This window comes from Brucella pseudogrignonensis (assembly GCF_031454375.1).
GTDB lineage: Bacteria > Pseudomonadota > Alphaproteobacteria > Rhizobiales > Rhizobiaceae > Brucella > Brucella pseudogrignonensis_A.
In genome coordinates, this window is sequence record NZ_JAVDQT010000004.1 from 288,357 (window position 1) to 346,027 (window position 57,671).

Consider the following 57,671-nt stretch of genomic DNA (forward strand, 5'->3'; position numbering starts at 1 on the left):
AGGCTGCTCTGGGTTTCGGCAAGCCAGAGATCGACGGACGGTGCAAGTCCCTCCACCAATACATCAAGCAATTCACCTGCACGGGCTGGATTGAAAAGCTCCGGCTGATACGATCCAAAAACAGGTGGCAGTGATCCGGCAACTTTGACTTTACGGATCGCTGCATCTGCTGCTTCGCGTGCAATTGTTCCAGAGAGAGCTGCGAGTTTGTGGCCTTCCGCTGCGAAACGCTCTTCACCAATGTGAAAAGGAACCACTGCGTAACTGTTGGTGGTAATAACATCGGCGCCGGCAGCGATATAACCGTCATGCACGTCGCGGACATAGTGTGGAGCTTCGATAAGCGCGAGAGCCGACCATTCCGGCTGACGGAACGGTGCGCCAACACGCTCTAATTCCCGACCCATGCCACCATCGAGAATGACTGTTTTGCTGCTCATGCTTTTATGTCCTTATTGTATCTGCAGTAGTAGGGTCTGTGCGCTGCGTAATGATGTCATCCAGCCAGCCTGGCTGCATCTGCGGAACCGATGCAAGAAGCTTTGCGGTATAATCGTCAAAGGGTGGGTTGAGTACATCTGCCTTTAGGCCATAACGCACAACTGATCCCCGGTGCATGACGGCGATTTTATCGGCTATAGCGCGAACAATTGCGAGATCATGCGTGATGAAGAGGTATGAGGTTTCTGTCTCGCTTTGCACGTGACGCAACAGTTCCAGAATTCCCTCAGCCACAAGCGGGTCTAAAGCCGAGGTTGGTTCATCGCACAGAAGCAGCTTGGGACGCGCAGCAAGCGCACGCGCGATGCAGACGCGCTGTTTCTGACCACCTGAGAGTTCGGCTGGATAGCGCTCGAGAACGCTTTTTGGCAGTTCTATGAGGTCCACCAACTCAGCGACCGATTTGCGCCGTGCATCGCGTGGCATTCCGAAATAGAACTGCAATGGCCTGCTGATTATGTCCGCAATGGTCCGACGAGGGTTCAGAGCCAGATCGGGCAACTGGCTGATCATCTGTATATTGCGCAGCGTTTCTTTTGAGCGACGTTCCAGACTTGCTGGAAGCACTGCGCCATCAAAACGAATTTCTCCGGCAGTGGGCTCAAGAAGTCCGCTGACAACACGAGCAAGTGTTGATTTGCCGGAACCAGATTCTCCCACGATAGCCAGTGTCTGGCCTTTTGCGAGGTCGAGGGTAATGTCGGTGAGTACCGGTGTCGCCGGGTTATAAGCAGCTGAGATGTTTGCAATGGAGAGCAGAGAAGCCGAGCTTTCTGCACGGCCTTCGATTTCCTTTTGACGAACAGCCACAAGCTGGCGTGTATAGTCTTGGCGCGGCGCATCAAAAATTTCGCGCACCGACCCTTGTTCCACCATTTGTCCGTGGCGCAAAACCATGATGTCATCGGCAATCTGCGCCACCACCGCCAGATCATGCGAAATGTAAAGCGCTGCTGTTCCGGTGGTTGTGATGGCTTTCTTGATAGCGATCAGCACCTCAATCTGGGTTGTCACATCAAGAGCGGTCGTCGGCTCATCAAACACCACAAGATCAGGACTGGCACAAAGCGCCATGGCGGTCATGGCACGCTGAAGCTGACCACCCGAGACCTGATGTGGATAGCGCTCGCCAAAACGGTGCGGATCAGGCAGGCCGAGCAGCGTGAACAGTTCAATAGCGCGGGCTTTAGCCTCACCGCGTTTCATCAGCCCGTGCCAGACGGTGGCTTCTATGACCTGATCAATCAGTCTATGCGCCGGATTAAACGCAGCCGCAGCCGATTGGGCGACATAGGCGATCCTGCTGCCGCGCAGTTTCTGCGTGCTCTTGCGGGAAAGTGACAGTACATCTTGCCCGTCGAGCGTAATTGTGCCGCCGGTGATCTCAAGTCCGCCGCGTGCGAAACCGAGGGCAGCAAGGCCAATGGTTGATTTGCCCGCGCCGGATTCTCCGATCAGGCCAAGGACGCTGCCCTTTTGCAAGGTCAGATCAACGCAATCGACGACAAGACCATCATCGGAGCTAATCTGAAGGCCGGTGATTTCCAGCAACGGCTGTGTGTTGGGATTATCCATTGTTTTGTGTGCCTCGCTTGAGGCTTGTCGTGCGCTGTAAAGTCCAGTCCACGACAAAGTTCACGCTGATCGCAAGCAAAGCAATAGCACCACCTGGAATAAGCGCAGCAAATACGCCGAACATCAGTCCGTCTTTGTTTTCCTTTACCAGACTTCCCCAATCGGCAATCGGCGGCTGAACACCGAGCCCCAGAAAAGAAAGGGTTGAAAGGAACAGAATGGAAAAGACAAAGCGCAATCCGAACTCTGCCAACAGCGGCGACAAAGCATTGGGCAGGACTTCATGGAAGATAATCCAGCTTTTGCTTTCGCCGCGCAATCGCGCGATTTCGATATAATCGAGCACCACAATATCGGATGCAATGGCTCGGCTGACCCGGAAAACACGGGTTGCTTCCAGAACTGCAATAACTGCAATGAGAATGAAAATACTTTTTGGCAGAACAGCGAGCACGACGAGCGCAAAAATTAGCGTTGGTATTGCCATCAGCAAATCGTTACCGCGCGAAAGAACCTGATCCGGCCAGCCGCGCGTGAGCGCTGCAAGAAAACCAAGTGGCACACCGATTACAAATGCGAGAATTGTGGCTGCTGCGGCAATAGAAAGCGTAAGCCGCGTGCCCCATATGACTCGGGACAGAAGATCACGGCCAATATTATCGGTACCGAGCAGCGCTTCGCGAGAAGGTCCCTGCCACACGCTGCCGACGACTTCCGAAATGGGATGTGGCGCGAGCCATTCCGCAAAAACTGCAACGAACAAAAAGAAGGCGATTCCGCCAAATCCAATCACCGCCAAGAGCTGGGAGCTTTTGTTGCGCTTTTTCATCCTGAATGCCTCAGCCGCGGATTGGTCAGAATGACGATGACATCAGCAATAATGTTAAGACCAATGTAAACGGCTGCAAAAATGAGCCCGCAAGCCTGCACTACTGGCACATCACGTTTGGAAACGTGATCCACCATATATTGCCCCATGCCCGGATAAACGAAGATCACTTCAACAACCACCACACCCACAACCAGATAGGCGAGGTTGAGCGCGATGACATTAATAACAGGTGAGAGTGCATTAGGTAGCGCATGTTTGAGCAGAATGCGCCAGCGTGGCAGGCCTTTGAGCTGAGCAGTCTCAATATAGGGTGATGACATAACAGCAAGAAGTGATGCGCGTGTCATGCGCACCATATGTCCGGTAACAGCGATCACTAGCGTCATGCAGGGCAGGGCGATCGCTGTCAGGCGTTGCCAGCCGCTCATGGAAGGATTTACTATGGCGCTGGATGGCAAAAGACCAAGCGAAATGGCAAAATAGGCGATCAGAATATAGGCCACGAAAAACTCTGGCAGCGATATGGTGCTAAGCGTTGCGACCGCGATGCTACGATCAATCGCAGTTCCTGCATATAGAACGGAGATGATACCCAGCAACAGGGCAATCGGTATTGCAAACAGCGCGGCCATTGCCGCGAGATAGAGCGTATTAGACAGGCGGGGCGCTATGCTTTTCGCAATGTCCTGCCGATTGGAATAGCTGCGCCCGAGATCACCCTGAACTGCATCGCCGAGCCACTCCGTATAGCGCTGCACAGCCGGTCGCTCTAAGCCGAGCTCTTTGCGGATATTCTCAACGGCTTGAGGCGTTGCCTGTTGCCCCAGCATTGCAGTGGCCACATCGCCGGGCAATATTTGTGTTCCGGCAAAAATGACAACTGAAATAGCCCAGAGCAATATGACGCCCAGCAACAAGCGCTTGAAGATTAGTCCCGAAAGCGAGCTGCCACGCAAAAAGCCAGCAGAATACCCACGGCCCGAAATTGTGGCTGTCTTGGTATCACGCGAAGACTGGTCTGTTGGCACGTCTGTCATTGGCGGTCCGGAAGTAGGCGGTCAGAACGGGAAAGTGCTGCCGGTGTTACCCGTTCGACACCTCAATGCCAAGACCCTTGTGATAGGCATTCCCCAAAAGCGAAATCGCGTTTGGGGAATGCAATGGTAAGCTGATAACTATCCGTTATGGTCTCTGCTATTCGTCAAGCCAGACTTTTTCAGCCAGACGATAACCGCTCATATCGCCACCACCCGGTACGGAGACATAACCCTTTACCTTGCCACTGGCGGCAGCAAGATTATCGGTAAAGACCGGGATCAGCTCTCCGCCATCTTCCACGATTAGAACCTGCATATCGTGATAAATCTGTTTGCGCTTTGCTTCATCCAGTTCAACGCGGGATGCGGCAAGCAATTTGTCAAATGTCTCGTTGCTCCAACCGGTTTCATTCCATGGAGCGCCAGTCTGGAGCAGCATCGAAAGCATCGCGTCAGCAGTTGGGCGAACTGACCAGTTAGAAGCGACGAACGGTTTTTTCAGCCAGACTTCATCCCAGTAACCATCGGATGGCACGCGTTCAACATCAATCGTGATGCCTGCCTTTGCAGCCGACGCCTGATAAAGCTGTGCGGCATCTGCCGAGCCGGTAAAGCCGTTATCCGAAACGCTGAGTGGAATTGAACCAGAGAAGCCTGACTTCTTCAGATGAAATGCTGCCTTTTCAGGATCATAAGCACGCTGTGGAACATCTTTGGAATAAAGCGGGTTCCATGATGGGATCGGGTGATCGTTGCCAACAGCGCCGGTACCAACCAGCAAACTTTTCTGCAATTCTTCGCGGTCGATTGCATATTTGAGCGCCAGACGCAGATCATTGTTTTTCAACAATTCAGAATCTGTGCGCATCGGGAAGCAATACATCGAGTTTTCTGGAGTACGTAGTATCTGGATGTCAGGGCGCGCACTCAGATGGCTGACCAAGCGTGGTTCTACAGCATTGACGATATGTGCCTGACCGCTCATCAGTGCCGCCATGCGCGCAGTCGTGTCATCCATGGCGATGGTTTCAACGGAATCCACATTGGCACGATCTGGATGCCAGTAGTTTGGATTGCGGCGGGTTAATGCGCGCACGCCGGGCTGGAAATCTTCGAGAATGAATGCGCCGGTGCCAATACCTTTGTCGAAGTCTTCGCCGTCAGGTCCGATGCCCAGATGATAATCTACAAACGCTGCCGGGAAATCGACATTCCCCGCATTGAGTGTAACAGTCACTTCATGCGTGTCAGATGCTACAACATCGGTGACGGCGAGAAGCACGCCTTTGCCGCCGGATTTTGTATCATCACCACGATGATGATTGAGTGAGTAGACCACATCCTTCGCAGTCAGCTCTTTACCATTGTGGAAGGTCACGCCCTTGCGCAGGTGGAATATCCATTTGCTCGCATCAGCATTGGCTGGTTCCCAGCTTTCCACCAGAGCGCTTATGAGCTTACCATCAGGACCAAGTTCCAGCAGCGTGTTAAACAGCTGGAAGCCGACGGTGTACATATATGCCATCGTGTAGGATGCGGGATCGAGATGATCCGAGCTGGAAGCGGAATGCATGGCAATAACCAGATGCCCGCCCTTTTGTGGCTTCGCATCCTGAGCACGTGCCTGTGTTGGCAGCAGCAATCCTGATGCTGTCATCCCTAAACCAGCGGCGACGGCAGCTCCGGCTGACATGCTAAGAAATTGCCGCCGTGAAGGCTGCAGCGAAATGATCGGGCTTTTCTGGTGGGGCATTTTTGCACTTCAAGGCTTAGGAGTGAATATGGATTATAATCTTTGTTAATCTCATTCAAGGTAATCCTCAACAAGCAATAAATGCTATAATAATTTGTTAAAATTAGAATATTATTCTGCATTTGGCCGAATAATTTATTTAAGCTCAATTTTTGATAGATATTTTTAGTGCATCAGAGTGGGTGAACCACCCGCTTTTCTTGTATCAGTAAAACTCATGCGTTGGATAAGAAATTGCTATTGGACGGGTGGCAGCCATTCGCAATAGAAGTGGATGACTCCAATATGCGATAAGTCTTATCGTCGGCTTTTAAAAGTGTTTGAATACATAGAGGGTTATGAAAATTGGGTAAGCCAGTCGTACTTTTGGGCTGTGACTTTTCGGATCGATTTAAAGCGCTTTTGACCGAGAGCTATGAGGTTCTGGAGCCTGTTACGAAGCAACAGGTAGACAGTGCTGCACCTTTATTAGAGGATGTTCGCGCACTGATTACCAAGGGTGGGGTGAGCCACAATCAGCAGATCGTTGATGCTGCACCAAATCTCGGAATGGTTTCCTTTTTTGGTACCGGATTTGAGGGCATTGATTTAGCTGCTGCCTCACAGCGCAATCTGGTTGTCACACATAGTCCTGGTGCCAATGCGTCCAGCGTTGCTGATTTTGCAATTGGGTTAATCCTTGCCTCAACGCGTCAGATCGTAGCCGCAGATCGGTTCGTACGGGAGGGCAAATGGACAAGTAACGCTGTCGTCAATATGCCCGCCGTTGCTGGTGTAAAAGGAGCAAAGCTCGGAATATTCGGGTTGGGTTCGGTGGGCAGCAAAGTTGCACAGCGCGCAGTCGCTTTTGAAATGGACATTGGTTATTTTAGTCGCGCACCTAAGGAGGAATACTCCTATCAATATCTATCAAGTCTAGAGCAGTTGGCAGATTGGGCCGATATTCTGCTTATTGCTGCGCGTGCAGATTCCAATAATCGACATATTATTGATCGCAATATAATTTCCCGTCTTGGCGCCAATGGACATCTTATCAACATCGCTCGCGGGTCGCTGGTTGACTCTCTTGCTCTTGCCGAAGCGCTTGAACGTCAGATAATCGCAGGAGCGGCACTTGATGTTGTCGAGAACGAGCCTCATCTTCCTGCACAACTCTTAAATGCCCCCAATCTCATACTGTCTCCCCACATTGCTTACGCGACTGTTGAGGCACGGAAAGCACAGGAGGATATGGTGCTCTCTAACCTGAATGCATTCTTCTCAGGAGCTTCGGTTCCGAATCCGGTGAGTGACGCTGCATAGAAATAGGTAGCTTCCGCCTCCAATCCGTTGGAGGCGGTTTTGGAGAAACCATTGGATCCGCGCGGTTTGTTGGTTCTGTAGTCTGGATTTAAGCTCTATTCCGCAGCAACTTATCCCACTTGTGACCTATCCAGCTGGGTGCAATATATGCGCAATGGGCTTTTGAAAATAAAAGACGCTGTTGCAGCTCTTGGCTGATTGATCGCATTACAAAGGCTATGAATTGCTTATGATAATGTGATCGTCTGGTCGAAAGCGACTGGCCAGTATCATTAGAACCAGACACAGAGCCGCCATGAGCCACCAGGCGGGTGTGAGATCAGAGAGACTCTGCCTGATGATGCCAGCAGCAAAGGGCAGTGAAGCCGCAAGAATATAGCCGCCGCCTTGCACAAAGTTAACGATTGCGCCAGCGGCTTCGTTGTTTTCTCCATGATCAAGCGCAACGATAAGAGAAAGCGGAAACAGTGCACCGATGCCAAGACCTGCGAGTATGGCAGCGGGCCATGCCAGATATAATGGGGCAATGCAGAGGCTTATCAGTCCCGCCAGAAGTGAAGTCAACGCAGCCAAAACCATGATGCGGCGATCTCTAAATTTGCCGACTAATAATGATATCGCGATACCGGCTACGACCTCGGCAGCGGTAAGGAATCCCAGAAGCGCGCCTGCGGCTTTTGCCGACCAACCCAACTGCATAAAGAATGGTGGGAGCCAGGCAAGTACCAATGTGTAGGCTCCGGTAGCCAGTCCGAAGAAGACCAACAGCGCCCAAGCGCGGGAGAATTTATAAAGATTGAAGCGCGGTCTTGATGTGCCTGATCTTTGTTGGTCGGGTGTTTTCATCCAGAAAATGAGAGCCATTAAAGCAGGTAGTGCCCATAGGCTCAGTGCTGGTTGCAAGCCCCACAAATCGGAAATCCAAGGTGCTAAGCTGCTGGCGAGCAATGCCCCGCCCATAATGGCGGTCGAATATATACCCATCAGGCTTGCTGAGCTTTGGAAATTTTGCGCCCGGATGATGAATGGTATCAGCGCCTGAATGATAGCAATCCCAATGCCTCCGATTATTGCGGTCAGGAGCAGTTGTGCCGAACTCGGAATAAAGGCCCGTGCAGCACAGGCGATAGATATGAGGATGAGACCTGCAAATATGCCGTTTCGGTCACTCATCACCCGCCGCAGTTTTGAAGCACCCAGAAGGCATATCCCCATAAGGGCAACGGGCAGAGTGGTTAGCAGACTGGCCAAACTATCATTCAGGCCTGTATCTCGTTGGATGACGTCCAGCAAGGGACCAATGGAGGCGAGTATCGGGCGCAGATTGATGCCCACAAGAACGATACTCATTGAGATTAGCAGAGGGCGAACGGGCTGCGACATACCCTTCTCCATTTCATTTGCAATTCGGTAAGCGGCCATATATCTCTACGTAGAGATATATGGATTAACGTACAGGTGAAGTATCTCTACGTCAAGATAGGTGTGTCATGGATCGTGCAGAATTTGCGGCTCGACAATGGGCGAAGGAAATGCCTGATTTGGAAACAAGACCGATGGTCTTGCTGGGACGATTGGGTGAAGCGGCATTGGTTATTGCGCGCGATCGTCTCAATCCGGTTTTTGAAAAATTTGGTCTGCAGCCAGGGGAGTTCGATGTTCTTGCGACGCTGAGACGAAGCGGTGAACCTTATGCTCTCACCCCAACCGACCTATATGAAGTAGCGATGATCTCGTCAGGAAGCATGACAAACAGATTGGATCGGCTCGAAAAAGGTGGCTTTGTTGAACGTCGCCCCAATCCGAATGACAAGCGTGGTACAATCGTGGCGCTAACTGATCGGGGTAGGGCAGTGATTGAGAGCGCAATCATCAGCCACGTTGAAAATCAAGTCACCATCGTTCAGGCACTAAGCCGAGAGGAGCAAGATCGTCTCTCTGAACTGCTCGGGAAATTGCTCTCGTTGCAGAAAGATTAGCGATCTCATCAACTTGCTTGTGGTGCGATCAGGCTGAAAGTGTATCGCAAAAATGCTTCGTCATCGGGAAGTACGTCGCCAGTAATACTTACAGCGTTTTGCATTTCCAGTTCGCTATGCAAGCGGTATTGAATAACGCTCCCGGCTGTCACCATTGCCTGACCAGCGGAAACATCATTGCGAATGTAGCCAGCCTCCTGAGCGCGTGCGAATATGGGAACGATTTTCTGGTTGAGACGCTCAACACGTGTGCGTCTTTCAGTTTCCGGAGCGCCCAACACACGCCAGATTTGCAATCGAAGTGCAGAAGGGTGGCTGCGCCAATACATCATGTAGGCGGAAAGAATATTCGGAATTGTTTCTGCATCAATATCATCTTTTTCCAGAGCTGGGCCCAGAAACTCAAGAAAATCATCGGATACCAGCTTTCCAACGAGATTCCACAGCCGCTCCTTATCGCCAAAATGATGGGTGAGAAGCCCCTGTGAAACTCCTGCACGCTGGGTAATGTCGCGCACTGTTGCACCGTGAAACCCAAGTTCTGCAAAGGCAGTGAGTGCGGCTTCAAGCAATTTATCACGGGCATCCACCGTCGAAAAAACTGGTTTTAGTTCCGACATGGGTTGCTCCTGCGCTGCCTTCGTTCGGGTTTTGATGCTTATTACTTATCAATAAAAATACGTCCAGTCAATTGACTGAACGTTTGTATAGTGTAATGAAAGCTCCCCAACGTTGCCCGAGATTCTCATGAGATGGGAACCGGAAACCCGGCGTTCAGGAACAGTGCTATGCGAGGAAAGTGGACCAAAGCCGAGACCGTTTGTTCGAAAATTGAGACCAACCATTATCGGCGGCTTGGTTACGTTGCCGTCATGTTTGGCGCGCTCCTCGGATCAACGGCTTTGATACCCATGACAGCGCAAGCGCAGGAGCAGGAGAAACGAGAAAGTCAGGGATTGGTTTTGCAAACCATTACCGTGACCGCGCAGAAGCGGCCCGAAGATATGCAGCAGGTGCCGGTGGCGATTTCTGTGCTGATGCCGCAGGAAATTGCCGATGTGTCTCCGTTCTCATCCAATGCAGATATTGCCAGACGGACACCGAATTTCGCCTATATGGAATCGGGTGGCCAATATACCAACAGCGGCAATATTCGCGGCGTCGGCTCCTTCTCGCCGCTGTCGCCCAATGACACATCTATTTCGTACAATATTGATGAAATCCCGCAGTCTGCATATGGGATCCAGCCATCAACATTGGACATGGAGCGCGTCGAAGTTCTGCGCGGACCACAAGGAACTTTATACGGTCTGAATGCGCAGGGTGGTGCCATCAACTATGTGCCGAACCGTCCTGTTTTCGGCCATGAGTTCTCGGTTGGAACGGAGTTTGGGAGTGATGGTTGGCGGATGGCGCAAATCATTGCGAATGAAACGCTGATTGATGGCACACTCGCTGGTCGTTTGGCGCTCAGATATAATGGCCGTAACGGTGATATCAGCAATGCTGTGATTGGCGGAGAAGACGGGAAATCCAGGATAGGTGCGGCCCGCGGTTCATTGCTGTTTACGCCGGACGCGAATACGAACGTTATTTTGTCGTTCAATTACAATCGTTCTGACGATGAGATACCGCGCTTCGTTTTGAAAAGTGCACCCTGTTTTCCTTGTGATGGGCTGAATACGCGACCTGATTTCAGCCGGGAGGAATATGGAGGCAACTTACGCATTGAGCATGATTTCGAGCAATTTCGGTTCACGTCTTTATCCAGCATTCAGCGAAACAATTTTCATCAGAAGCTGGATATGACCGATAGTCTGATATTCGGAAAGTTGCTGGGTATAGCGCCTGCAACGCTGAACAATCCGGATCTCGATGTTTATAATGGCCGTATTGATGAAACACGTTATTTTCAGGAATTTCGTCTGACTTCACTTGAAGACTCGGAGACGACCTGGGTAATCGGTGCCAACGCATTTCGTTCAGAGGCTGATATTGCGACAGACGGAAGTAATTTTTCACTTCCGAACTTTTCGGTCTTTAGTGGTCAACAAGACAATCGCCTGACGGTTAACAGCTATGCGGCCTTTGCCGATGTTGCAGTCCCTGTCGTTGGAGAGCTTAAGGCACTTGGTGGCTTGCGCCTTACGCATCTCGATGCTGGCGCAAATTATCATTATACCGGAGGTGGGGTCCCCGGCACAGTAGCTGCATTTGATCAGGATTCATCCTTTTCCGACACATTTCTGACGGGTCGATTTGGCGTCAGTTACGACTGGACGCCGGACTTCATGACCTATGCAACCGTTGGCCGTGGCGCAGTTGGTGGTGGCTATGCATGGAATGGCAGCAACCTGCCATCAGGCCGCATGGAACCGTCGTTCCCAACGTCCATGAGTTGGAGTTATGAGGCGGGTTTCAAATCGACAATCCTTGACGGTCAGGCGACACTGAATGGTGCTGTCTTTTATAACAACATTAAAGACGGCCATCTTTATGTCATGAACCGATCATTGCTTGCCTATGAGACAGCCGCTCTTGATTTTGACACCTATGGCGCGGAACTGGAAGCGCGCTATCAGTTAACGCCTGAATTCTCAGTGCAAGGCAACATTGGATATACACATGCGGAACTAAAGAATGTTCCGGTGGGTTCATGGACTGGCGCGAAATCTGGCAATAGTGTTCCAAATGTTCCAGCGGTCACGGCTTCCATCGGTGCTGAATATCGTACCGATGCATCCATTGTGCATATCAATCAGGGTACGGTCTATCTGTCAGGCTCTTATCAGTTTGTTGGCAAGCGAGCCTCAGACGTTGGCAATAATTTTGATCTTGAAAGCTATGGTCTCGCCAACGCACGGCTCGGCTGGGATGGCGACGCAGCGCGGTTCTATATCTTCGCCAATAATATTTTCGACAAGCGCTATGATGCCGTTGGCGCTTATTATGGCCCCGGCGTTGAAACAGTGACTGTCGGCAAAGGCCGGACAATTGGCGTCGGCACATCATTTCAGTTCTAGATGGAGCGTCCAATGTCTCTTGTGAAGGAGGACGGTGAGGGGGCAGCTTGTGCTGCCACCCCTTCCAGACCTGTGTGGCCGCTTTTAGCATCCATTGCGGTTCTTTATGCGTCGTTCGGTTCAATTTACGGGTTGATGCAAGGGGGGCTGCCCCCATTGATGCGCGCACGCGGAATAGATCTGGCCTCAATTGGCTGGAGCTTTCTAATGCTTGTTCCGTTTGGGCTAACTTTCTTGTGGGCGCCCGTCATTGATGCTGTTCGTCCGATGCGCAAAAGGCCGCGGATTGGATGGATTGTCCCCATGCAGGCGGTTATCGTTTGTGGTTTGCTTGTTGTGGCACAAGGCGAACACTTCCCCCCTTTGGTATTGCTCACTTTCGGTATTGTTATCGCATTTGCGGCAGCGACAATGGATGTTGCGCTTGATGCGTTGGCAACGGCCAGCATACCAGCCGATCAGCGAACGGTGGTCGGCGGATTGAAAGTTGCAGCGTTAGGATTTGGTGCGATCCTTGGTGGAGGGGTATTTGTCGCCCTATCAAATCAATTAGGATGGACAGCGACATTCAATTTGTGTGCTGCCGTCTCGGCATTGAGCACGGTGCCAATCATTTTCAGTCGAAAATGGGACTTTGTGACCGAAGGGACAAAGCCAGGTCGTCCTTCTATTCTTGCAGTTCTTCGCCAAGGTGCTATGCGCCGCAGAATGATCTTTTTGACGCTGACAACCATGTCGATTGTTGCGCTATCATTTCTCAATCGGGTTATGCTGGTTGATTTAGACGTGACAGTTGAGACGATTGGCTGGATTGTGGGTATTGGAGCGCCCGTTTTCGGCTTGCTGGCCGCACTTGGCGCAATACCGGTTGTGAGGATTCTTGGGTCACGCTTCGGAGTTTTGATATTCACGCTCATTTGCTTGTTCGCATCTGGCGGAATGATCATCGGTGCACTGCGTCATGACACAGTTCTTGCCATATCCGGTGCGATTGTGATGAGCGGCGGAACAAGTGGTCTGTTTGTTATTCTGAGTGCGGCAACCCTTGGCTGGGCAGATGGGCCTCAACCAGCAACGGACTATGCTGTGCTTTATGGGGTCAGTCGTCTTATCGCGACATTTGCAATTATTGGGCTGTCAAATCTTGTCGCGGTTATTGGCTGGTCAGTATATTACGTGGGTGCGAGCTTTGCTCTGCTGGTCGCAGCTTTGCTTTTATGCACGATTTTGCCTGATCTCAAAAGACATGGAATTGACGCTTCGAAATGACAGACCCCAAAGTTGAAGCCTTCTTGCGCGAAATCGAGACAGGGCGCAGTGATCAATTTGCATTGATAAGCCAATTGCGGGATATCGTGCTTGCATCGGGTCCAGCGATCTCAGAAGAAATCAAATATGGCGGTATCCTGTTTTCTTCAGCGGTCAATTTTTGCGGCATATTCTCTTATGATCAGCATGTGACATTGGAGTTTAGCCAAGGCGCTTTATTGGCCGATCCTTATCTTGTCCTGAAAGGAACGGGCAAATATCGTCGCCATGTAAAATTGATCGAAGCCTCTGAAATCGAGTCAAAACACCTAGCGGAATATATAAAAGCCGCGCTATCCAACGCCGCGAGATAGCGTGGATCTTATCAAAACTTGAAATGTCCTATTCAACGCCTTTTTTATGAATAATCCTGCGCAGGATTGTTTGAAATAACTGCGACTTGGTGTTCAAGCCCAATTTGATGAAAGCCCGTTTTCGATGGGTCTTCACGGTCTCTTCTGAGATATTGAGCTTACCAGCAATTTGCCGCGCGTCACTTCCATTCAAATCAAGTAGGAGCACTTCCTGTTCGCGGTTTGAAAGCGCGCCGCGAGACAATCCCTGAAGTGCACTTTGCAACAAATTGTCGTCGCTGACATGGCTCAACTGATGGTGCTGCCAGAACCGGCTGTAAAGTGCGCTGAACGTTTGGTTGAGCCCTTTAAGCGTTGAGAGTTCATGTGTCTGAAACGCATTATAGCCAGAGCGATACAGCGCGATCTGTACTGTTTGCAACGGCGATAATTTGACAGCAATGGCAAGTTCGGAACAACGCTTGGGAAAACCATGCGTGCGATAGCCAATTTCCTCAGCGTCATCGATTTCAATGCCGGTGAATTCAGCGAGGGGCTTTCTGAAAGATTGGCTGCGTGCCAATTGCCCCATCGTGTAAGCACCACTCTCGATGCCAATCCGATGGTGCTGATAGAACGGGTTGAGACGATAGGTTGTCTTGCGGTAGCTGTCGAGGAACCGGCTATCCACGAGATGCCCAATATCGTCGTCGAGAATGTAGACTAATTCATCACCTGAATAGACGTACATCGCTGATGCATCGGCCTGAACCAGACGGTTGAGAGCTCGCATCGCAATGCGCGGATATTCTGGATTGTCGATCGCGGAGATCATTTCAGCGACTACAGAATCCTGGGTTTTGTTTGCGCCACTGTGCTGTATTTTCATCATTGTATTATGCTCACTGCCCGCCGATGTTCTGTCCCCCCTAGGGGTGATACCGGCGCGAATTTCGTCAGTGTACCCGTTTGCCAGCAGTACTCAAGACTGTTGTCGGAAACGGGAGGTTCCAAAAATGATGAAGCGTGCAATTCTATTCGCCAGTGTTATTTCGATGTTCGCGGGTGCAGCATATGCGAGCGACCTGAACGTCGCTTCGGTCACGGCCAATGTGCCATTCGAGTTTGAAGATGGCTCTGGCAATCTCGTTGGTTTTGAGGTTGATCTGGTTAATCTCATCGGTGAACGCACCGGCAAGAAGATCAATTACACCCAGATGCCATTCAACAGCATTTTCGCGACGGTACAATCCGGACGTGCTGATATTGCGATTGGTACGGTCACGATTACTGACAAGCGTCTGGAATCGGTTGCTTTCACCCAGCCATATTATGATGCCGATGCCTGCCTCACAACGAGTTCAAATGGCGATGTAAAAAGCCTGAAGGACTTGAATGGCAAAGTGCTGGCCGTTGTCACCGGAACAACCGGCGAGATGTGGGCGACGGAAAACAAAGACAAATACGGCATTACCGAAATCAATCGTTATGATGGTGTGAGCGAGCCTATGCTCGATATCGCGACCGGACGTGTTGCCGCTTTTGTCCATGATTGCCCGATCGACGCATATTATATCAAGGACAAGCCGCAATATGCGATTGTCGACACGATCCCAACGAACGAACAGTTCGCGATTATGTTGGCAAAAGACAGCCCTCTGCTTCCAGAACTGAACGCTGTGATCAGTAAGCTCAAGGAAGATGGCGAAATTGCCCGCATCCATGAAAAATGGTTCGGCACCGCCCCGGCCAAAGATTCGAGCACCATTGAAGTGCGTCCAATCCCCGGTAAATGATCGCCCATTGATCAGTCAGTTGCCGGAAACATTTCCGGCAACTTTTCCTACGGATAACTCGTCTTCCACTACTGGGATAGTTGGTCTCGCCTATGGATTTTTACTCAACGTTTCTGAACTTTGAGGTTCTGAAGAACGCAGCCCCACTGATGTTGCAGGGCTTCGGATTAACGGCACTGCTGGGTGTGACAAGTTTGATTGCTTCGGTCATTCTTGGGCTCGTTCTGGTCCTGATCCGCATGTATGCGCCGAAACCCATTCGTATTTTTGCAATCGCTTATATCGACGTTTTTCGTGCAATTCCGCTGCTGGTTTTGCTTGTCCTTGTTTATTATGCACTGCCTTTTGTCGGGCTACGGTTGTCTGCATTCTGGGCGGCGACAACAGCCATTTCACTGGTCGCATCGGCCTATATGGCCGAAACGTTTCGCGCTGGCATTGAAGCAGTTCCCCGTGGTCAGTTTGAAGCCGCGCATGCTCTTGGGTTCTCATGGCCACGGTTGATGGTGGATATTATTTTGCCTCAGGCGATGCGTCTCGTCATTCCGCCGGCGACCGGGGTTGCTGTTGGTTTGATAAAGGACACCGCACTTGCATCTGTTGTGGCTTTGCCTGATCTGTTGAAACAGGCAACGCAGGCACAGGCCTATTATGCCAATCCCTCGCCTCTTGTTGGTGCTGCCATTCTCTACCTTTTGATGCTGATCCCGATGGTTCGCGTCGTGAGCATGCTCGAAAAGCGTCAGAAGAAGAGCCGATAACGGTTGCGTGGGAGGAAGACATCATGACGAATGAAAACCCTGACAAGCAGAGTTCCGAGACGCTGATCGAAATCTCGGCTTTGGAAAAATACTACGGAAAATTCCATGCATTGAAGAATGTGAACCTCTCGGTACGCCGCGGGGAGGTTGTTGGAATTATTGGTTCATCCGGCTCGGGTAAATCAACGCTCATCCGCTGCATCAATCTTCTTGAGACGTTTACATCTGGCTCAATCGTTGTTGATGGTGTTCCAGTGCGTGAAGGCAAAGAGCTCGAAAAAGTTCGCGCTGAAGTTGGAATGGTTTTTCAGCAGTTCAATCTGTTTCCGCATATGACCGCCTTGCGCAATGTCGCTATTGCGCCAGTTCGGGTGCGTGGTCGCAGTTGGGCAGAGGCTGAGGAAAAGGCGCACCAGCTCCTGCAACGTGTTGGCTTGAGCGAGCATGTTAACAAATATCCGGATCAGCTTTCTGGCGGGCAGCAGCAACGCGTCGCAATCGCGCGCGCCTTGGCTATGGAGCCAGAAGTGTTGCTGTTTGATGAACCAACATCGGCGCTCGACCCTGAAATGGTTGGGGAAGTTCTTGACGTGATTCAGAGCCTTGCGCGCACTGGCGTGACAATGCTGGTTGTGACCCATGAAATGTCATTTGCGCGCCGTATCTCAGACCGCATCATCTTCATGGAAAAAGGCGAGATCATCGAACAAAACGCACCCGATGCTTTCTTTGATAATCCGCAGACCGAGCGTGCCCGGTTCTTCCTGAACTCAATCGTCCATGCCTGAGTGTTTTCTGTCCTGATACGAGAAAGGACAATTAGGCTCAGTACTCATAAATTTAATGGAAATGGCACCTGATATGACCAGATATGCAAGGAAAGACGTGAAAACGGGGTGTTTCCCCCGGTTGATCGTCTTGACGCAGCAGATCGCCTGTTCATTTCGGTGTCCGGAGGATGTGGCCCATCCGCCCGGCTACTGTGTCGAAAAGCCTCGAAAATGATTACATTTCCTTCGTCTTCTCTCCTCGTATCCAAACGGATGGTCTCACACCATTTCCGTCAAATTAATGGGTCCTGAGCCTCATGTTGCAGAAACAAATGTTCCCAACGCAAGCGCGTGACGCAGTCCGCTCGCTTTCCAGTTCGCAAATCAGAGAAGTAGCCAATAGTGCTATGGGTCGGGGAGATGTTCTTCCATTCTGGTTTGGAGAGACCGACCAGCCGACTGCTGGGTTTATACGAGATGCGGCGATGCAGTCGCTTTCAGCAGGCGAGACTTTTTACGCTCAAAATCTCGGCCGCCCTTATTTGCGCAAAGCTATTGCTGCATATATGACTGACCTGCACGGGCGCGAAATTGAGACGGATCGCATCAGCGTTGTCGGCTCAGGCGTTACAGGTCTCGGAGTCGTATCGCAATTGATGTTGTCTCCGGGTGATCGAGTGGTGGCCATTACACCACTTTGGCCGAATATTACGGAAATTCCGCGCATTGCGGGTGCTTATGTCGAGCGCGTTTCATTGAATGTGAGCGGCGGAAAATGGTCGCTTGATCTTGATCATCTGTTGGCTGCACTCACGCCAGACACCAAAATGCTGATCGTGAATTCGCCCAACAATCCGACGGGATGGACGATTACGGACGAGCAAATCGAGGCAATCACCGCGCATTGCAGACGGCTCGGAATTTGGGTCGTTGCCGATGAGGTTTACGAGCGTTTGATCTACGATCCAGCTGTTCGCTCCGCTCCAAGTTTTCTGCGGCATATGAATGCTGATGAACGGTTGATCTCGGTGAATAGCTTTTCCAAAGCTTGGTCGATGACTGGTTGGCGCGCTGGCTGGATAACAGCGCCGGTTGCCATGGCTGACGATCTGGCGAAGTTGATCGAGTATAATTTCTCGTGTGTATTTGAGCCTATCCAGCGTGCGGCCACTGTTGCACTTGAGCAGGGTGAAGCTGAGATTGTCAATCTTCGCTCTCGATTGGCGCGAACGCGTAATCTCCTCGTGTCCGGTTTACTGGATATCCCCGGCGTTGATGTCCCGGACGCTGGCGGAGCCATGTATGTGTTCTTCCGCATTGCAGGACAATCTGACTCTGTTGAAATTGCGAAGCGACTTGTTTCGGAAGCCGGACTCGGCCTCGCACCGGGGTCAGCCTTTGGGCCAGAAGGCAATGGATGGTTGCGCTGGTGCCATGCGGTTTCTGATGAAGCGCGCCTGATGGATGGGGTCAGCCGACTTGCAAAATTTGTCCAGTGTTAAACGTTAAAGGCAGCCATTTCGCACGTTTTCCATCTCTTAAACTGACTTAGCTCTGAAAGAAATCTATGTCTGCTCAGGACTTTTTAGACAGCGGAACATTTGTCGGGCGTGTTTGGCGTGAGGATGTTCAGGGACCATCGATTGTAGCGATACGCGATGGTCAGGTTCTCGATATAACGAGCACTGTTGTACCAACAATGCGTGATCTTTTGGAAATGGGAGATCCGGCAGCCTATGTCGCTCAATCCATGGGCGAGCCAATTGCCGATATTTCAAACCTTTTGAATAATGGGTCTGACGGGCGAGTCCATCTGCTTGCGCCCATTGATCTTCAGGCTGTTAAGGCTTGTGGGGTTACATTCGCTCGCTCCATGGTGGAGCGTGTGATCGAGGAACGTGCCGCGGGCAATCCGGAATTGGCATCGCGCATTCGTGGCCGTATCGCTGCCGTTATTGGGGAAAGCTTGCGTGACCTCAAAGCAGGCTCCCCCGCGGCAGAAGAGGTCAAGACAGCTCTTATTGATGAGGGTGTCTGGTCTCAATATCTTGAAGTCGGTATCGGGCCAGATGCCGAGGTGTTCTCGAAAGCGCAGGTTTTATCCTCCGTTGGGCATTGTGCTGATGTAGGTCTTCACCCGGCGTCCAAGTGGAACAACCCCGAACCAGAAGTGGTGCTTGCGGTCAACAGTCAGGGGCGGATTGTAGGAGCAACACTGGGGAATGACGTGAACCTTCGTGATATAGAAGGGCGGTCGGCACTTTTATTGGGTAAGGCGAAAGACAACAACGCTTCGTGTTCAATAGGCCCGTTGCTGCGTTTGTTTGATGAGACCTATGATCTCGATGATGTGTGTTCAGCCGAATTGACGCTGAGGGTTGAGGGCGATGACGGCTTTTTGTTGCGTGGGCATAGCTCAATGAAAGAGATCAGCCGCCACCCGCTCGATCTGGTTGAACAGACTATCGGTGCGCATCATCAATATCCTGATGGATTGGTTTTGTTCATGGGTACATTGTTTGCTCCAACGGAAGATCGCGGCGAGCAAGGGCAGGGGTTCACCCATCATGTTGGTGATGTTGTATCGATTTCCAACAGTAAGCTGGGCACCTTGCGCAATAGGGTAAAGCTCTCAACGCAATGCACGCCATGGGTTTTTGGTGCGTCACACTTGATGCGGAATCTGGCGGGACGGGGGCTGCTCTGATGAGCAACTGAAATCGCATTTGGCTTGGTTGGTGGGTAGGTGGCCAAGCAGATCATTACATCTTTTGACACGTTCGATTTAAGGGAGAGAGAAATGAAATTTGTAAGGTTTGGAGAAGCTGGTTCTGAAAAGCCGGGCATTGTTGATGAGAATGGCTCCATTCGCGATCTTTCGTCTGTTCTAAGCGATATTTCTGGCAAGGAACTGCCAACAATTGGAACGAAGCTTGCGGGGGTAAACATTCAGAATCTACCTCTGGTACAAGAGGGTACGCGACTGGGCTCTTGCGTTACTGGCGTTGGCAATTTTATCGCTGTTGGTCTCAATTATGCAGATCACGCGGCGGAAAGTGGAATGGCTGTGCCGGACGAGCCGGTTCTGTTTAACAAGGCACCGTCCTGTATTGTCGGTCCAAATGATACCGTGCTTATCCCGCGTGGATCACAGAAGACAGATTGGGAAGTTGAACTTGCAATCGTGATTGGCAAAACCGCATCCTATGTAACCGAGGATGAAGCTGTCGATTACATTGCCGGTTATTGCGTTTGTAACGATGTCTCGGAGCGATCATATCAGCTTGAGCGCGGGGGTAACTGGATGAAGGGCAAAGGCTGTCCGACATTTGGTCCCTTGGGGCCATGGTTGGTTACGCCTGACGAGATTGCTGACGTGGATGCACTTGCGATGACGCTCGACGTCAATGGTGAGCGTGTTCAAAATGGCTCGACCAGCACCATGGTTTTCAAGGTGCCTTTCATTGTTTCCTATATTTCCCAATTCATGAAGCTCGAACCGGGTGATGTCATCACGACCGGAACACCGCCCGGCGTTGGAATGGGCATGAAGCCTCCGCGTTACCTGAAGGCCGGAGACACGATGCGCGTTGAGATCGAGGGACTGGGTGTCCAGAACCAGGTCACCGCTGCGGCCTGAAGGTGTGATTGAGGTTTAGGGGATAGCAATGAACCGGATTGATATGAACGGGAAGCGCGTCATCATAACAGGTGGCGCGCAAGGGATCGGCTATGCGATTGCGGATCGACTGGTGCAGTCGGGAGCTGTTGTTGCGATTTGGGATCTGAATGCGGGAGAGGCCGAAAAGGCTGCCCGCAAGCTTTCCCCTGAATGCATTGCCTTTGGTGTTGACGTGGTAGATGCGGAGAGTGTTGCCCATGCGACAGCTCAGACTCATGATGCTTTTTCAACCATTGATGGACTGGTCAACAGTGCCGGTATTACGGGGCCAGTTAAGCCGCTGGTCGATTACGACTTGAATGAATGGAACAAAGTCGTTGCAGTTAATCTGACTGGCACATTTAATTGCTGCCGTGCGGTCGTTCCTCTGATGACAGAGAATAATTATGGGCGCATCGTCAATATTCCGTCGGTTGCTGGCAAAGAGGGAAATCCCAATCTGGCAGCCTATAGTGCCGCAAAAGCGGGTGTGATTGGCCTGACAAAATCACTCGGAAAAGAGCTGGCAAAAACGGGCATTGCAGTCAATTGCATCACGCCGACGACTGCCAAGACGCCTATACTCGACGGATTAACACCAGAATTCATAGACTATATGCGGGTGCGCATTCCACGGGACCGCTTTGTCGAACTCAGCGAAGTTGCGTCCATGGTTGTCTGGATGTTGTCGGAAGAAAACTCCTACACCACCGCTGCCACCTTTGATCTCAGTGGTGGTCGGACAACCTATTGAGGCATTTCGTTCTTGGTTAGTGAAATAATTTTGTTGGTGTGATCGGTCAATTTGTCTGCTGAGATATAAACTTGACTTTAATAGTCATGTAATGTGTGTTAGTTGGTGCAAAAACTCGAGGCACCATCGTGGAAATAATCGAAGCAGCCGGATTGAAGATCCTTATCGACAGCATGCCCGTTAAGAGTGGGCAAGCATGGCGCTCGGTTATGGATCCAGGCATCTGGATGGGCGCGATTGCGGCGGGGCATGTTGAAGTCGAGCAGGATCAGTTAGGGCGCAGAGTTTGGCAGAAGGGACAAACAGCTGTCTTCAATAGTGAAAAGATTGTTGAGACCAACCATTGCTCTCTCGTGAGTGGCACGTTGAGCGCCGTTTTTATCCAGATAGACCCTGATCAGGCGGAAAGTGGCCTCGGATCGGAAGCTGTTTCTGCAATTGTTGCTGCAGCTAAAAATACGCAGAATTGTGGAACTGCAGCGCTCAACGGAATCTCATGGCAAATGTTGAGCTGTCCTCTGCGCGGTGCGCCCCGCAAATTGTATATGACGGGTAAAGCGCTGGAATTCATCTCGCATCTGGTATCGAATGATGGCGTGACGGATGAGCGTGAACATGCGCGATGGACGGCACGGGATATAGAATGTTTCCATGCAGCGCGCTCTATTCTGATGTCGGATCTGGCAAATCCGCCTACTGTTACGGAACTAGCGAGAATGGTGGGCACGAATGCCCGCAAACTGGGCGCTGGGTTTGTTGATCTGTTTGACGCACCAGTTTATTCCTTTGTAAAATCCCGACGTCTCGAAGAAGCACGCAGTCTGCTGGAGTCCGGCGAGACTTCGATATCGCGCGTTGCCCATAATATGGGTTATCATCCGGCTCATTTTGCCACGGAATTTCGCAAGCGGTTTGGCATCTCGCCGACGCAGGTGACAGGACGCAAGGGTTTTGCGTAACCAATTCAGCAATTGATGCGCGATCCCTAAAGACTTTGACGCGATCCCTAAACTACAGGCCCTTGTTCTCAGGGTTCAGCTATCGCAAACAGAGCTTCTAAAACTTGGGGACTAAACTCATGATTAAGAAGCGCGTAAATTTCCTGCTTTCCAACTGCCTGCTGGCAACGCTTGGATTTATTCTTTTGGTTGATGGTGCAGCAGCGCAGGAAAATGCCGCGCAGCAAGTCAAAGAAGATACGATTGTCCTCGATCCCATCACAGTAACAGCACGACGCCGCGAAGAAAAAATACAGGATGCGCCTGTATCTGTTTCGGTTATCCAGCAAGATCAGCTGGTTCCGGGTGATGTCACCACATTGGAAGATGCGGCATTCAGAGCGCCAAACGTGAATTATAATGGTCAGGGCGGCCCACTCTCAATTCGGGGCGTCGGCTCGCTGGGGATTTCCGGTGGTGTCGACCGTTCGCCAGCTGTTGGATTGTTCCTCGACGATGTTTTTGTCGCGCGTCCGCTTGGTTTCCCGGTTCTCCTTGATGATTTGGAGCGCGTTGAGATTGTTCGCGGCTCTCAATCAGTTCTTTATGGAAAGAACACCATTGGCGGCGCAGTTAACCTGCTGTCACGCCTGCCCGGCGATAAGCCCGGCGCGGAAATGTCGGTGACTTACGGCAGCGAAAGTGAAAAGCGGATAAAAGCTGCCTTTGAAACTCCGATAGAGGGAACAGGTCTGGCTGTTCGTGGTGCAGCGGCATGGTCTGGCCGGGATGGTTACATCAGCAATCTTTATAATGGTGAGGACGTTGGCGATCTCAATTACTTTACCGGTCGTTTTACCGTCGCCGGGAGTTTGAATGAGAGCACCCGATTAAAAGTTGTAGCTGACTTCTCACGCGACAAAAGTGATGGAGGTCTATGGTACGCGCCTGTCGATCTCGCATTTGACGGTAAAGCTGAGCACGATTTCGATCCTGAAACCAGTACAAAGTCCGGTGGCATATCGGCTCGGATCGACCACGACTTAGGTGATTATGAGCTGACATCGATTACCGCTGTACGCGGGCATGATTTTTCGCAGTTCCTCGACGGTGATTTTACGACCACTCCATATCTTGTTCAGGGTCAGGTCGAGAGACAGCGTCAGTTCAGTCAGGAGGTCCGTTTGTCCTCCAATGATGACGGGCCACTGCGCTGGACTGGCGGTCTTTTCTACATGCATGAAAAATTTGATGGGACTCAGTATTTCGATCTTGCTTCTTTGCCGCGTGATCTGTTGAGCCGCGACGTCTTTGAACAGAAGACAGATACGTACTCGGCCTTTGGTGAAGTGTCGTACTACGTCATGCCTAAGCTTGAGCTTTCGGTGGGCGGACGCATCACGCATGATCGCAAGAGCACCAGCTCGGAAATCAGCACCCCTAGCGGCACCTACATGTTCGGCTATCCTGGCTATGCTGACGACAACGTTTCGTTCACAAACTTCTCGCCAGAAGCCAGTGCCACATGGCATTTCTCTGAAGGCAACATTGTTTATGCGAAGATCAGTCGCGGTTATAAGGCCGGTGGTATCAGCCCTTATATTGAAGCGAATGGCTCCGCTAACAGTTATGATCCTGAAACCACGACCAGCTACGAGATTGGCGCAAAGACGACAATTCTCGATGGCCAGGTCACTCTTGCTGCCAGCGCCTTCTACATCGACTGGAAAGACCAGCAGGCTGTAATCTACACCACGCCGGTAACACGCGTGTATCGCAATGCTGCGGCTGCGACCTCCAAAGGCTTCGAGCTGGAAGGTACATGGGCGATCACCCATGCGCTATCCTTGTCGGGTAGCTATGGTTATACCGATGCAGAGTATGACGACTTTGTTGATGAGGTCATGGGAGAAAATTATTCAGGGAATCCGCTGCCCTTTGCTCCTGAACATAGTTTTAATGCCGGTCTGCGCTGGAGTCATGAATTCCAAAACAATTGGAACATGAATGCTGGCATTGATTATAGCTATCGCAGTTCTTACTCGTTTACTTCATCCAATAATTACCGTCAGAAGCCGACGAACCTCGTTGATGCGCATATTGGTCTTTCCAAAGATTGGTGGAGTGCAACATTGTGGGGTAAAAACCTCACGGATGAGACCTATCTGAAGAACTATTTCAGCTATTCGGGCACCGATATGGGCGTTGCAGCACAGGGACGCTCTTATGGACTGACCCTTGCGGCGAAGTGGTAAGCTTTATGACTGACGTTTCGATGAAGGTGCAGGCTGATCCGGTCGCGAAACAACGCAGTGATCATTTTTTGCTGATCCTCATTGGTGCCTTGTATTTCTCGCAAGGCATTCCGATGGGCATGGCGATGGAAGCATTCCCCGTCATCATGCGTCAGAACGGCGTGTCCCTGGAGTTACTGGCATTTGTGCCTCTGGCAGGGTTACCATGGATACTTAAGATATTCTGGGCACCAATGGTCGATAATTGCTGGAGTGCCACGCTCGGGCGCAGGCGCAGCTGGTTGCTGACAATGCAAACGCTTTTGCTGATTGCCATGGTGTTGCTGGCGTTTGTGCCTGCCACATCCGCAAACGCCGTGCTGATGATCGTCATCATGAGTGTCGGCATGCTTGCAAGCGCAACACAAGATACCGCAACCGACGGGCTGGCTGCTGAACGTCTGCGTGCAGGCGCATTAAGCCGTGCCAATGCGCTCCAAATTGGCGGTATGATGGCAGGGTTCATGGTTGGCGGCGGTGGCGCACTGCTTCTCATCGACACACTCGGCCAGCAATATTTGCTTCTTTTGCTTTCACTCATTCCGCTGGCAACGATCATACTGGTCTTGCTGTGGAAGGAAGAACCGCAAGCAAGCCACATTGCTACGCAAGGCAAAGCACGCCTTTCGGATTGCTTCCGTCGCCAGGGCATTTGGCCACTATTACTGCTGGCATTTCTCTACGGCAGTGCGCATGCGGGCGGGATGAGCATCACGAAACTGTTTCTGGTTGATCTTGGCTGGAGCAATCAGGAAGCGGGTTTGGTGGCAACACTTGGTGGTTTGGTACTCATTGTATTGGGCAGCCCGGCAGGTAGCTGGCTTGCTTCACGCAAGCTCTGGACAGGGCTGACCATCGGGGTTTTTGTGGTGATGGTTGGGCTTGGCACATGGGGGCTTCTGGCGCTCGGATCGCTACCAGTTAACTGGATGACTGTAGCCATCGCAACGCTTTGGCTGAATATCGGCAGCGGGATTATCGCAGTTTGCGCCGCAACTTTGAATATGTCATTCGGCGGTTCAGGTAAGCAGGCGGGAACAGACGTTACATTGTTGCAGAGTGTCAATGTAACAGGCGAAATGCTATTTGCAGGAATTGTTGTCTGGCTGGCATCACTTCTTGGCTACAGTACGATGTTTCTTGCGGTTGCCTGCGGAGGGCTACTCATTCTTGTTGTTGCCCGGTTGGTGAGAAGCAGGCTTTCTCCTGCGGCTCTCATGCCACTGCATGAAGATGCAACAGGCGCCTAAGATGAGCGATTTCGCTGATAAACTGGTTGATCGCATTGCGCGTAAACCGCACGGCCTGTTAGGACGCCTGCTTTACAGGTTTCCGCTCGCACACAAGCCGGGCTTTGATCTTGTGCTGGCAAAAGCTGCACCTGATGTCGATGATACAATTGTCGAAGTTGGTTGCGGCGGTGGCGTCTTCATGCGCAGGGCATTGATGACGGGTTGCCGGGCTGTTGCAGTCGATCATAGTCAGGCAATGGTTGATGCGACAGCCAAATTAAATCATGCCGCAGTTCGGGCGGGGCGTCTCAATGTTGTTCAGGCGGATGCGTTGCAACTGCCGCTACAAACAGCCAGTGCAGACAAGATCTATTGCCTGAATGCGTTTTTCTTCTTTCCTGATCCGGAAGGGGCATTACGCGAAATGGCGCGAGTGTTAAAACCAGACGGTATTCTCGCACTGGTGACAGCGCCGCCGGAAATGCGCGACGACATTGGCGGATATTTTGGCCGGATGGCGCAATCCATGCAGTTCTATAGCCGAACGATGCTTTCCGATATGGCATTAGCTGCGGGTCTCGAGACAAGCGAAATAATGGATGCTCCAAAAGCAGGCCTACTCATGCTTTCGCGTAAAAGCTGAGCACGCGCGTCGACCAAACAATCGAGCCTTCAAAAGGATCTGATGAAGTCAGATCAAAATGTTTCCCAAAAGACAGAGCGAGTTTGATGTCCAAGATAGATAGTGAAGTGAAGCCGCCAAGCGTGTGGTCGATATTGCATCCGGTTGTTGGAAAAATTCGCTTTGCGATGGTGTTGTCTGCCTTTGCATCGGCTTTTACGGTTCTCGGTCTGATTGCACTCGCATGGGCTTTGCAATCATTGTTTAGCCAGTCTGATCAGTTCCCTTGGGTGGCGATGGGAATTGCGACATTGTCCGTCGCGCTTTCTTATGTGTTTAAGCTCTTTTCCTTTAATCAGTCGCATTATGCGGCCTTCCGCCTTGAAACTTTGCTGCGCCGAAAACTTGCAGCGCATCTCGCCAAAGTGCCGCTCGGATATGTCGAAGATACCGGACCGGCTGCGCTTGCCAAAATTATGATGGACGATGTTAAAGCACTGCATGCCTTTGTAGCTGACAGCACGCCACTTTATGCACGGTCCTATGTTTCGCCGCTTGTTTCATTTGTAGTGCTTTTCATTCTTGATTGGCGTCTTGGGCTGGTTGCAACTGCCGTTCTTGTCTTTGGGTTTGGCGTGATTGCAAAAACCATGAGTAATAGCCACGAGATGATGCACCGGTTTAATCTGGCGCGTGAGCAAGTGAGTATTTCGGTCGTTGAATATGTCCAGGCGATGCCAGTCGTACGCAGCTTTGACAGTGGTACGGCTACATTTGGACGCTACCAAAAAGCTCTCGAAAACTATCTTGAAATCGTTTTGCAATGGTATCAAAAAGCAGGCTTTTCAGCACGCTTTTCGATGGCAATTCTTAACCCGATGCCGACAGTCACCGTTGTGTTGTGGTTTGGTGTGTGGCTGTTTTTGAACGATGGGTTAAGCCTTGCGGCACTTGTTGCAGTGCTCCTGATCTGTACTGGAATGGCTGAGGCATTATTACCTCTTATGTCTTTGAAACATCTGATTTCGCGCACGCAAATGAGTGTTCAGCGTATTCAACAGGTGCTTGAGACACCCGTATTGAAAGAAGTTGAGATTAAAGACGCACAGCTCCCGTCGAATTCCGGCATCGAATTTAAAAATGTGGGGTTCCGCTATAAGGCTGACCAGCCGAACGTGCTTCACGATATTTCATTTATAGCAAAACCGGATACGATAACCGCCCTTGTTGGTCCGTCCGGTGCAGGCAAGACAACAGTTGCCCGCTTGGTTGCTCGCTTTTGGGATACGAGCGAGGGCCAAATTCTGATTGGCGGAGCCGATCTGCGTCTCATTCCGACTGAGAGCCTGATGCAACAGGTAGCGCTCGTGTTTCAGGATACTTTTTTATTTTCAGGTACGATTGCTGAGAACATCACTATTGGCATGCCAGATGCCTCTTTGGATGATGTTATTGAGGCGGCCAAAGCTGCGCAGGCGCACGAATTTATTATGTCGTTTCCGGCTGGCTATCAGACGCTTTGCGGCGAACGCGGCATTTTTCTATCTGGCGGCCAGCGACAAAGAATTACGATTGCGAGAGCAATCCTGCAGAACAGGCCGATCCTTGTTCTGGATGAAGCAACAGCTTTTGCCGATGCCGAAAACGAGGCCGCAATCGTTAAAGCTCTCGCTTATCTGATGAAGGGTAAAACTGTGCTTATGGTTGCTCATCGGCTGTCAACCATTCGTCACGCTGACCAGATCCTTGTTTTTGATCGCGGGCGTCTGGAAGAGTGCGGTAAGCACGATGAACTTGTAGCCAAAAGTGGGGTTTATGCGCGGTTATGGAGCCATTATGAGCGTGCGCGCGACTGGCGTTTGACAGGAGAAACGATGTGATGGCGACAGAAACCGGAACCACATCTCTCCGCGTGACATGGCAGCAGTTGATGCGTGCTGCGCGTAGTCGCGCGAATGGATTACGCCGAAGCTTAATCGGGCTAGGTCTGGCCGCTGCACTTCAGGGACTGGCATTTGCCTGCATCATGCCGGTATTTATATCGCTGACGGCCAATGCCACTTGGAAGGGAATTGTGCCATGGCTCTTGGTGATGGCTCTATTGATGATTGCAAGCACTATTGTGCGCTGGAAGGCGCAGAGCTTTGATTATAACGGCGAAATGGTGCGCAATACGCATGAGTTGCGCTCAGAGCTTGGTTTGCAACTGCGCAAAATCCCGCTGCTGACATTGCAGGATAAACGAGCGGGCGAGGTCAATGCGACATTGCTGGGCAATGTGGATGAAAACCTCACCTACGTGTTGACGATTGGCAATCAGATTGCAACCGCCGTTATCACGCCGTTTGTGGTTGCCATTGCTACTTTGTTTTTCGATTGGCGGATGGGATTGCTTTTGCTGGTGATCTTTCCTGTTCTCATTCCGTTTTATCGATGGCGCCGGCCTGCATTCGGACGTGGAATGAGGGCATTGGCTGATGCTACAGAACAGGCAAGCGCTGAAATGCTAGAATATGCGCAAGGGCTACACGTGTTGCGCACGGCAGGCGCGGTTGGCGACAGGGCACTGCGTCTCAATGCCAGCATTGAGCATCTGGAGAATGTGCAGGCTTACGGGCAGCGTAAAGGTACAAAGCCTAATCTGATGATTGCGACCGCCATGGAAATTGGCTTGCTTCTGGTCGTGGTCATAGGCGCATGGCTTGTGACGTATAATTTGCTACAGGTTGGGCTGCTCGCAGCTATAACTATTATTGTGGTTCGGTTTGCTGAGCCGCTGAGTACAGTCATTTTGATGACACTCATCATTGACCTGATGGAAACGGCATTGGGGAAAATCGAGGCGCTTCTCGATATCAAACCTTTGCCGCAACAACTGCCTCCCCAAACTCCGCAAAACTATGCAATCGAGTTTGATAATGTATCCTTTGGTTATGAAGCGGTTGGCGGGAGTTCCGTGCTTGAAAATATCACGCTTACATTTGCAGAAAAAAGCCTGACGGCTCTGGTTGGCCCATCCGGTTCAGGCAAGACAACGATAACGCGACTGATGATGCGGCAGGCCGATGCCGATCATGGTTCGGTAAAGATTGGTGGTGTCGATGTTAAATCGATCGACCCGGACAATCTAAATCAGCTCATCTCTGTGGTTTTTCAGGACGTATATTTGTTTGACGATACGATCCTCAACAATATTCGTATGGCGCGTCCGGATGCGAGCGATAAAGATGTGGAGGCAGCAGCACGTGCTGCACATTGCCATGAATTTGTCAGCCGTTTGCCAGACGGCTATCAAACGCAGGTTGGCTCCTTAGGCGGGCGTCTGTCCGGCGGGGAGCGCCAGCGTATAAGCATCGCCAGAGCAATGCTGAAGAATGCGCCGATTGTTATTCTCGATGAGCCAACGGCTGCGTTGGACACAGAAAGCGAAGTGGCGGTGCAATCGGCAATTGATGCATTGGTGCGCGAGCGCACTGTGATTGTTATAGCGCATCGGCTCTCGACAATTGTCGCTGCCGACAAAATTGTTGTCATTGAAGACGGCCAATTGAAAGAACAGGGTACGCAAGCGCAGCTTTTATCAAACTCCGGTCGCTATGCATCCATGTGGAAGACGCAGACTGCTTCAACAGATTGGTACGTGTAATGCGATAGTTTCAAAGGGCTGTTGGCAGTTTGCAGAATGAATGCCGAGTTTAATATTTTCTATGTCATTATCGAAGCATATAGTGTTGGATAGTCATTCCATTAACATCAGCTTCGCTAATGCGGCATCGCTATAAACAATTGACCAAGTATGAGCTCTCATAAATTTTGTCGTGACGTTTGCCTGGAGCGTGGCGAGCCTATGCCGGGCGCTGGGGTTGCCGCCAGACGCTATGTGCTGTTGCATTGGCCGCGTCGGCACTGGCGTGTGCCAAGAACAAACGCTTTCGGCATGTCTGCGCAGCTCGCAGCGGCAATCATTGCTGCTAATCAGGCTGGAATTCATGTCGCTCTCGTGGAGGGCGATGAAATTGCTTTGTCATGTGACAATCTTATTCTGCGTTCGGCAACGCCTGAAATTTTGTCCGAACAATTGCTTATGCTGGCAGCGGGAGGGAAACTTGCCGGAGAGCCCGATGAGCGCATTACAATCCTGTGCTGCACAGATGGAAAACAGGACCCTTGCTGCGCTCGTTACGGCTTTGCGACTTGGAAAGCTTTGCGTGATTATGCCGACCCAACAAATTTCAGGGTTCTTCAGTCAACGCATCTTGGGGGCTGCCGCTTTGCTGCTTCACTTCTCGTATTACCGCATCGCGCTAGATATGGCCGTCTCGAACCACAAGATGTACCGGATTTCCTGTCTTGTCTTGGCAAGGGTATTCCATACCTTCCGGCTTACAGGGGAAACCCAGAACTTGATGCCCTTGAGCAGGTGGCTGAACACGCAGCTCTGACGTTTTGGAGCGACAGTGGAGTGCGGGAAAAAATTACTTTTGAAAATAAATCTAGCAGCGATGCCGGGGAAGACGCTGAGGTTATTGCCTCTACGACATCTCAACGACTGCTCATTCGGCTAAGGTTAGATACGTTCGACATCAATACGCGTTGTGACACCCTGAAGACTGACTGCCCGACTGAACAGGTTGGTCGCTGGAGTGCAGTTTCAATTACGCCGCTAGTGTAAAGACTACCTATTGCGATTTTTGCCGAAGGATTTCCCGCTCGCCGATATGTGATAAAAGCAAAGTCGCAGATCCAATCAAACCTTCCATCGTTTCGCCATAGCGACTGCGGTTGAAGTACAAAAATTGTCGATTGCGCACAGCAAACAGATTGCGCCACTGGACAGTCGAGCGAAAGGCGCGTGTCTCGGCTTCTTCATCCAGCATTTCTTCATAGGTGTCGATGATGATGTCACTATCAAAGTCGGAAAGGCGTTCCAAGCTATAGGGTATATCGCTCGAGCTATTCTCATAAGCGGGAACGTGGCCAAGACCAAAATCGTCTATCACCTGCTCCATGCCACCCCTCCCGATTATCCGAAAACCATCCCGGTAAATTTCAATAGGTGTCACGGTAATTGAAGCAGGGTTCTTTACGCGTTTCCCGAATTCGCTGACGACATCTTGATATTCGTGGTTGAGTTCATCATAGCGGTGGCGTTTGCCCACCAGATCAGCCAGTTGCTCTGCATAAGAACGGATACCTTCTTCGCGCAGCGGTAGAAGCACTACCGGTGCAATGGCCGAAAGCTTATCGCGCAGTGCTGCATGATAGGATAGCCCCACGATGAGGTCAGGCTTTAATGCGGCAATTGTTTCGATATCTGGTGCCTGATGAGTTCCGACATATTGAATATCCGACGTATCGTATCTTTGCGATGCGCCTCTATAAATTGTATCTGTGAACAACCGCTTGCGGCCGGATGATCCGCAAGGCGTGACCCCTAGTTCAAGTAACTGTGTTGTCAGACTAAAATCGTGCAAAGACACCACGCAGTGGGGCCTGACTGGCACTTGTACTGAGCCAAATCTGTTGGAGAATGTTCGTTTTTCCCCTGCATGAGAAAAGCCGACGAATCCGAAACTGCATATTAGAATAAGCAACGCTGATGCTATCTTGATCATCGGGTGGTTCCTTTGCGCGACAGCAGATAAAGAAGATAGGGCGCACCAATTACGGCCACCACGAGCCCGGCAGGAATTTGAAGCGGGGCAAAAACTGTACGGCCTATTGTGTCACTGATGAGAACAATGCAAGCGCCCATTAAGGCAGCCAGTGGCAAAAGCAGTCGGTGTTTTTCTCCAACAAGAAGTCTTGCCGCATGAGGAGCTAAAAGACCAATGAAGCTCATCGTGCCCACATTGGCGACAGCTGAAGCGGTGAGCGTCACACTGAGCAAAAGTGATATGATCTGAAAACGCATGACATTCAGGCCGCGCGTACCCGCAACGGCGTTGCCAAGTTGAAACAAATCAAACTGACGGAAAAGCAGCATCACTGGAATACCAGCAAGCAGCAGCCACAAAGTCTGACCGCGCACATTCTCCCATCCCGTCTTGTGCAAACTACCGGCAATCCAGAGCAAAGCCGATTCCACATGATCGATACGACCATAAGTAATCAGCAAATCTGAAATTGCGCTGAGGATGGCTGTGACACCAACTCCAACCAGAAGGAGGCGCAGGGGCGAAACCCCTTTGTTCCATGATAGTGCAATCACGAAGAGTGCTACCAGCAATCCACCAACCAAAGCGGCAAGTGGATAAAGTTCCACAGCAAGTGCAGCAGGCCAGAGAATGAGTGCAGCAAGCACAGTTAATCCCGCGCCGGCCTCGACACCCACCAACCCAGGTGCAGCAAGTGAATTGCGTGTGAGCACTTGTAGTATAACACCTGCAAGAGCCATAGCCATGCCTGAAAAGATCGCGAGTAATATCCGCGGAAGGCGCGTGTCGACAACAATACTCCATATTGCATTATCAGCTCTATCAGGTGCTAAAAAAGCCAGAGCAATTTCGGCAGGTGTAACCGGATAGCTACCAAGCGTCATCGCCAGCAATGCTATTCCCGCAAGCAAGGCCATTATACCCAGTAGAATTATTCGGCCATGGGAGAAACGCTTGTAGGTCTGCTTGGTGGCGGTTGTTCGCGCTTTCATCATTTTACCTTGCCCAATACGAGAGCAATGAAAATGGGACCGCCGACGATGGCAGTCACAATACCAGTATTGATTTCCAACGGACTGACAGCAGTACGGGAGATAATGTCACTCACGACAATTAGCAATGCGCCAATCAGAGGGCTTGCTGGCACGATGAACCGATAATCGTTGCCAAAGATAATACGCCCGATATGCGGCGCGACGAGGCCGACAAATCCTATAGGTCCTGCGATTGCGACGGATGACCCAGCCAGAAGCACGATCGCCAGAAGGGATGAAAGGCGCATTCGCAATACATTCAATCCCATCAGTGCTGCCGATTGGGCGCCTAAGCGGTGCAGATTGAGCGCAGGGATATTTGCGATTGCAATGCATCCCCCCACCATGATGAACGGAAAGGTCTGCCACCGCGCTTGTGAACTATCGAAAGCAAGCGAACCGACAAGCCAGCGCCTTAAGCTCTCAAGTCCTTGTTGATCCAGCAAAAGAACCATTGAGGTTAAAGCACTGAACAGGGCTGCAACCATCACGCCTGATAAAACAAGACGAACCGGATTGGGATCAGTTCCAGTGTTAAGAAGCACAAAACCCGCTGCAACAATAGCACCAGCGAAGGCTAAGAGTGGGATCATGGCAAGCGTATTACCCGGAAACACCAGCAATCCGATTACCACGAAGAAAGCTGCGCCGCTGTTCACGCCCATAAGCCCGGGATCTGCAAGTGGATTTTCGCTTACAGCCTGCATCAGTGCACCTGCAAGACCAAGCGCTGCACCCACAATCACAGCACCCATCAATCTGGGCATTCGCATTTCGATTATGATGCTGTGCAAAGGATTGGCTGGAACATAGGCAACAAGCGTTTGCCAAACCGTGCTCCAGTCAAGCTGACGCGCACCAAGTTTCAGATGCAGAATAGCAGCCACAATAAGCAGCACAGAAAGAATGGAGAACTGGAAAATACGCCAATATGCCGACACGGAGGTACCCATTAAGCAGATGATGAGGCAATGCACACGGCAATGCCTGTCTCAGGGTCATCCACCATTCTCGAACGGACCGAAAAGACGCTATCAATATTGGGCGCAGTGAAGACCTGCTGTGTGTTTCCTTTCGCCACGACCCGCCCATTTTTCAGCATAACCAGTTGATCTGCATAGCGCGCGGCCTGATTGAGGTCATGCAATATTGCAACCACTGTGCGTCCTGCATCGCGCAATACTGAAAGCAGGTCGAGAAGGCTTAACTGGTTTGCAACATCCAGAAAGGTCGTGGGTTCGTCGAGCAGTATAATTGGTGTGTCCTGAACCAGTGTCATTGCGATCCAAGCGCGTTGTAGCTGCCCTCCTGAGAGGTTTTGCAAGGGACGATCAAGAAGTTGTTCGATGCCGCATAATTCTACAGCGCGTGTAACAGCATCCTCATCTCGTCTGGACCAGCCACCCAACCAGCTTCTCCAGGGGAAGCGTCCCTGCGCAAGCAATTCACGAACATTCATTCCCGCTGGCGTATGCACATGCTGCGGCAGAAAGGCCATTTGCTGTGCCAACTCACGTCTAGAATAGGACGACAGCTGCTTTGAACTAAGTTTCATATGGCCGCTTTGTATCGCAACGGTGGTTGCCATGCTGCCCAGAAGAGTTGATTTGCCAGAGCCGTTTGGCCCGATCAGAGCCGTGAAATGGCCGGAAAGAATATTCAAATCAATATCATGGAGAATGTGCTGAGAGCCACGATAGACGTTTAATCCTCTTATTTCTATCATGACCATTAATTCCTTGTCCCATTGTCAGAAGCGGCAGTCACTGGGCTCTTCCGATCGCGTCATAGCATCGGTAGGGCTGCGAAGGCGCTGCAATAAGTGTGTTGTGACACTTTCTTGATTTATTCAAAGTGAATCACATGATAGCCAAGGCTTATCTTTGTTGATCGTAATTGTCATGTTATTCGATGGCTGTTCCAGCTTTCTTGTAATCATGCATTGAAGTTGGGGAATGGCTATGCCGGTAAACTATCTGAAATCAAGTATCGGCGGGCTGCCCTATGTTTCGTCATTGCCATATAGCATTCCGCTTGCCTGTGCCATGATGGCGCTATCGGTCGGTAATCTTTCAGCACAGGACGCAGATGCTGGAATTAATCTGCAAACGATTGTCGTTCAGGACAATGACCGCTCAACTGAGCCTGTTAAAGGTTATGTAGCCAAAGTTAGCAGCAGTGGCACCAAATCAGATACCCCTATCGTGCTCACACCGCAGTCTGTTTCGGTGGTTTCTGCGACCGAAATAAAGGACCGCGAGGCACAAACCCTCGCTGACGTACTGGCCTATACCCCAAGCTTCACAGCGCAGCCGGGCCCATTCTCACGGGTTGCTGACAGATTTCGCATTCGTGGTTTCGATGTTGAGCCAGGAACCGGCGGTTTGCTGCGCGACGGTATGAGGCTCCAAAATAATTCATATGATGGCACACAGGAACCGTTTGGCCTCGAACGCGTCGATGTTGTACGCGGTGCGGCTTCTGTTCTTTATGGCCAGCTCTCGCCGGGTGGCTTCGTAAACGGCGTAAGCAAACGTCCGACTCCGGAGCCTTTGCGTGAGGTTTCCGTACAGGGCGGGCTTCATAATCGTAAACAGGTGACGGCGGACTTCAGCGATGCCATAACTGATACATTGTCTTATCGTTTAACGTTTCTTGGTCGCGACAGCGACACCGATGTTGATTATATCACTGATGATCGTATCTATGTCGCGCCAGCCGTCGAGTGGAAGCCGGATGAAGACACATCGCTAACTGTGCTCGGTTTTTATCAGAAAAGCAGCACGCGTTTTCCTGCCGCACTTCCTTATGAGATTGTGGAAGGTATCGGTAATGGTCCCTTCATTCTCGGTCGCGATACATTTATCGGTGAGCCGGACTATGATCGGATGAAAAGTGATATGGGCGCATTGGGTTACGAGTTTACCCATCGCTTCGACAATGATGTTAAGTTCTCAGCAAAGTCGCGCTATTACGAATCCGATCTGGACTGGCGTTATATGATGGCCCAGACGAGCGCCGCCGCGGTTAATCAGGTCGCACAGACAGGCATACTGGCTCGTCAATACAGCGACCGTCATGATCGTGCGAAGGGCCTTACACATGATATGAATGTTGCTTTCGATGTCGAGACAGGCCCGCTCTCACATTCATTGCTCGTCGGTTATGACTTTTACGACACAACGTATGATTCAGATAATTTCCGCGCAGCTGCTCCGTCAATCGATCTGAACAATCCAGTCTATGGTGCTAATTTCACAGTCAATCGCGATCCGTCGCGTAATCGTGGTGGTAAAACAGAAACGATACAGCACGGTATCTATCTTCAGGATAAAATTACGTTTGATGAACGCTGGAACGTATTGCTTGGCATAAGACATGACTGGGCCGATCAGAATTTCAGCTATCACGCTAACAACCAGTCGATCAGTCGTAAGTCTGAGAAGACAACGTGGCGCGCTGGGGTCGTTTACGAAGCTGAGAATGGACTGGCTCCCTATGTCAGTTATGCGCAATCCTTCTTCCCGGTCGCCGTGACTGAATATGTCGAAGATATGAATTTCTCACCTACGACAGGAGAACAGATTGAAGTCGGTATTCGTTATCAGCCGCTAGGCACCAATATGCTGTTCAGTGGAGCCGTCTATCAGCTCAAGCAGGACAATATCGTCACCCGTACACTTGCAGGAGACCTCACACAGATCGGTCAGAGGCGCGCGCGCGGATTGGAGCTTGAGGCCAAAGCGGAGCTGACTGATTACCTGACGATGGTAAGCTCGTATTCTTATACAGATGCCCGCATCACCAAGAGCGAAGAACTTTTGCAACTTGGCCAGCGCAGTGAAAATACTCCCTATCATCAGGCTGCTCTCTGGATGACTTATGATATGGCGCAGTTGGGCATAGATGGCCTGTCTGTTGGAAGTGGCATCCGATACACGGGGACAACTCGCGCGTCGGGAATAGATAAACCAATTCCGGGTTATACGCTTGTAGATGCAATGGTTCGTTATGAAGTGAGTAAAAACATTACCTTGTCGTTGAATGCCACAAACCTCTTCAATAAAGAATATGCAGTTTGCGAATTTGCAAAGTGTCTCTACGGAGATGGCAGAGAGGTTATGGTGTCTTCAAGCTTCCGCTGGTAGCATTGATCATAGTCCAGGGGTTCTATAGGCATACATATAACAATCATGCAAATTGTCTGCGTGGTTGTTATATGGTTTTCGATAATAATATTATGGAGCAACGCATCTATCAGTGCCCAACATTGGGCGATGTGCACTAAAATAATAAGACCTATCCGTTCAATTTATCTTTGTGGGATTTCCATACGTCTATGTAGCTATCTACCATGCTTGCTATCTTGAATTTTTCTTGATTAACGGTTTCCCTCAAGAAACCCTCATTTTGTAGCTTTCTTAAGCGCTTGATATCAGTGATATATTCAATGATTTTGTTCTGTATGTCATGCGTGTTTGGCTGGCAGGAAAATTCTTTCTGTATATAGCTGTCCATTCCAAGGCCGGGCGTTGCTATGAGTGCACAGTTTGATAGCAACGCCTCTAAACCGACAATGCCATAGCTTTCTTGGGAACTTGGGAAAACCACAATATCTGTTTCTGAGAATGCTTTTCTCTTTGCATCGCCTTGTACGTAAGTGAGGCCCTTAAACCCTTCCTTTTCCATATAAGGCGGAATGTTTTCTGGCCCATAAACTCTTGGTTCGATAATTTCTCGGAGCTTGGGAGGTAATGTATTAATTGCCTCACGGAAAATCTGAAAATTTTTCACAATATCCGTAAAGCGACCGAAGAAGCTTACGACTATCTTATTTTCAGGATGACGCGTCTTTTTCTGAGGGTAGTCAGGAAAGTTAACGCCAATTGGAAATATATGTGGTTTAACAATGTCCGCAGATACGTGGTTCAATATCGATTGAAACGCCCATTCACTGTGCATGACAACGGAGCCACTTTGACGAACTGCAATTCGCTGCTCCCAATAATGTTGCAGGCCGCGCTGGGTCTTTGAAAGATAATGTTGCATTCCAATATAGCTTGAGTGCAAGGTAAATTGAACCCGATCTAAATGAAAATAAAATGGCATAATTGCCGAATTTTCATGAACGGATATTATGTCTGGATTATAATCTTCTAGTATAGGCTTTATCTTTTCTGATGTGCTCCACGCCAGATTGAGACTTAGCGCTTCTGGTGAGGAATCAAATGGGAGCTCCGGCTTGAGCATGATTTCATAGTCAGCCATTTTTGAAGGCCGTGTTTTTTGATTATTTAAGTACAAAACCTTAAATGGATACTGACGTTTTTTTAGCTCTGCCCAAAATATTTCGTTAAAGAACCCAAGCCCACTGAAGAGCACGTCTGGCGCTTCTGTGGTGACAATTAACACACGAGGGTTCATGACGGCTCCATTCGAAAATAGACAGAATTTTGAATTCCTTCAAATATTGATTATTTCAGCAAGTCTTTATAGATCGCTAATGCAAGTAGAATAAACGGTGGAAAATTTCGCCGATTTTGATGGTTTACATACAGAAGCAATCTCCGTGTGCATGTGGATGCAAATGAGCTTAATGTTAGGTGCTAATAGGGTACGAATATAGCTGTTCATCAAATTACGACTATTGCGTGTAACGGTAGGTGCTAATACTTATGAAGACGAAGGCTGTATTTTAATAGCATTAAAAATCATAAGGCATAGATTGCCCTAATTATCCTGCCTTAGCGATTTTCATGCCGGCGTTTAAGGCTGAATCATATTTTTACTGATCCGAATCACGCAACACTCAATGCAATCTAGGATTGCTATGCGATCCATTCATCTCAGATGTAATATAGTTTCAACAAAATTGATAGGCGGCCCAAAAAAGGTAAATTTCGATTAAGTGAATTTATCTTTATATCATAATAGACTTATTAATAATATTATCTATATTTGATATGAGTTTATCTTGGTGAGGGGTTAAGATGAAAAATAAAGTCGATCGCATTTCGAGAAAATTTAAAAAAGCTCTTGCGGCATTGCCGCTCACCGTTTCATTTATTCCCTCTGCCATGGCAGACGAATGTTATTATGTTTCTGATTATTCTGGTGCTATAAGCTGCGTGGATAGTGGTGACAAACTCAATGCCGTTATTCATGATAGTATAGTTATTACTAATGATTATGGCTATGTTAATGTTGGTTCCGGCACCAGCCGCACTGACAAAGTATTTGTTGAGTTAGAAAAAGGCGTCACCGTAGAGACGAAAAGCATTGGGGTTCGTGCTTTTGGTACTACAGAAGTTGAGTTTACTTCGAATGGCAATATCATTTCGGGTGACCGCGCTAGTTTGGATGGATATGAACCAGCGCCGCCGCATGCTGGCTCGTCTGGAGGCTTTTACCCAGATAGGACCAGTATTCGTCGTACAGATGAGGCGAGTATATACATTAATGGTGGCTCTTCTGGTGGTCCTATCGGTATCGTAAAGTTAGTTCAATCTGCCGACAGCGAGTTGCTTAATCGAAGTGGCAACAAGAATTCATCCGCGATCTATACGCATGGATTCGAAGTCGATATCACTACGTCAGGTTTGGTGCGTTCTTATGTTGGTGATGGTGTTAGGATTGAGGGTAGAGGCACAGAAGTTGAATTAGTAGGTAGTAGTAGTGGATATATCATTACGGACTCACAGAATGTATTCCAGATGCATGCGCGAGATCAAAGTGTCATTGAAGGTGGTGCCGTTGGATCTGCAATCAGTACAGTGGGAGGTGGGACATCCTCCATTATCATTGATAGCGGCGCTACAGTCGGAGCGCTATCTGATATAGCAATTAGTGCGGACGGTTATGTAGATCGTTTTGATTATTATGATTATGATAATGGTATTCCAGCGACGATAATATCATCGTTTAAAGGCGCCGTTACTAATATATCTAATTCGGGCGATTTGACGGGTATCATTCGTCTGAGCAGCGGTGAAGATACAGTTGTCAATCAATCCACCGGAAAGTGGACCGTACGGCATTTTTCAGATTCCAATCGTGATGGTATCAGAGATACGGTCGCCCCAGTTGCAATCAGTGACTTTGGGGGTGGCACGACGCGGCTCACCAATTATGGGTTGATCCAGCTCGCATCAAATGATGATGGTTCAGCCAATAATGCTCTATTCAAGGACCTGGCGACATTTCAAAATTCTGGTGTATTAAGTCTCTCCAATACGGTTCTTGGTGATCGTTTTACGATCGATGGCGATTACATTGGAAATAATGGTACAATAAGGCTCGATAGCCAACTTGATGGCGATGCGTCCAAAACAGATATGTTGACCATCAATGGCAGTACTTCTGGCAGCTCCTATGTTATTGTGACGAATATTGGCGGCACGGGCGAAAAAACGGTCAACGGTATCAAGATCATTAAGGTGGCTGGCGCATCAGATGGGCAATTCAGTCTGATTGGTAATTATAAAGCCAGATCAGGCCAACAAGTGGTGGTCGGCGGTGAATATGCCTATTCGTTGTACCAAGGGGTCTCATCAGATCCGACGGATGGCAATTGGTATCTGCGCTCACAGTTGCAACCAACCGACCCTGTAGACCCCGTAGATCCAGTCAATCCTGATCCCGTGGACCCTGTTGAGCCAGAACCACTCTATCAGGCTGGTGTTCCGGTTTATGAAGCCTATCCGCAGGCTCTGCTTGGTTTGAACGGTGTTGCAACCTTGCAGCAGCGGACCGGCAACCGTGTCTGGTCGGGCAATGGCAATCGTGTGGTTGCACAGGGTGCTGATGCAATTGGCTCGCCTTATGCCGCCCCTGATGAAGCGGGTGCAGCAATTAACGGCAATGGCGTCTGGGGCCGTATTGAAGGTTCGCATAACCATATGGAACCGCGCTTCTCGACCTCTGATACCAATTACAACCAGAATGTCTTCAAAATGCAGGCTGGTATTGATGGCATGCTGACGGAGACCGAAAACGGCAAGCTGATTGGCGGCTTCATGGTGCATTATGCCCATGGCAAGACGAAAACCAATTCAGCCCATGGCGATGGTGATATCAGCACGGACGGCTATGGTCTTGGTGGAACGCTCACCTGGTATGGCGAAAATGGCTTTTACCTTGATGGTCAGGGTCAGGTGACGTGGTATCGCAGTGATCTTCACTCAACGACTGCCAATATAGGCCTCACCGATAACAATCATGGCTTTGGCTATGCTTTATCACTGGAAGGCGGGCAGCGCTTTGCCATCAACGAAGCATGGTCACTGACACCACAGGCACAGCTGACCTATTCCAATGTTGATTTTGATGCATTCACGGATGCATTTGATGCAGATGTCAGCCTTGATCGTGGGGAAAGCTTGCAGGGTCGTCTTGGTCTGACGGTTGATCATGAGAATTCATGGCAGAATGCCAATGGCATGCTGGATCGGACACGGGTGTATGGGATTGCTAATCTCTACTACGAGTTTCTGCAGGGCACGCGTGTGACTGTTGCGGAAAGCAGCTTCACGAGCCGCAATGATCGGGTGTGGGGTGGATTGGGCCTTGGTGGTTCTTACAACTGGAACGATGATAAGTATTCGATCTATGGCGAGGGCCTCATCAACACCAGCCTCAACAACTTCGGTGATAGCTATGCAATCAAAGGCAATGTCGGCTTCAAAGTGAAGTGGTAGTTCCCGATTGAGAGCAATGAATAGAAGCCCCGGATGGCGCTAAGGCGTCCGGGATTATAATGATCGAGAGCAAATACTTCCGAACTCAGGCGTTCGATAGATTGGACAAGCGTAATCCTAGTCAATGCAGGCTGTATCAATTAAAGATTTAGCTCTCCAGCTTTTCCTGATTTGTTATGATAGCGTCGATAGCAAACTGGTTGGGCGTTTTTATATGATATAAAACAACAAAAGGCGGAGCCTGACTGGCTTCGCCTTTTTGTGCAGTCCTACCGGCGGGTGCCGATATTAGTTCTGGTAGCTTGAAGGCGATGCGTCGCCAAAGCGATGAGCTGAGCCATCCTGATAGGTCTTCTGGCCAATCGAAGCGGTAGCGGTGTTATCAACCTGCTGCGAAGCAACTGGTGTACGGTCATTGGCATAAAGATCAGCAGGAGTGCCAACATTTGGGTTTTCAGCGAATGCAGCACCAGCGCTAAGGGCAACGGCTACGGCAGCAAGAGCAAACTTCTTCATTTTTCTATTCCTTTTTCAATCGCCCTTTGGATGGCATCAGTGCTTCCGGGGCACCGGAGTAGCATCAATGCCATCCACCGGGGAGATAACTGGGATTGCCGTTCGGATCAGTCCGTCAGGCGGGGTTGTTCATAAATTCAGAATTAGTTCTGGAAGCTCGAAGGCGATGCGTCGCCAAAACGATGAGCGGAACCATCCATGACCGAAGCTTTGCCAATCGAAGCGGTTGCAGTGCGATCGATCTGCTGAGCAGCAACGGGTGTGCGGTCATTTGCATAAAGATCAGCAGGGGTGCCAACATTTGGGTTTTCAGCGAAAGCAGCGCCAGCGCTCAGAACAACAGCAACAGTAGCAAGAACAAACTTTTTCATTTTCTATCTCCTTGGTTTGTGTGAAGCGGCGATGTGTTCGTCGTTTCGATGACTAAGAGATAGGCCTTTCAATCGGCTGCGCATAGCCAGCGTTTGGTTCACGCATTGTATTCTAATTGGTAGACAATGAACCCTTGAAACCAGAGGATTGTTCTATAGGCAGCTATTTATTCAAGTATATGTGAACAGTATGAGGTGGCCCGTGATTGAATTATGAGAGGCTTCCTCTGCTTAGGTTTGTTATGGCCGGGTCGCTAAACAAACTTTACCGTTTACGACAAGTACACGCCTCGTAGCCGCCCGGGAACAAGCGGCCAGGTGTCATGCCAATTTGAGCCGGAACATCGAGTAAAGTTGCAACCCGCAGCGTTCCAGCCATAGCAATTGCGGCCTCCGCGCACATGGCTGCATCAGCAGCAGCGTTGTGATGCTTGAAGCTCAATCCGAGATAGCTGGCCAGCACATTTAATTTATGTGACGACAGACCTGGCCAAACTTTCTGCGCCATCTTGACTGAGCAAAGATACTGTAATTCAGGATAATTCTGGCGATATTGATCTAGACACGCTCGCCAGACACTGAAATCGAAAGAAGCGTTATGCGCAAGCATTGTTGCTCCGCGAAAATCATCGGCAAACTCGTCCATAATTTCTGGAAATTCCGCAGCATCCTCGACGTGCTCCGGTCTAATGCCGTGGATAGCGATGTTGAAAGAAGAGAAGCGCATCTCTTTAGGACGGATCAATCGTTCTACCACCCGAGTGACGTGGCCATCTTCAATCCATGCCAACCCCACGGAACACGCGCTTCCTCGCTGTTCATTTGCTGTTTCAAAATCAACCGCGATAATTTTCAAGTCATGCTCCAGCTTTTGTTATCGCTGTTTAAGGCTAAACTTGAAATAACGTCAATCAGATGTGATGAATGCCGAAGGATTTTTAGAGTCACTGACCCAGAAATAGAATAACGGCGATGACAAGGGACGCTGCAACGGCTGAGAGCGTGCCAGCCCCTTGCAAAGCACCCATTCGGTAAAGCACCAGCGAAAAACCTATGATGACGGGCGTTGCTATCAACAGTCCGAACTGCGCTTCTGTCATTGAAACATTCCTTTGTTTTGAAAACGCACAATGCATCCGCAGTGCCGATTTTTCTTTGCCAAAACGCAAAGAAGACACGTGTGCTGCGCGGTAGGCATGTGCATGCCTACAACAGAAGATACGGCCTTTGCGGCAACGATTTCAAATGATGTAGGGGAGGATAATCTCCTCCTCTGGATTCTCGTCTGGAGTGAGCTTGTCACCTTTGCAATTTTACTGATCGCTTTCATGGTGATGTCCATCATCAATATTGAAGGCGTTGCGCAATTGCGCATGCATCTCAGCCCTGGACTGGCGGCGACCAATACGATCGTTTTGCTGTTGAGTGGCTGGCAGGCGGCAATTGCCGTTCGCAGACGTTGCCATATAGAGAGAGTACGACGCCCGCTTTTAAGGGCCGCATTTTTCGGCGCTGTTTTCGTGGTTGTGAAACTCGTTGAATATTCGCATGAAATACAGTTCGCAGGCGATGAAGCCGCGGGTTCGTTCTTTGAGCTCTATTTTCTGCTGACAGGCTTTCACCTTATGCATGTGTTGTTCGGGTCGGTCATTCTCGCGCTGGTCGCGTGGCGACCATCTCCATCCAATGTCCTGCTGATCACCACACTCTGGCACGCGATTGATCTCGTCTGGCTGGTGATGTTTCCGGTTCTCTATCTTGCGTGAGGCAACAAGGTGATGACCCACAAACATACTTCGCTTAACCGCACGATCATCATTTTGCTGGCACTTGCGCTGAGCGGGGCGCTGGTTGCGAGTTTCAGTAGAGGCATGCTTGCAGCAATTGTCGCAGTGCTAATTCTTGCTTTTGCAAAAGGCTGGTTCGTCGTGCTTGATTTCATGGAAATGCGCGTCACCAGAGGCGCTTTGAAGTCTGCTTTGCTGGCCTGGCCTGCAATCCTTCTGACATTGGCACTTGCGCGTTCTGTTGCAGTACGGTTCTTCCTTTAAGCAACTGTTGTGGTCTTTGCCAAATCGCAAAGACGCCTTTTCACCTCCCGATAGAACGGTGCTGTCCCGCGATGCTGGGGAGGGGATTCACCAGCAAAACATTGATGGGGGATAAGAGCGCATTCCGAAAAGTGTGAAACGGTTTTCGGAAAAAGATGCGCGTTCAAACAAATATTCAGAGTGAAACGGCTCTGAATGCCGGGGCTTAGCCTTTGGCCAATGAAAGGACGAAGGGGATGGCAGAACGCCTAACCAAGACCGGCGCCCGAAACGTCTTCTATGGCGGTTCTATATTCTTTTTCGCGATCTTCGTGGGACTGACGGCGCACAGCCATTATTACATGAAAACAACATCTACGGATGAATCGACGCTGACCGAAGGGGTCATTCGCGGCAAGCACGTCTGGGAAAAGAATTCCTGCATCAACTGTCACACGCTGCTGGGTGAGGGCGCTTATTTCGCCCCTGAACTCGGCAATGTCTGGAAGCGTTATGGCGGTGAAGATGATCCCGAAGGCGCGCGCGACACCATGAAAGCGTGGATGCAGGCACAGCCGACGGGCATCGAGGGACGCCGCCAGATGCCGCAGTTCAATCTCAGTGAACAGGAACTCAACGATCTGGCTGATTTCCTTGAATGGACAAGCCGCATCAAGACGCAGGACTGGCCACCCAATGAGGCAGGCTAAGGCGCGGATGAACGGAGTTTTATGATATGAAATATGAAAGCCAAAAGGTTGCGATGCTCTATTTCTATGGAGCACTCGCCCTGTTTGTTGCGCAGGTCGCATTCGGCGTTGTCGCCGGTTTGATCTATGTGCTCCCCAACACGCTCTCCGAGCTTCTGCCGTTCAATATTGTGCGCATGATCCATACCAATGCGCTGATCGTCTGGCTGCTGATGGGGTTTATGGGTTCGACCTATTATCTTCTGCCGGAAGAAACAGAAACCGAGCTATACAGCACAAAGCTTGCCGTTATTCAGTTCTGGATGTTCTTTGTGGCAGCCGGTGTCGCGGTGGTGGGTTATCTGTTTAAAATCCACGAGGGCCGCGAGTTTCTGGAGCAACCCTTTATCATCAAGGTTGGCATTCTCGTTGTCTGTCTGATGTTCATGTTCAACATCACGTTGACAGCTTTGAAAGGCCGCAAAACGACGGTCACCAATATTCTCCTATTTGGTCTGTGGGGTCTGTCGCTGTTCTTCCTCTTCGCCTTCTATAATCCTGTCAACCTCGCCATCGACAAGCTTTACTGGTGGTATGTGATCCATCTTTGGGTTGAAGGTGTCTGGGAACTGATTATGGCTTCGATCCTCGCCTTCCTGATGATCAAGCTCAATGGTATCGACCGCGAAGTCGTTGAAAAGTGGCTCTATGTTATTGTCGGTCTGGCCCTGTTTTCAGGTATTCTCGGCACTGGTCACCACTATTATTGGATCGGCGCACCGGGTTACTGGCAGTGGATTGGTTCGCTGTTCTCGACACTGGAAGTCGCTCCCTTCTTCACCATGGTAATGTTCACCTTCGTGATGACATGGAAAGCCGGTCGCAAACATCCAAACCGTGCTGCACTTTTGTGGTCGATAGGTTGTTCGGTGATGGCGTTCTTTGGTGCAGGCGTATGGGGCTTCATGCACACGCTGTCCTCGGTCAACTATTACACGCACGGCACACAGCTCACGGCTGCCCACGGTCACCTCGCTTTCTTCGGTGCTTATGTGATGCTCAACCTCGCGGTCATGGCCTATGCAATCCCGGAAATTCGCGGACGGGCACCTTATAATCAGATGCTCTCCATGGTGAGCTTCTGGGCCATGTGTACAGCGATGTCGGTCATGACCTTTGCGCTTACCTTTGCAGGCGTGGTGCAAACCCATCTGCAACGCGTGCTGGGTGAAAACTTCATGGTTGTGCAAGATCAACTCGCGATCTTCTACTGGATGCGTCTTGGCTCCGGCGTTGTCGTGGTGATCTCAGTCTTCATGTTCATCTGGGCCGTGTTGGTTCCGGGTAAGGAACGCCGCGAAAAAGTAACTGGTTTCGTACAGCCTGCTGAGTAATCAATGCTAAAAAGCCCCGCCGTCTGGCGGGGCTTCTTCACTTCATAAAAAGGAAGAAGGCCATGAACAGCACAATCAATTCTGTTTTGAAGAGCGTTAAAACAATTGACGTTTCCATTCCCGCATATAGCCCTTCTGGCAATGAATGCGCCTTGTTTGAAATGGCTTGGAAGCGTAAGCTGCCGCTGCTTTTAAAAGGCCCGACAGGTTGCGGCAAAACCCGTTTTGTCAGCCATATGGCTTCGAAACTTGAGTTACCACTTTCAACAGTTTCCTGCCACGACGATCTGGCCGCGGCTGATCTTACTGGGCGCTATCTACTCAAAGGTGGCGACACCCATTGGGTGGATGGACCACTCACACGCGCAGTGCGTGAAGGTGGAATCTGCTATCTTGATGAGATTGTCGAGGCACGCAAAGATGTGGCGGTGGTTCTGCACCCGCTGACTGACGACCGCCGTGTTCTGCCGCTGGAACGCACCGGCGAATTGCTCGAAGCACCAGACCGCTTCATGCTCGTTGTTTCTTATAATCCCGGCTACCAGAACTTGCTCAAATCACTCAAGCCAAGCACGCGTCAGCGTTTTGTGGCTATTGAGTTCGACTTCCTGCCGAAAGAGCAGGAAATTGCCGTCGTGAGCGAAGAAAGTGGCCTTGATGCTAAGTCCGTTGCGCCGCTGGTCACGCTAGCGCATCGCCTGCGCGGTTTGAAAGGACATGATCTTGAAGAAGGAGTTTCAACACGTCTTCTGGTCTATTGCGCTTCACTGATCGATGCGGGCCTGTCGCAAAGAGAAGCTGCGCGTGCGGCCATGATCGAACCGCTCACCGATGAGCCGGATGTGAAGGCAGCTCTTTTGGAAGTTGCTGATGCAATGCTGAAATAGGCGGTCATATCATGCTGGATTTTCTGGAGCTCGAAGAAACCGTTGGCCGGGCTTGGCATCGCCTTATCGGGAAGACGGGATCTTGGCCGCAATATCCCGACCAAGCGATAAGGCTTGCCGACATTCGCCAGCGACTTGCAATTTGTTTCCGTGGTTTTGGCGGCGATGTTGCTGTTCAGATCGCGCCCGCGCGGGCGCGAACTTCTGGACACAGGCTTGGATTGCGGCAGCGTATGGCTTTGGGTGAGGAGAAACTCAACCACCCTTTGCGTGATGAAGCAACGCTGATGTTGCCACCTGAAATAGCGCTGTTTCCTGATCGCAGGCTTAATTATGATCTATACGTCTGGCTGGCAGGTTACATGGCAGTCATGCCGACGGATCTCGCCGCAATGCCAGATGATCCGTTACGCCGTGATCTGACATCGCTTGATATTGCTGCAGACACGACGCTGAAAACCTGCGCGCTGTTTCCGGGATTGCGGGATCGTTATATGCGACTTTGCGATGCCGTGCTGGCTGCGAGACCCAAGCGACCGCTAAACCAGCTTGAACAGCTTGTCGAACAGCGCATTCTATCATTGCTGAAAGTGGGAGCAGGCCAGCCGGATTTCAGCTTTGCGGCGATTTTTCCGCATCGTGCACCAGCTGGTTATCTGCCGATCTTGCCAGTGCCGCTCTGGCCGGGACTGATACGGCGCGACGAAACCGCTTCGCGTTCCGATGCAGACGAGCCCGTGCGCAATTCCAACGCAGAAGGCATTGAAACAGGGCGACAGATTGCACAGCGTGAAAAGCAGGATAATCGCCAGACTGATCGAAGCCCTTTCATTCTCAATCGCTTTGAGAAAATTTTGGCCATGGCTGAAATGGTCAGCGTTGATAGGCCTTCGGATGACAGTGACGAGCAGAGCGCAAAATCCGCTGATGAACTGGACGATCTGACATTGGGCGAACGCAAGGGTAAGCCAGCAGCGCGCTTTCGGTTTGATCTTGATCTGCCGCCAGAGGCTGTTGATCACAGTCTACTGACCGCGAAACTCACTTATCCTGAGTGGGATTATCGCAAGGCGAGCTATCTTGAGGATCATTGCAGTGTACTGGCTGCTCCCGTGCAGGACCGCGATGAGGCACTCGAACTCGATGATGAGGCGCGAAGTCTTGTGCGAAAAGTGCGGCGTCAGTTTGAGATTCTGCGCCCCGGTCGCGAGATGATGCGAGCGCAGCTCGACGGTAACGATCTTGATCTGGATGCAGTTGTGCGCTCGCGTTGTGATTTTGCTGCAGGCGGGCAGGGCAGTGAGCGCGTGCATGTGATGAGCCGCCCACAGGCCAACGATCTGGCGGTGACTATCCTTGTCGATGTTTCGCTATCAACCGATGCATGGGTGGATAATCGGCGGGTGCTGGATGTGGAGAAAGAAGCGCTGCTCGTGTTGGCAAACGGCATTGCCGCTTGTGGCGACCGCTGTTCAATCCTCACATTTACCTCGCGCCGTCGCGCATGGGTGCGGGTTGAAACGGTAAAAGATTTCGATGAGCCATTTAGCAAGACGGTTGAACACCGGATTGCTGCGCTTAAACCCGGCTTCTATACGCGTATGGGTGCTGCGATGCGCCATGCAACGGCTAAGCTCAGCGAACAGCATAATCGCAAGAAGCTGCTGCTTCTGCTGACCGATGGCAAGCCCAATGATGTTGATCATTATGAGGGCCGCTTTGCTTTGGAGGATACACGCCGGGCGGTTAGCGAAGCACGCACCCAAGGCATTAATGTCTTTGCCGTAACCGTTGACCGCGAAGCCAATGCTTATTTGCCCGCACTTTTCGGGCATGGCGGCTATTCGCTGATTGCAAAATTGTCCAAGCTTCCGGCAGCTCTTCCTGCAATTTACCGCATGCTTGCGGGATAGGTTTGCAATAGTCCTATTTTTTTATCTTGTTTGAGATGAAACAAATCGCCCCCGCATCATCCAGTTTAGAATTGGTCTTGTGATGATGCGGGGCTGTCATCATCATCTTTCGATAGCCGACGGCCATGGATGAACCTGATGACAAGCGAACCTGTTTCCACGATCAATATTATCGATGTACGCACCATTCCGCCTATCTCCCGTCATGCGACCATTTTCGCGATGATTGATGATCTTGAGCCGGGGCAAACGTTGCAGATCGTCAACGATCATGATCCGCTTCCGCTGCGCCATCAGCTTGAAAACCGTAATCCGGGTGTCTTCTCGTGGGAATATAAGGAGAGCGGTCCATTGTGGCGCGTAGAAATTGGTCGCCCAAAGAACCATTCCCATGATCACGCCGATGGCCACGAATGCACTTGTGGTAACCATTAATCCCGTTTTTTGATTAAGGCCTGCCATGTTCGGTGCCGCGCTTTCCCGATGGACACTCTCATATGTCGCCGCCTCGCTGCTTTTCTTGATCGCAGGAATGGCACTGATGGCGGGAGGTTTCGGCTACCCGTTTGATGATTTGCGGGCACCAGAAACACTCATGGTGGTGCATATAATCGCTATTGGGTGGCTTTCATTATTGATGTGCGGCGCGTTATTGCAGTTTGTGCCTGTGCTGGTGGCAAAGCCTTTGCAATTTAGTGGTGCCGGGCTTCCGGCATTGCTGTTTTTGCTGATCGGCCTTTGCGGGCTGATAGGCGGCTTTGCAGCTCTCGCTGGCATTGTCGATTTGCCGTTATGGCTTATGCCGTTTTCAGCACTGTTTCTGATGGTTGGTTTTGCAATTATCAGCGTGATGCTTGGCAAGACCATTTGGAGCGCGCGACCGCTGACATTGCCAGCACGTTTTGTAGGTGTTGGTCTTGTGTGCCTGCTGGTTGTGGTTGTTTTGGGAAGTCTTTTTACACTGATGCTATCCGGCATGCTCGATCAGGTTTTTCTGATGGAAATCGCTTCCTCAGGGCTTTCAACCCATGTCATTTTGGGTCTTGGCGGCTGGATGACCTTTACCGCAATGGGTGTTAGCTATCGCCTTCTGACCATGTTCATGCTTGCGCCTGATCCTGCAAAAAAGACGGTGCATCTGGTTTGGGCAGCAGGTGTTTCCGCTCTGGCTCTGCTGGTTTTCGTAACAGTCTTCACACATTGGGGTTATGAGTGGACCGATAATACCCTCATGGTAGCATTGGTTTTGGGCGTTACCAGCATCGGCCTCTATGCTCATGATGTGCATTTGATTTATGGCGAGAGAAAACGCAAAACCATTGAACTAAACAGCGCTGCATCCGTTCCGGCCTTTGCTGCCATGATGCTTTCGCTGCTAGTCGCAATTGCTCTTCCTTGGGTCGGCACAACGGATGGTGTTGTTGCAGCGCTGGTCTATCTTTTTACATTTGGATGGCTGACAGGCCTTAGTCTCGCGCAGCTTTATAAGATCGTCCCGTTCCTGACATGGCTTGAATGCTATGGTCCGGTGATGGGTAAAGTTCTGGCTCCGCGCGTCCAGGACATTGTGGTTGAAAGCCGGGCAAAGCGCTGGTTCTGGGTGTACTATACAGGCGTCGCCATCGCCGTTATCGCGCTCATCGTCGGGCAGACGCTCGCATTCAGATTGGGGTGTGCACTTAATCTTGTTGCAATCCTCGCTTTGTCGTCTCATTTCATTCGCGCGCGGCGGCTGATGGATGTGCCGGAAGCTATGAAGCTTCCAAATGTAATCTCTGTGCCACATCTGATTTACGCTGGCAGGCCAATTTCTGGGAGGAGCAAATGACGTTGTCCGTTTACGAGTTGATTCCGCGCGAGCTTGATGTTCGCCCTCTATTGAAAGCTGGCGTTGAGCCGTTTCAGGCGATTATGGGTGCCGTCGAAGGGTTGGCTGTCGGGCAAAGCCTGATTTTGATCGCCCCGTTTAAGCCGGTTCCCCTTTTTGCAGTCATGGAACGCAAGGGGTTCTCGGCGAAAGCGGAAGCAATTGGCGATGGCGATTGGCAGGTTTTGTTTGCACCAATCGGACAGGACACGCCAGTTGTGCAGATTTCCGATAATGCTGGTTCGCCCGATGACTGGCCGGAGCCTTCGCAATATCTTGATTGCTCGGATATGGATCCGCCACAGCCGATGGTCAGCATTCTTGCAGAAGTTGAGAATATGCAGAAGGGTGAAGTGCTGTTTGCGCTGCTGCATCGCGAACCGCTGTTTTTGTTTCCAGAGCTTGAAAAGCGCGGCTATCAGTGGGTTGGGAATTTTGACGAAACAGGTCAGGCCTATCGCATTATGATCCGCGTCGGAACAGCATGAGGGATGATGATGCAAAGCGAACAACTCGATCAGCTGGAAGATGAAGTGCGCAATGCATTGCGTATTGTTATGGATCCAGAACTCGGCATTAATCTCGTTGATCTTGGCATGATCTATATGATCACCGCGCATGTGAATGGTGATGTCTCGGTCAAAATGACCACAACCACGCGCGGCTGTCCTGCGGCTGGATTTCTGACGCAAGCCGTACAAGCGTGCGTCGAGGATGTGGCGGGTGTTTCTCATGCAGACGTTGAACTGACCTACGAACCGGCTTGGTCACCGGATATGGCAATACCTGAATCACGTGCGCGTTTTGCGGTGCCAGATTTCTGAGACTTGTTGCAGCGAAATTTCTAAGAAAGCGGCTTTAGTGAGGGTCGCTTTTTAGTTCTGTTCGACATGAAATGGCCAGTGACGAACCGTTTTAAACCACACCAATAGGCGCATATGAGCTTAAAGAGTAGGCTGGGATTTCGCTTTTTGTGGCCTTACTTGTTCCAGCGCAAATGACGAAGTTAAATTGTGAAATCATCGATTTAAGTATATGATTTTTCATAATAATTATTATCAGATAATTCGCCCGATATTGATTGTAAGCAATGAATAAGGATCGGATGCCTCCTATACATGTTGTGACAGAGCGGAAGAACGCTCGGTCCTATCGGAAGGAGAGAATCGATGGGTGACCATATCAATATTAATCGCCGCACAATTTTGGCAGGAGCAGCCCTAGCGGGCGCACTGGCACCCGTTTTGGCGACAAGCTCTGCCTGGGCAACGGGAACCTTAAAAAAGGCAAGTGCCGCAGAAATTGCAGCATTACCAAGAGAGAAGGTTGAACTGGTTAAGCCTCCTTTCGTGCATTCGCATAGTCAGGTCGCCATTGGTGGTCCGAAGGTGGTTGAGTTCACCATGGTGATCGAAGAAAAGAAGATGATCCTCGATGATGCGGGCACCGAAGTCCACGCAATGACATTCAACGGCACAGTGCCGGGACCGCTGATGGTTGTGCATCAGGACGACTATGTTGAGCTGACGCTCATCAATCCTGAAACCAACACACTCATGCACAACATCGATTTCCATGCCGCAACGGGTGCATTGGGCGGCGGTGGACTGACCGAAATCAACCCGGGTGAAAAGACGATCCTGCGCTTTAAGGCAACCAAGCCCGGTGTGTTTGTTTATCACTGCGCACCTCCCGGAATGGTACCATGGCACGTTACATCGGGCATGAATGGTGCAATCATGGTGCTGCCGCGCGATGGCCTGCATGATGGCAAGGGCAATGCGCTGACTTATGACAAAATCTACTATGTTGGCGAACAGGACTTTTATGTTCCGCGTGACGAAGAGGGCAATTACAAGAAGTATGACGCTCCCGGCGACTCTTATGAAGATGTTGTCAAAGTCATGCGCACGCTCATTCCAACCCATGTCGTTTTTAACGGCGGTGTCGGCGCGCTGACCGGCGATAAAGCCATGACAGCCAAGGTGGGTGAAAAGGTTCTGATCGTTCACTCGCAGGCTAATCGCGATACGCGTCCGCATCTCATTGGTGGACATGGCGATTATGTCTGGGCAACCGGCAAGTTCAATACACCGCCGGATGTTGATCAGGAGACATGGTTTATTCCGGGTGGTGCAGCGGCAGCAGCCTTCTACACCTTCCAGCAACCGGGCATTTATGCCTATGTGAACCATAACCTGATCGAAGCTTTTGAACTGGGTGCTGCTGCTCACTTCAAGGTAACGGGCGAATGGAACGACGATTTGATGACGTCGATACTGGCGCCATCGGGCATGTAAGTCGGACATGATAGCCAATAGTTCGGGGGACATGAGAGCACTGGAGGCTCGTCTCCCGGACGACTGATCCTGTAACTGATCGTGTGAACATCATGAAACAGAGTGCAAAGAAAAAGCTGCGCGAATTTGGCGTTGCTGTTCCGGCTGTCCTTCTCGCTGTTGTTAGCGCACTATTCGTTGTCGATGCGGTGGGCCAGATCAGCGTAAAAGACGGGGCGTTTGAGGTCAGTCGCCCACAAACAGTTACTGTTACGCAGCGAAGCATGACCTATCGCGCGGATGGTGATTTTCAGAAGAATAATTACCCAACTGATGCACCGTTGTTGACACGCAAGCTTGGCCGGTCGTTCGAGATTATGAAATATCAGGTCACCGTTGCGGACTATGCCAAGTGCGTGAGCGATGGAGCATGTGTTGTAGCCGATACTCAGTCTAAAGCCGCAAACGCTGCGCAATCGACCCATCCGGTTGTAGGCATCAGCTATGATGATGCAGAGGCTTACGCGCGCTGGTTTTCGGACAAAACGGGCGAAGTCTGGCATTTGCCGACCGACGAGCAATGGGCTTTCGCTGCGGGGTCGCGTTTTGCCGATGATGCTCTAGGCGATGATGACGATGGTAGCATTAACCCCGCACTGCGTTGGCTGCGCGACTATGAAAAACAAAGCGTACGGAAACAGGATCGCGACCCTGCGGTTTTGCCAGTAGGCAGTTTTGGCGAAAACGAACTCGGCATTGCCGATATTGGCGGCAATGTGTGGGAATGGACCACGACTTGTCACCGTCGTGTCAATCTTGATGCCTATGGTAAGGTGGCGAGCGAAAACGTGGTGTGCGGTGTCTATGTGGTGAATGGCAAGCATCGTGCAGCGATGAGTTCGTTTATCCGCAACCCAAAATCCGGCGGATGCAGCGTCGGCTTGCCGCCTGATAATCTCGGATTTCGCCTTGTCCGCGACGGGCGCTGGTATGCCCCTGTGCTCAAGCGGTTAAAAGCCCTTTCGGTGTAACCTTAATTGATGAATCGCCAGAAGTTTTTGCCCCTAAACGCATGCTTTTCCTGCTTAATTATGCTAAGCAGGAATAGGGATTTAAAGTAGGGGTATTAGAATGGCCACGATTGATCGCGGTCTTGTTAGGAAGTTATCATTATTCGCCAAAATGGGGGACAATGAGCTTGATAAGCTTGTCTCTTACGCGATGTCGCGCCGTATCGCGCAGGGTGAATCTATTTTCGAACAGGGCGATGAAGCCGGGACATTTTATCTGCTGCTTCACGGCCGCCTAAAGGTCAATCAGGTGACTGCCGACGGACAGCAGATCATTGTCCGTATGGTGCATCCGGGCGATCTTTTTGGCTTTGCCAAAGCTTTGCAGCGCAATGATTACCCCGGAACCGCAGTGGCTGTAACAGAGAGTATAATACTCGGCTGGCCGACAGAGCTGTGGGATTATTTCGTCGAGCAAAATCCCGGTCTGGCGATGAATGCTATCCAGACGATCGGCAAGCGGCTTGAAGAGGCACATACGCGTATTCGCGAAATGTCGACGGAAGAGGTTGAACGTCGCGTCGCTCACGTTGTGCTGCGTCTGGCGCAAAAGGCAGGCAAAAAAGAAGAGGGCGGTATTCGTATCGACTTCCCGATTACACGACAGGATATCGCCGAAATGACCGGCACGACATTGCATACCGTATCGCGGATTTTGAGTGCATGGGAAACGAAGGGCTTTGTTTCGGGCGGACGTCAGAAGCTAACTGTGATCGATACGTCCGGTATCCGGCGGCTCGCCGAAGGCGAGATTTGAAGCTCTTTAAGTGCAGAGTTATGCTGATGAAAAGTCGGTGTTTTCTTGTAAAACCACCGACTTTAAGGCTTTTCATACTAGGCGTGCATGACTGAAGCACTCTTCTGACGACTGACATAAGCAGCGCCGATACCACCATGCAAAAAGCCGTTGGAGAGCGGCGCCGCCGGGTAAATCTTCTGCAACCTGGCAAGCGCTTCCTCAGACTCAATGCGACCATGCAGAACATCGTCATGAATGCGCGCAACGGCAACCATGTCGCAATCTTGTGGGGATAGCCTAAAACGCCGAACGCCTGCCTGCGCCAGATCTGGCATATCCTCAATCAACGACTGACAGGTGTGCGAAAGTGTCTGAACACCGTTGAGTGCGAGAAATGGCTGACTGTCGAGGGTTTTAACGGGTAGACCATCCGGCTCTTCGCCACAGACAAACTGGCAATTGTCCTTGATATGGCCTTTCGAGCGGGCATGGGCGCACCGCGCCGAGATCGCCAATGGTATGCGTCCAAAAGCGAAGACTTCAAATGCGATCTCTGGTGCACCTTTGATAATTTCACAAATGGAATTGAGAGGTAATTCGGGCGGAAGGCAAATCGATGTTGCGCCACGCGCTGCCAGCACTTTCGCCGTGGCTGCATTATAAACATTGACCAATGGGCCGACAATATGCGGCTTGCCTGTTAGCAGCCCCAGCGCTGAAAGGTCGTTGGCCTCGACCGGAAAAGATGAATCCTTTGCCGTTTGGCGCACATGCTTTGCTTCACGTTCCAGCATGACCAGTGCGAGTGATCCAAGGCTCACGCTCTTACCCGCATTTTGTAGCCGCTCAATCACTTCTTCCATAAAGGGATCAATAAAATGAAAGCGTTTGGAACAGACGATTTCCCCGACTGTCACATTCTCAATCGGGGATTCATCGGCGATACGAAAATAGAAATCCCGCCATTTGGGCCCATCCCATAAAAACAGAACAGGTCCAAGGCTAAGAGTGGGAGCGTGATCCGACATAATTATCTCCAGCGTTTTTCATAGGCGCCTGAAGTGGTCTGCTGACCTTCACTCAAAGCGCGCAATCTTGATAGAAGGGCGGCGCGCCGTTCTGGTCCCGCGGATAATGTCTGGCGCAAAGTTGAAACAACTTCCGCAACATAGGCTTTCCCACGCTGACGGCCTTCGATTTTCAGCGCCGAGACACCTGCCACACGCAGCTCATCAATATGGTTCATCACATCGAGCGACACCGGATCTTCAAAGGCATAGCCTTCTTCGTCTCCGATATTGAACCGGCCTTTGCAAAGTGTCGGATAACCTGCGGCTTCTCCTGCCGGAAACCGGTTGATCGTATAGTCACCCAGTTCCGACACCAGTTCGGAACCGTCATTGCGGTAACGAACATGGCTTGCCGGAGAGCAGACGCCATTCATATTGGGTGACTTTCCGGTGGCATAAGAGGAGAGCGAGCAACGCCCTTCTGCCATCACGCAAAGACCACCAAAGACGAAAACTTCTATTTCACAGGCGATTTTTTTGCCGAGTTTTGCAATGTCGGGAATGGTCAGAACGCGCGGTAGCACGACGCGTTTTGCTTTGAAAGCATCGATCAGAAAACGCACTGCATCGGCATTAGATGCTGAAGCCTGAACCGAAACATGCAAGCGCTGTTCTGGGTGTTTCTCTGCGGTGTACGCCATGAGTCCAAAGTCAGCCAAAATGACAGCATCGGCGCCAAGAGCCGCGGCGTCATCGACAGCAGAATACCAGATATGTTCGTCGCCTGCGCGCATGAAAGTGTTGATGGCCACAAAGACCTGTGTGCGGCGGGAATGCGCGAAACTGATAGCATCGCGCAGTTCATTGCGGCTGAAATTGAGCCCCGGAAAATTGCGTGCATTGGTTTCGTCACGAAATCCGCAATAAACCGCATCAGCGCCCGCCTGAACAGCTTCGCGCAATGCGGCTGGTGTGCCTGCCGGACAGATCAGTTCCATGCGCGTTCTCTCTGATCCGGCCCTTTTGTATTCATTGTCTTGTCGCGAACGTATCCTGCAATGTTCTGAACAAGCGGCGCAAATGGGCCT

54 protein-coding genes (2 of these 54 cut by a window edge) are annotated in these 57,671 nt (G+C 50.7%); 34 read left to right on the forward strand and 20 right to left on the reverse strand.

Annotated elements, in window-relative coordinates; translation table 11 throughout:
• The 5 genes from J2782_RS14540 to J2782_RS14560 all read right to left on the reverse strand — a co-directional run.
• Nucleotides 1–440 carry the 5' end (the start) of a homocysteine S-methyltransferase family protein gene (locus tag J2782_RS14540; RefSeq protein ID WP_310013787.1) on the reverse strand. 472 nt of this gene lie to the left of the window's left edge, so only the first 440 of its 912 coding nucleotides appear in the window; it begins with the start codon at nucleotides 438–440; the stop codon falls past the left edge of the window.
• Nucleotides 441–444: 4 nt separating this feature from the next.
• Entirely contained in the window at nucleotides 445–2,076 is a 1,632-nt protein-coding gene (locus tag J2782_RS14545) for an ABC transporter ATP-binding protein (protein WP_310013790.1), read from the reverse strand.
• Nucleotides 2,069–2,905, reverse strand: coding sequence for an ABC transporter permease (locus J2782_RS14550; protein ID WP_310013792.1), 837 nt, complete (start codon nucleotides 2,903–2,905; stop codon nucleotides 2,069–2,071). The genes J2782_RS14545 and J2782_RS14550 overlap by 8 nt, the downstream gene beginning before the upstream one ends.
• Nucleotides 2,902–3,945: an ABC transporter permease gene (locus J2782_RS14555; protein WP_310013793.1), complete on the reverse strand. Its 1,044-nt coding sequence runs from the start codon at nucleotides 3,943–3,945 to the stop codon at nucleotides 2,902–2,904. The genes J2782_RS14550 and J2782_RS14555 overlap by 4 nt, the downstream gene beginning before the upstream one ends.
• A gap of 157 nt (nucleotides 3,946–4,102) precedes the next feature.
• Complete coding sequence (locus tag J2782_RS14560) at nucleotides 4,103–5,698, reverse strand: ABC transporter substrate-binding protein (RefSeq protein WP_310013794.1); 1,596 nt, start codon at nucleotides 5,696–5,698, stop codon at nucleotides 4,103–4,105.
• 345 nt (nucleotides 5,699–6,043) lie between these two features.
• Between J2782_RS14560 and J2782_RS14565 the strand changes: the two genes are divergently transcribed.
• Nucleotides 6,044–7,000 (forward strand): 2-hydroxyacid dehydrogenase, encoded by a 957-nt coding sequence (locus J2782_RS14565; RefSeq protein ID WP_310013796.1) that lies wholly within the window; start codon nucleotides 6,044–6,046, stop codon nucleotides 6,998–7,000.
• A 216-nt stretch (nucleotides 7,001–7,216) separates the two neighbouring features.
• Here the strand turns inward: J2782_RS14565 and J2782_RS14570 are convergent, their stop codons facing one another.
• Complete coding sequence (locus J2782_RS14570; RefSeq protein WP_310013797.1) at nucleotides 7,217–8,383, reverse strand: MFS transporter; 1,167 nt, start codon at nucleotides 8,381–8,383, stop codon at nucleotides 7,217–7,219.
• 107 nt (nucleotides 8,384–8,490) lie between these two features.
• Between J2782_RS14570 and J2782_RS14575 the strand changes: the two genes are divergently transcribed.
• Complete coding sequence (locus tag J2782_RS14575; protein ID WP_310013798.1) at nucleotides 8,491–8,979, forward strand: MarR family winged helix-turn-helix transcriptional regulator; 489 nt, start codon at nucleotides 8,491–8,493, stop codon at nucleotides 8,977–8,979.
• Nucleotides 8,980–8,987: 8 nt separating this feature from the next.
• Here J2782_RS14575 and J2782_RS14580 read toward each other — a convergent pair whose 3' ends face one another.
• The gene (locus J2782_RS14580; protein WP_310013799.1) at nucleotides 8,988–9,599 is read right to left on the reverse strand and encodes a TetR/AcrR family transcriptional regulator; all 612 of its coding nucleotides are present in this window, start codon (nucleotides 9,597–9,599) and stop codon (nucleotides 8,988–8,990) included.
• Nucleotides 9,600–9,767: 168 nt separating this feature from the next.
• Between J2782_RS14580 and J2782_RS14585 the strand changes: the two genes are divergently transcribed.
• From J2782_RS14585 to J2782_RS14595, 3 genes are read left to right on the forward strand one after another with little or no spacing between them, the layout of a single operon-like run.
• Nucleotides 9,768–12,002 (forward strand): TonB-dependent receptor, encoded by a 2,235-nt coding sequence (locus tag J2782_RS14585; protein ID WP_310013801.1) that lies wholly within the window; start codon nucleotides 9,768–9,770, stop codon nucleotides 12,000–12,002.
• Nucleotides 12,003–12,014: 12 nt separating this feature from the next.
• Entirely contained in the window at nucleotides 12,015–13,271 is a 1,257-nt protein-coding gene (locus tag J2782_RS14590; protein WP_310013803.1) for an MFS transporter, read from the forward strand.
• A gap of 23 nt (nucleotides 13,272–13,294) precedes the next feature.
• Nucleotides 13,295–13,624: a DUF1801 domain-containing protein gene (locus J2782_RS14595; protein ID WP_310013806.1), complete on the forward strand. Its 330-nt coding sequence runs from the start codon at nucleotides 13,295–13,297 to the stop codon at nucleotides 13,622–13,624.
• A gap of 28 nt (nucleotides 13,625–13,652) precedes the next feature.
• Here J2782_RS14595 and J2782_RS14600 read toward each other — a convergent pair whose 3' ends face one another.
• Complete coding sequence (locus J2782_RS14600; protein ID WP_310013807.1) at nucleotides 13,653–14,495, reverse strand: helix-turn-helix transcriptional regulator; 843 nt, start codon at nucleotides 14,493–14,495, stop codon at nucleotides 13,653–13,655.
• 124 nt (nucleotides 14,496–14,619) lie between these two features.
• Between J2782_RS14600 and J2782_RS14605 the strand changes: the two genes are divergently transcribed.
• The 14 genes from J2782_RS14605 (at nucleotide 14,620) to J2782_RS14670 (ending at nucleotide 31,103) form a co-directional block, all read left to right on the forward strand.
• Nucleotides 14,620–15,399, forward strand: coding sequence for a transporter substrate-binding domain-containing protein (locus tag J2782_RS14605; protein ID WP_310013809.1), 780 nt, complete (start codon nucleotides 14,620–14,622; stop codon nucleotides 15,397–15,399).
• A gap of 92 nt (nucleotides 15,400–15,491) precedes the next feature.
• A complete protein-coding gene (locus tag J2782_RS14610; protein ID WP_310013810.1) occupies nucleotides 15,492–16,160 on the forward strand; it encodes an amino acid ABC transporter permease in 669 nt (222 codons plus the stop codon).
• 23 nt (nucleotides 16,161–16,183) lie between these two features.
• On the forward strand, nucleotides 16,184–16,948 hold the full coding sequence (locus J2782_RS14615) for an amino acid ABC transporter ATP-binding protein (RefSeq protein ID WP_310013813.1): 765 nt from the start codon (nucleotides 16,184–16,186) through the stop codon (nucleotides 16,946–16,948).
• A 299-nt stretch (nucleotides 16,949–17,247) separates the two neighbouring features.
• The gene (locus tag J2782_RS14620; protein ID WP_310013815.1) at nucleotides 17,248–18,432 is read left to right on the forward strand and encodes a pyridoxal phosphate-dependent aminotransferase; all 1,185 of its coding nucleotides are present in this window, start codon (nucleotides 17,248–17,250) and stop codon (nucleotides 18,430–18,432) included.
• A gap of 65 nt (nucleotides 18,433–18,497) precedes the next feature.
• Nucleotides 18,498–19,637 (forward strand): fumarylacetoacetate hydrolase family protein, encoded by a 1,140-nt coding sequence (locus J2782_RS14625; protein ID WP_310013817.1) that lies wholly within the window; start codon nucleotides 18,498–18,500, stop codon nucleotides 19,635–19,637.
• A gap of 93 nt (nucleotides 19,638–19,730) precedes the next feature.
• Complete coding sequence (locus J2782_RS14630) at nucleotides 19,731–20,570, forward strand: fumarylacetoacetate hydrolase family protein (protein WP_310013819.1); 840 nt, start codon at nucleotides 19,731–19,733, stop codon at nucleotides 20,568–20,570.
• Between the two features lie 28 nt (nucleotides 20,571–20,598).
• Entirely contained in the window at nucleotides 20,599–21,345 is a 747-nt protein-coding gene (locus J2782_RS14635; RefSeq protein WP_310013821.1) for an SDR family NAD(P)-dependent oxidoreductase, read from the forward strand.
• 128 nt (nucleotides 21,346–21,473) lie between these two features.
• A complete protein-coding gene (locus J2782_RS14640) occupies nucleotides 21,474–22,304 on the forward strand; it encodes a helix-turn-helix transcriptional regulator (RefSeq protein WP_310013822.1) in 831 nt (276 codons plus the stop codon).
• A 119-nt stretch (nucleotides 22,305–22,423) separates the two neighbouring features.
• Nucleotides 22,424–24,538: a TonB-dependent receptor gene (locus J2782_RS14645; RefSeq protein ID WP_310013824.1), complete on the forward strand. Its 2,115-nt coding sequence runs from the start codon at nucleotides 22,424–22,426 to the stop codon at nucleotides 24,536–24,538.
• Nucleotides 24,539–24,543: 5 nt separating this feature from the next.
• Nucleotides 24,544–25,827 (forward strand): MFS transporter, encoded by a 1,284-nt coding sequence (locus tag J2782_RS14650; RefSeq protein WP_310013825.1) that lies wholly within the window; start codon nucleotides 24,544–24,546, stop codon nucleotides 25,825–25,827.
• Between the two features lies 1 nt (nucleotide 25,828).
• On the forward strand, nucleotides 25,829–26,452 hold the full coding sequence (locus tag J2782_RS14655) for a class I SAM-dependent methyltransferase (RefSeq protein WP_310013827.1): 624 nt from the start codon (nucleotides 25,829–25,831) through the stop codon (nucleotides 26,450–26,452).
• Nucleotides 26,453–26,538: 86 nt separating this feature from the next.
• The gene (locus J2782_RS14660; RefSeq protein WP_310013829.1) at nucleotides 26,539–28,311 is read left to right on the forward strand and encodes an ABC transporter ATP-binding protein; all 1,773 of its coding nucleotides are present in this window, start codon (nucleotides 26,539–26,541) and stop codon (nucleotides 28,309–28,311) included.
• Entirely contained in the window at nucleotides 28,311–30,077 is a 1,767-nt protein-coding gene (locus J2782_RS14665) for an ABC transporter ATP-binding protein (RefSeq protein ID WP_310013830.1), read from the forward strand. Before J2782_RS14660 ends, J2782_RS14665 begins: the two co-directional genes overlap by 1 nt.
• A gap of 201 nt (nucleotides 30,078–30,278) precedes the next feature.
• Nucleotides 30,279–31,103, forward strand: coding sequence for a sucrase ferredoxin (locus tag J2782_RS14670; protein ID WP_310013832.1), 825 nt, complete (start codon nucleotides 30,279–30,281; stop codon nucleotides 31,101–31,103).
• Between the two features lie 7 nt (nucleotides 31,104–31,110).
• On the opposite strand, the gene J2782_RS14675 is transcribed toward J2782_RS14670, so the two are convergent.
• The 4 genes from J2782_RS14675 to J2782_RS14690 all read right to left on the reverse strand — a co-directional run bounded on the left by J2782_RS14675 (nucleotide 31,111) and on the right by J2782_RS14690 (nucleotide 34,848).
• The gene (locus tag J2782_RS14675; RefSeq protein ID WP_310013834.1) at nucleotides 31,111–31,914 is read right to left on the reverse strand and encodes an ABC transporter substrate-binding protein; all 804 of its coding nucleotides are present in this window, start codon (nucleotides 31,912–31,914) and stop codon (nucleotides 31,111–31,113) included.
• A gap of 128 nt (nucleotides 31,915–32,042) precedes the next feature.
• A complete protein-coding gene (locus J2782_RS14680; protein WP_310013836.1) occupies nucleotides 32,043–33,083 on the reverse strand; it encodes a FecCD family ABC transporter permease in 1,041 nt (346 codons plus the stop codon).
• On the reverse strand, nucleotides 33,080–34,063 hold the full coding sequence (locus J2782_RS14685; protein ID WP_310013838.1) for a FecCD family ABC transporter permease: 984 nt from the start codon (nucleotides 34,061–34,063) through the stop codon (nucleotides 33,080–33,082). The genes J2782_RS14680 and J2782_RS14685 overlap by 4 nt, the downstream gene beginning before the upstream one ends.
• Nucleotides 34,064–34,074: 11 nt before the next feature.
• Entirely contained in the window at nucleotides 34,075–34,848 is a 774-nt protein-coding gene (locus J2782_RS14690; RefSeq protein ID WP_310013840.1) for an ABC transporter ATP-binding protein, read from the reverse strand.
• 235 nt (nucleotides 34,849–35,083) lie between these two features.
• Here J2782_RS14690 and J2782_RS14695 point away from each other — a divergent pair, with 235 nt between their 5' ends.
• The gene (locus J2782_RS14695; RefSeq protein WP_310013841.1) at nucleotides 35,084–37,270 is read left to right on the forward strand and encodes a TonB-dependent siderophore receptor; all 2,187 of its coding nucleotides are present in this window, start codon (nucleotides 35,084–35,086) and stop codon (nucleotides 37,268–37,270) included.
• Nucleotides 37,271–37,421: 151 nt separating this feature from the next.
• Here the strand turns inward: J2782_RS14695 and J2782_RS14700 are convergent, their stop codons facing one another.
• Nucleotides 37,422–38,546 carry a glycosyltransferase family 4 protein gene (locus J2782_RS14700; RefSeq protein ID WP_310013844.1) on the reverse strand — a complete coding sequence of 375 codons (1,125 nt, stop codon included), beginning with the start codon at nucleotides 38,544–38,546 and terminating at the stop codon, nucleotides 37,422–37,424.
• A gap of 566 nt (nucleotides 38,547–39,112) precedes the next feature.
• Here J2782_RS14700 and J2782_RS14705 point away from each other — a divergent pair.
• The gene (locus J2782_RS14705; RefSeq protein ID WP_310013846.1) at nucleotides 39,113–41,818 is read left to right on the forward strand and encodes an autotransporter family protein; all 2,706 of its coding nucleotides are present in this window, start codon (nucleotides 39,113–39,115) and stop codon (nucleotides 41,816–41,818) included.
• 288 nt (nucleotides 41,819–42,106) lie between these two features.
• On the opposite strand, the gene J2782_RS14710 is transcribed toward J2782_RS14705, so the two are convergent.
• From J2782_RS14710 to J2782_RS14725, 4 genes are all read right to left on the reverse strand, one after another.
• Nucleotides 42,107–42,334 carry a hypothetical protein gene (locus J2782_RS14710; RefSeq protein WP_310010840.1) on the reverse strand — a complete coding sequence of 76 codons (228 nt, stop codon included), beginning with the start codon at nucleotides 42,332–42,334 and terminating at the stop codon, nucleotides 42,107–42,109.
• A gap of 143 nt (nucleotides 42,335–42,477) precedes the next feature.
• Nucleotides 42,478–42,705, reverse strand: coding sequence for a hypothetical protein (locus tag J2782_RS14715; RefSeq protein WP_310010838.1), 228 nt, complete (start codon nucleotides 42,703–42,705; stop codon nucleotides 42,478–42,480).
• Nucleotides 42,706–42,970: 265 nt separating this feature from the next.
• Complete coding sequence (locus tag J2782_RS14720; RefSeq protein WP_310013847.1) at nucleotides 42,971–43,561, reverse strand: 3'-5' exonuclease; 591 nt, start codon at nucleotides 43,559–43,561, stop codon at nucleotides 42,971–42,973.
• An 88-nt stretch (nucleotides 43,562–43,649) separates the two neighbouring features.
• Nucleotides 43,650–43,805, reverse strand: coding sequence for a hypothetical protein (locus J2782_RS14725; RefSeq protein WP_310013849.1), 156 nt, complete (start codon nucleotides 43,803–43,805; stop codon nucleotides 43,650–43,652).
• Between the two features lie 102 nt (nucleotides 43,806–43,907).
• On the opposite strand from J2782_RS14725, the gene J2782_RS14730 reads away from it, so the two are divergent.
• From J2782_RS14730 to J2782_RS14790, 13 genes are all read left to right on the forward strand, one after another.
• Complete coding sequence (locus J2782_RS14730) at nucleotides 43,908–44,471, forward strand: cytochrome c oxidase subunit 3 (RefSeq protein ID WP_310013851.1); 564 nt, start codon at nucleotides 43,908–43,910, stop codon at nucleotides 44,469–44,471.
• Nucleotides 44,472–44,483: 12 nt separating this feature from the next.
• On the forward strand, nucleotides 44,484–44,756 hold the full coding sequence (locus J2782_RS14735) for a cytochrome C oxidase subunit IV family protein (protein WP_310013853.1): 273 nt from the start codon (nucleotides 44,484–44,486) through the stop codon (nucleotides 44,754–44,756).
• Nucleotides 44,757–44,992: 236 nt separating this feature from the next.
• Nucleotides 44,993–45,445 (forward strand): c-type cytochrome, encoded by a 453-nt coding sequence (locus J2782_RS14740; RefSeq protein WP_310013855.1) that lies wholly within the window; start codon nucleotides 44,993–44,995, stop codon nucleotides 45,443–45,445.
• A gap of 26 nt (nucleotides 45,446–45,471) precedes the next feature.
• Nucleotides 45,472–46,818, forward strand: coding sequence for a cbb3-type cytochrome c oxidase subunit I (locus J2782_RS14745; RefSeq protein WP_310013856.1), 1,347 nt, complete (start codon nucleotides 45,472–45,474; stop codon nucleotides 46,816–46,818).
• Nucleotides 46,819–46,892: 74 nt separating this feature from the next.
• Nucleotides 46,893–47,705: a CbbQ/NirQ/NorQ/GpvN family protein gene (locus J2782_RS14750; protein ID WP_310013907.1), complete on the forward strand. Its 813-nt coding sequence runs from the start codon at nucleotides 46,893–46,895 to the stop codon at nucleotides 47,703–47,705.
• Nucleotides 47,706–47,716: 11 nt separating this feature from the next.
• Complete coding sequence (locus J2782_RS14755) at nucleotides 47,717–49,618, forward strand: nitric oxide reductase activation protein NorD (protein WP_310013858.1); 1,902 nt, start codon at nucleotides 47,717–47,719, stop codon at nucleotides 49,616–49,618.
• A 138-nt stretch (nucleotides 49,619–49,756) separates the two neighbouring features.
• Nucleotides 49,757–50,053 (forward strand): DUF2249 domain-containing protein, encoded by a 297-nt coding sequence (locus J2782_RS14760; protein WP_310013860.1) that lies wholly within the window; start codon nucleotides 49,757–49,759, stop codon nucleotides 50,051–50,053.
• Between the two features lie 25 nt (nucleotides 50,054–50,078).
• The gene (locus J2782_RS14765) at nucleotides 50,079–51,446 is read left to right on the forward strand and encodes a hypothetical protein (protein WP_310013861.1); all 1,368 of its coding nucleotides are present in this window, start codon (nucleotides 50,079–50,081) and stop codon (nucleotides 51,444–51,446) included.
• Nucleotides 51,447–51,448: 2 nt separating this feature from the next.
• Nucleotides 51,449–51,973, forward strand: coding sequence for a DUF2249 domain-containing protein (locus J2782_RS14770; RefSeq protein ID WP_310013909.1), 525 nt, complete (start codon nucleotides 51,449–51,451; stop codon nucleotides 51,971–51,973).
• Between the two features lie 9 nt (nucleotides 51,974–51,982).
• Nucleotides 51,983–52,309, forward strand: coding sequence for a metal-sulfur cluster assembly factor (locus J2782_RS14775; protein ID WP_310013911.1), 327 nt, complete (start codon nucleotides 51,983–51,985; stop codon nucleotides 52,307–52,309).
• Nucleotides 52,310–52,654: 345 nt separating this feature from the next.
• Entirely contained in the window at nucleotides 52,655–53,785 is a 1,131-nt protein-coding gene (nirK, locus tag J2782_RS14780; RefSeq protein WP_310013863.1) for a copper-containing nitrite reductase, read from the forward strand.
• An 89-nt stretch (nucleotides 53,786–53,874) separates the two neighbouring features.
• Nucleotides 53,875–54,795, forward strand: coding sequence for an SUMF1/EgtB/PvdO family nonheme iron enzyme (locus J2782_RS14785; protein ID WP_310013913.1), 921 nt, complete (start codon nucleotides 53,875–53,877; stop codon nucleotides 54,793–54,795).
• A gap of 100 nt (nucleotides 54,796–54,895) precedes the next feature.
• Nucleotides 54,896–55,591, forward strand: a complete 696-nt coding sequence (locus J2782_RS14790) for a Crp/Fnr family transcriptional regulator (RefSeq protein WP_310013865.1) — start codon at nucleotides 54,896–54,898, stop codon at nucleotides 55,589–55,591.
• Between the two features lie 77 nt (nucleotides 55,592–55,668).
• Here the strand turns inward: J2782_RS14790 and ubiV are convergent, their stop codons facing one another.
• The 3 genes in view from ubiV to ubiT are tightly spaced (at most 2 nt apart) and all read right to left on the reverse strand, a layout consistent with a single transcriptional unit that may run on beyond the window.
• Nucleotides 55,669–56,601 carry a ubiquinone anaerobic biosynthesis protein UbiV gene (gene ubiV / locus J2782_RS14795; protein WP_404989645.1) on the reverse strand — a complete coding sequence of 311 codons (933 nt, stop codon included), beginning with the start codon at nucleotides 56,599–56,601 and terminating at the stop codon, nucleotides 55,669–55,671.
• A 2-nt stretch (nucleotides 56,602–56,603) separates the two neighbouring features.
• Nucleotides 56,604–57,581, reverse strand: coding sequence for a ubiquinone anaerobic biosynthesis protein UbiU (gene ubiU, locus J2782_RS14800; RefSeq protein ID WP_310013867.1), 978 nt, complete (start codon nucleotides 57,579–57,581; stop codon nucleotides 56,604–56,606).
• Nucleotides 57,572–57,671 carry the 3' portion of a ubiquinone anaerobic biosynthesis accessory factor UbiT gene (ubiT, locus tag J2782_RS14805; RefSeq protein WP_310013869.1) on the reverse strand. The gene runs 425 nt beyond the window's last position, so 100 of the gene's 525 nt are visible here — the last part of the coding sequence; its start codon lies beyond the right edge, outside the window — the gene reads right to left on this strand; it ends in the stop codon at nucleotides 57,572–57,574. The genes ubiU and ubiT overlap by 10 nt, the downstream gene beginning before the upstream one ends.

Excerpts from the sequence above, each read along its gene's own strand:
- J2782_RS14545 (WP_310013790.1), bottom strand. The coding sequence starts at position 2,076 with ATGGATAATCCCAACACACAGCCGTTGCTGGAAATCACCGGCCTTCAG.
- J2782_RS14550 (WP_310013792.1), bottom strand. The coding sequence starts at position 2,905 with ATGAAAAAGCGCAACAAAAGCTCCCAGCTCTTGGCGGTGATTGGATTT.
- J2782_RS14555 (WP_310013793.1), bottom strand. The coding sequence starts at position 3,945 with ATGACAGACGTGCCAACAGACCAGTCTTCGCGTGATACCAAGACAGCC.
- J2782_RS14560 (WP_310013794.1), bottom strand. The coding sequence starts at position 5,698 with ATGCCCCACCAGAAAAGCCCGATCATTTCGCTGCAGCCTTCACGGCGG.
- J2782_RS14570 (WP_310013797.1), bottom strand. The coding sequence starts at position 8,383 with ATGTCGCAGCCCGTTCGCCCTCTGCTAATCTCAATGAGTATCGTTCTT.
- J2782_RS14575 (WP_310013798.1), top strand. The coding sequence starts at position 8,491 with ATGGATCGTGCAGAATTTGCGGCTCGACAATGGGCGAAGGAAATGCCT.
- J2782_RS14580 (WP_310013799.1), bottom strand. The coding sequence starts at position 9,599 with ATGTCGGAACTAAAACCAGTTTTTTCGACGGTGGATGCCCGTGATAAA.
- J2782_RS14585 (WP_310013801.1), top strand. The coding sequence starts at position 9,768 with ATGCGAGGAAAGTGGACCAAAGCCGAGACCGTTTGTTCGAAAATTGAG.
- J2782_RS14590 (WP_310013803.1), top strand. The coding sequence starts at position 12,015 with ATGTCTCTTGTGAAGGAGGACGGTGAGGGGGCAGCTTGTGCTGCCACC.
- J2782_RS14600 (WP_310013807.1), bottom strand. The coding sequence starts at position 14,495 with ATGATGAAAATACAGCACAGTGGCGCAAACAAAACCCAGGATTCTGTA.
- J2782_RS14605 (WP_310013809.1), top strand. The coding sequence starts at position 14,620 with ATGATGAAGCGTGCAATTCTATTCGCCAGTGTTATTTCGATGTTCGCG.
- J2782_RS14610 (WP_310013810.1), top strand. The coding sequence starts at position 15,492 with ATGGATTTTTACTCAACGTTTCTGAACTTTGAGGTTCTGAAGAACGCA.
- J2782_RS14615 (WP_310013813.1), top strand. The coding sequence starts at position 16,184 with ATGACGAATGAAAACCCTGACAAGCAGAGTTCCGAGACGCTGATCGAA.
- J2782_RS14620 (WP_310013815.1), top strand. The coding sequence starts at position 17,248 with ATGTTGCAGAAACAAATGTTCCCAACGCAAGCGCGTGACGCAGTCCGC.
- J2782_RS14625 (WP_310013817.1), top strand. The coding sequence starts at position 18,498 with ATGTCTGCTCAGGACTTTTTAGACAGCGGAACATTTGTCGGGCGTGTT.
- J2782_RS14630 (WP_310013819.1), top strand. The coding sequence starts at position 19,731 with ATGAAATTTGTAAGGTTTGGAGAAGCTGGTTCTGAAAAGCCGGGCATT.
- J2782_RS14635 (WP_310013821.1), top strand. The coding sequence starts at position 20,599 with ATGAACCGGATTGATATGAACGGGAAGCGCGTCATCATAACAGGTGGC.
- J2782_RS14645 (WP_310013824.1), top strand. The coding sequence starts at position 22,424 with ATGATTAAGAAGCGCGTAAATTTCCTGCTTTCCAACTGCCTGCTGGCA.
- J2782_RS14650 (WP_310013825.1), top strand. The coding sequence starts at position 24,544 with ATGACTGACGTTTCGATGAAGGTGCAGGCTGATCCGGTCGCGAAACAA.
- J2782_RS14655 (WP_310013827.1), top strand. The coding sequence starts at position 25,829 with ATGAGCGATTTCGCTGATAAACTGGTTGATCGCATTGCGCGTAAACCG.
- J2782_RS14660 (WP_310013829.1), top strand. The coding sequence starts at position 26,539 with ATGTCCAAGATAGATAGTGAAGTGAAGCCGCCAAGCGTGTGGTCGATA.
- J2782_RS14665 (WP_310013830.1), top strand. The coding sequence starts at position 28,311 with ATGGCGACAGAAACCGGAACCACATCTCTCCGCGTGACATGGCAGCAG.
- J2782_RS14670 (WP_310013832.1), top strand. The coding sequence starts at position 30,279 with ATGCCGGGCGCTGGGGTTGCCGCCAGACGCTATGTGCTGTTGCATTGG.
- J2782_RS14680 (WP_310013836.1), bottom strand. The coding sequence starts at position 33,083 with ATGATGAAAGCGCGAACAACCGCCACCAAGCAGACCTACAAGCGTTTC.
- J2782_RS14690 (WP_310013840.1), bottom strand. The coding sequence starts at position 34,848 with ATGATAGAAATAAGAGGATTAAACGTCTATCGTGGCTCTCAGCACATT.
- J2782_RS14695 (WP_310013841.1), top strand. The coding sequence starts at position 35,084 with ATGCCGGTAAACTATCTGAAATCAAGTATCGGCGGGCTGCCCTATGTT.
- J2782_RS14700 (WP_310013844.1), bottom strand. The coding sequence starts at position 38,546 with ATGAACCCTCGTGTGTTAATTGTCACCACAGAAGCGCCAGACGTGCTC.
- J2782_RS14705 (WP_310013846.1), top strand. The coding sequence starts at position 39,113 with ATGAAAAATAAAGTCGATCGCATTTCGAGAAAATTTAAAAAAGCTCTT.
- J2782_RS14710 (WP_310010840.1), bottom strand. The coding sequence starts at position 42,334 with ATGAAGAAGTTTGCTCTTGCTGCCGTAGCCGTTGCCCTTAGCGCTGGT.
- J2782_RS14715 (WP_310010838.1), bottom strand. The coding sequence starts at position 42,705 with ATGAAAAAGTTTGTTCTTGCTACTGTTGCTGTTGTTCTGAGCGCTGGC.
- J2782_RS14725 (WP_310013849.1), bottom strand. The coding sequence starts at position 43,805 with ATGACAGAAGCGCAGTTCGGACTGTTGATAGCAACGCCCGTCATCATA.
- J2782_RS14730 (WP_310013851.1), top strand. The coding sequence starts at position 43,908 with ATGCCTACAACAGAAGATACGGCCTTTGCGGCAACGATTTCAAATGAT.
- J2782_RS14735 (WP_310013853.1), top strand. The coding sequence starts at position 44,484 with ATGACCCACAAACATACTTCGCTTAACCGCACGATCATCATTTTGCTG.
- J2782_RS14740 (WP_310013855.1), top strand. The coding sequence starts at position 44,993 with ATGGCAGAACGCCTAACCAAGACCGGCGCCCGAAACGTCTTCTATGGC.
- J2782_RS14745 (WP_310013856.1), top strand. The coding sequence starts at position 45,472 with ATGAAATATGAAAGCCAAAAGGTTGCGATGCTCTATTTCTATGGAGCA.
- J2782_RS14755 (WP_310013858.1), top strand. The coding sequence starts at position 47,717 with ATGCTGGATTTTCTGGAGCTCGAAGAAACCGTTGGCCGGGCTTGGCAT.
- J2782_RS14760 (WP_310013860.1), top strand. The coding sequence starts at position 49,757 with ATGACAAGCGAACCTGTTTCCACGATCAATATTATCGATGTACGCACC.
- J2782_RS14765 (WP_310013861.1), top strand. The coding sequence starts at position 50,079 with ATGTTCGGTGCCGCGCTTTCCCGATGGACACTCTCATATGTCGCCGCC.
- J2782_RS14775 (WP_310013911.1), top strand. The coding sequence starts at position 51,983 with ATGCAAAGCGAACAACTCGATCAGCTGGAAGATGAAGTGCGCAATGCA.
- nirK (WP_310013863.1), top strand. The coding sequence starts at position 52,655 with ATGGGTGACCATATCAATATTAATCGCCGCACAATTTTGGCAGGAGCA.
- J2782_RS14790 (WP_310013865.1), top strand. The coding sequence starts at position 54,896 with ATGGCCACGATTGATCGCGGTCTTGTTAGGAAGTTATCATTATTCGCC.
- ubiV (WP_404989645.1), bottom strand. The coding sequence starts at position 56,601 with ATGTCGGATCACGCTCCCACTCTTAGCCTTGGACCTGTTCTGTTTTTA.
- ubiU (WP_310013867.1), bottom strand. The coding sequence starts at position 57,581 with ATGGAACTGATCTGTCCGGCAGGCACACCAGCCGCATTGCGCGAAGCT.